Annotated in this window: 58 protein-coding genes, 2 tRNA genes and 1 pseudogene (2 of these 61 cut by a window edge); 42 read left to right on the top strand and 19 right to left on the bottom strand. The window is 55.0% G+C overall.

All coding sequences use genetic code 11. The features are described 5' to 3' along the window. The 7 genes from AB8996_RS07435 to AB8996_RS07405 all read right to left on the bottom strand — a co-directional run. A protein-coding gene (locus tag AB8996_RS07435) for an S-layer homology domain-containing protein (RefSeq protein ID WP_369298345.1) crosses the window boundary here: on the bottom strand, positions 1-528 show its 5' end (the start). It extends 888 nt beyond the left edge of the window; 528 of the gene's 1,416 nt are visible here — the first part of the coding sequence; it begins with the start codon at positions 526-528; its stop codon lies off the left edge, out of view. A gap of 24 nt (positions 529-552) precedes the next feature. Further along, on the bottom strand, positions 553-1,008 hold the full coding sequence (locus AB8996_RS07430; protein ID WP_369298344.1) for a hypothetical protein: 456 nt from the start codon (positions 1,006-1,008) through the stop codon (positions 553-555). A 34-nt stretch (positions 1,009-1,042) separates the two neighbouring features. Further along, complete coding sequence (locus AB8996_RS07425; protein ID WP_369298343.1) at positions 1,043-1,801, bottom strand: DUF6017 domain-containing protein; 759 nt, start codon at positions 1,799-1,801, stop codon at positions 1,043-1,045. 173 nt (positions 1,802-1,974) lie between these two features. Continuing rightward, on the bottom strand, positions 1,975-2,571 hold the full coding sequence (locus AB8996_RS07420; protein WP_369298342.1) for a hypothetical protein: 597 nt from the start codon (positions 2,569-2,571) through the stop codon (positions 1,975-1,977). Positions 2,572-2,576: 5 nt separating this feature from the next. Then, entirely contained in the window at positions 2,577-2,801 is a 225-nt protein-coding gene (locus AB8996_RS07415) for a hypothetical protein (protein ID WP_369298341.1), read from the bottom strand. Between the two features lie 20 nt (positions 2,802-2,821). Next, the gene (locus AB8996_RS07410; RefSeq protein ID WP_369298340.1) at positions 2,822-3,220 is read right to left on the bottom strand and encodes a hypothetical protein; all 399 of its coding nucleotides are present in this window, start codon (positions 3,218-3,220) and stop codon (positions 2,822-2,824) included. A gap of 182 nt (positions 3,221-3,402) precedes the next feature. After that, on the bottom strand, positions 3,403-3,621 hold the full coding sequence (locus AB8996_RS07405) for a helix-turn-helix domain-containing protein (RefSeq protein ID WP_369298339.1): 219 nt from the start codon (positions 3,619-3,621) through the stop codon (positions 3,403-3,405). Positions 3,622-3,819: 198 nt separating this feature from the next. Between AB8996_RS07405 and AB8996_RS07400 the strand changes: the two genes are divergently transcribed. Both AB8996_RS07400 and AB8996_RS07395 read left to right on the top strand, forming a co-directional pair. Further along, positions 3,820-4,551, top strand: a complete 732-nt coding sequence (locus AB8996_RS07400; protein ID WP_369298338.1) for a helix-turn-helix domain-containing protein — start codon at positions 3,820-3,822, stop codon at positions 4,549-4,551. 27 nt (positions 4,552-4,578) lie between these two features. After that, on the top strand, positions 4,579-6,027 hold the full coding sequence (locus AB8996_RS07395; protein WP_369298337.1) for a recombinase family protein: 1,449 nt from the start codon (positions 4,579-4,581) through the stop codon (positions 6,025-6,027). Here AB8996_RS07395 and AB8996_RS07390 read toward each other — a convergent pair. Beyond that, positions 6,006-6,082 (bottom strand) — tRNA-Met (locus AB8996_RS07390). The genes AB8996_RS07395 and AB8996_RS07390 overlap by 22 nt on opposite strands. Before the next feature lie 390 nt (positions 6,083-6,472). Here AB8996_RS07390 and hprK point away from each other — a divergent pair. The 11 genes from hprK to AB8996_RS07335 all read left to right on the top strand — a co-directional run bounded on the left by hprK (position 6,473) and on the right by AB8996_RS07335 (position 21,124). Beyond that, positions 6,473-7,438: an HPr(Ser) kinase/phosphatase gene (gene hprK, locus AB8996_RS07385; protein ID WP_369298336.1), complete on the top strand. Its 966-nt coding sequence runs from the start codon at positions 6,473-6,475 to the stop codon at positions 7,436-7,438. A 113-nt stretch (positions 7,439-7,551) separates the two neighbouring features. Next, the gene (murB, locus tag AB8996_RS07380) at positions 7,552-8,472 is read left to right on the top strand and encodes a UDP-N-acetylmuramate dehydrogenase (protein WP_369298335.1); all 921 of its coding nucleotides are present in this window, start codon (positions 7,552-7,554) and stop codon (positions 8,470-8,472) included. 38 nt (positions 8,473-8,510) lie between these two features. Then, entirely contained in the window at positions 8,511-9,371 is an 861-nt protein-coding gene (gene rapZ / locus AB8996_RS07375) for an RNase adapter RapZ (RefSeq protein WP_369298334.1), read from the top strand. Between the two features lie 11 nt (positions 9,372-9,382). Beyond that, complete coding sequence (locus tag AB8996_RS07370; RefSeq protein WP_369298333.1) at positions 9,383-9,982, top strand: AAA family ATPase; 600 nt, start codon at positions 9,383-9,385, stop codon at positions 9,980-9,982. Between the two features lie 11 nt (positions 9,983-9,993). Beyond that, entirely contained in the window at positions 9,994-10,938 is a 945-nt protein-coding gene (gene whiA / locus AB8996_RS07365; protein ID WP_369298332.1) for a DNA-binding protein WhiA, read from the top strand. Positions 10,939-11,604: 666 nt separating this feature from the next. Beyond that, positions 11,605-12,612, top strand: coding sequence for a glycoside hydrolase family 18 protein (locus AB8996_RS07360; protein ID WP_369298331.1), 1,008 nt, complete (start codon positions 11,605-11,607; stop codon positions 12,610-12,612). Between the two features lie 42 nt (positions 12,613-12,654). After that, a complete protein-coding gene (locus tag AB8996_RS07355; protein ID WP_369298330.1) occupies positions 12,655-16,164 on the top strand; it encodes a DNA polymerase III subunit alpha in 3,510 nt (1,169 codons plus the stop codon). Positions 16,165-16,348: 184 nt separating this feature from the next. Further along, positions 16,349-17,317, top strand: a complete 969-nt coding sequence (pfkA, locus tag AB8996_RS07350; protein ID WP_369298329.1) for a 6-phosphofructokinase — start codon at positions 16,349-16,351, stop codon at positions 17,315-17,317. Between the two features lie 101 nt (positions 17,318-17,418). After that, positions 17,419-18,651: a deoxyguanosinetriphosphate triphosphohydrolase family protein gene (locus AB8996_RS07345; protein WP_369298328.1), complete on the top strand. Its 1,233-nt coding sequence runs from the start codon at positions 17,419-17,421 to the stop codon at positions 18,649-18,651. Positions 18,652-18,664: 13 nt separating this feature from the next. Then, complete coding sequence (locus AB8996_RS07340) at positions 18,665-20,839, top strand: Tex family protein (RefSeq protein WP_369298327.1); 2,175 nt, start codon at positions 18,665-18,667, stop codon at positions 20,837-20,839. 93 nt (positions 20,840-20,932) lie between these two features. After that, positions 20,933-21,124, top strand: a complete 192-nt coding sequence (locus AB8996_RS07335; RefSeq protein WP_369298326.1) for a hypothetical protein — start codon at positions 20,933-20,935, stop codon at positions 21,122-21,124. Positions 21,125-21,269: 145 nt separating this feature from the next. On the opposite strand, the gene sfsA is transcribed toward AB8996_RS07335, so the two are convergent. After that, complete coding sequence (sfsA, locus tag AB8996_RS07330) at positions 21,270-21,947, bottom strand: DNA/RNA nuclease SfsA (protein ID WP_369298325.1); 678 nt, start codon at positions 21,945-21,947, stop codon at positions 21,270-21,272. 222 nt (positions 21,948-22,169) lie between these two features. Between sfsA and AB8996_RS07325 the strand changes: the two genes are divergently transcribed. The 17 genes from AB8996_RS07325 (at position 22,170) to AB8996_RS07245 (ending at position 36,988) form a co-directional block, all read left to right on the top strand. After that, positions 22,170-24,197 (top strand): right-handed parallel beta-helix repeat-containing protein, encoded by a 2,028-nt coding sequence (locus AB8996_RS07325; protein ID WP_369298324.1) that lies wholly within the window; start codon positions 22,170-22,172, stop codon positions 24,195-24,197. A gap of 254 nt (positions 24,198-24,451) precedes the next feature. After that, positions 24,452-24,895, top strand: coding sequence for an NfeD family protein (locus tag AB8996_RS07320; protein WP_369298323.1), 444 nt, complete (start codon positions 24,452-24,454; stop codon positions 24,893-24,895). Positions 24,896-24,916: 21 nt separating this feature from the next. Further along, positions 24,917-25,846 (top strand): SPFH domain-containing protein, encoded by a 930-nt coding sequence (locus AB8996_RS07315; RefSeq protein ID WP_369298322.1) that lies wholly within the window; start codon positions 24,917-24,919, stop codon positions 25,844-25,846. Positions 25,847-26,104: 258 nt separating this feature from the next. Next, the gene (locus AB8996_RS07310; protein ID WP_369298321.1) at positions 26,105-26,431 is read left to right on the top strand and encodes a hypothetical protein; all 327 of its coding nucleotides are present in this window, start codon (positions 26,105-26,107) and stop codon (positions 26,429-26,431) included. Positions 26,432-26,544: 113 nt separating this feature from the next. Then, the gene (purE, locus tag AB8996_RS07305) at positions 26,545-27,045 is read left to right on the top strand and encodes a 5-(carboxyamino)imidazole ribonucleotide mutase (protein WP_369298320.1); all 501 of its coding nucleotides are present in this window, start codon (positions 26,545-26,547) and stop codon (positions 27,043-27,045) included. 71 nt (positions 27,046-27,116) lie between these two features. Further along, positions 27,117-28,349, top strand: a complete 1,233-nt coding sequence (locus AB8996_RS07300; protein ID WP_369298319.1) for an aminopeptidase — start codon at positions 27,117-27,119, stop codon at positions 28,347-28,349. Between the two features lie 82 nt (positions 28,350-28,431). Next, entirely contained in the window at positions 28,432-29,466 is a 1,035-nt protein-coding gene (purM, locus tag AB8996_RS07295; protein WP_369298318.1) for a phosphoribosylformylglycinamidine cyclo-ligase, read from the top strand. Next, on the top strand, positions 29,460-30,086 hold the full coding sequence (gene purN, locus AB8996_RS07290) for a phosphoribosylglycinamide formyltransferase (RefSeq protein ID WP_369298317.1): 627 nt from the start codon (positions 29,460-29,462) through the stop codon (positions 30,084-30,086). Before purM ends, purN begins: the two co-directional genes overlap by 7 nt. Positions 30,087-30,109: 23 nt before the next feature. Then, complete coding sequence (locus AB8996_RS07285; protein WP_369298316.1) at positions 30,110-30,820, top strand: IMP cyclohydrolase; 711 nt, start codon at positions 30,110-30,112, stop codon at positions 30,818-30,820. A gap of 21 nt (positions 30,821-30,841) precedes the next feature. Further along, positions 30,842-31,276 (top strand): N-acetyltransferase family protein, encoded by a 435-nt coding sequence (locus AB8996_RS07280; RefSeq protein WP_369298315.1) that lies wholly within the window; start codon positions 30,842-30,844, stop codon positions 31,274-31,276. A 47-nt stretch (positions 31,277-31,323) separates the two neighbouring features. Beyond that, positions 31,324-32,499 (top strand): phosphoribosylaminoimidazolecarboxamide formyltransferase, encoded by a 1,176-nt coding sequence (locus tag AB8996_RS07275; RefSeq protein ID WP_369298314.1) that lies wholly within the window; start codon positions 31,324-31,326, stop codon positions 32,497-32,499. A 314-nt stretch (positions 32,500-32,813) separates the two neighbouring features. After that, positions 32,814-33,137, top strand: a complete 324-nt coding sequence (locus tag AB8996_RS07270) for a hypothetical protein (RefSeq protein ID WP_369298313.1) — start codon at positions 32,814-32,816, stop codon at positions 33,135-33,137. Positions 33,138-33,149: 12 nt separating this feature from the next. Beyond that, positions 33,150-34,424 (top strand): phosphoribosylamine--glycine ligase, encoded by a 1,275-nt coding sequence (gene purD, locus AB8996_RS07265; protein WP_369298312.1) that lies wholly within the window; start codon positions 33,150-33,152, stop codon positions 34,422-34,424. Between the two features lie 12 nt (positions 34,425-34,436). Next, entirely contained in the window at positions 34,437-34,967 is a 531-nt protein-coding gene (locus AB8996_RS07260; RefSeq protein ID WP_369298311.1) for an NUDIX domain-containing protein, read from the top strand. A 19-nt stretch (positions 34,968-34,986) separates the two neighbouring features. Beyond that, on the top strand, positions 34,987-36,276 hold the full coding sequence (locus tag AB8996_RS07255; protein WP_369298310.1) for a Gfo/Idh/MocA family protein: 1,290 nt from the start codon (positions 34,987-34,989) through the stop codon (positions 36,274-36,276). A gap of 152 nt (positions 36,277-36,428) precedes the next feature. Then, positions 36,429-36,776, top strand: a complete 348-nt coding sequence (locus tag AB8996_RS07250; protein WP_369298309.1) for a type II toxin-antitoxin system PemK/MazF family toxin — start codon at positions 36,429-36,431, stop codon at positions 36,774-36,776. Between the two features lie 127 nt (positions 36,777-36,903). Then, positions 36,904-36,988 (top strand) — tRNA-Leu (locus tag AB8996_RS07245). Positions 36,989-38,000: 1,012 nt separating this feature from the next. Here the strand turns inward: AB8996_RS07245 and AB8996_RS07240 are convergent. The 6 genes and pseudogenes from AB8996_RS07240 to AB8996_RS07215 all read right to left on the bottom strand — a co-directional run bounded on the left by AB8996_RS07240 (position 38,001) and on the right by AB8996_RS07215 (position 42,414). Beyond that, the gene (locus AB8996_RS07240) at positions 38,001-38,765 is read right to left on the bottom strand and encodes a phosphoribosylaminoimidazolesuccinocarboxamide synthase (RefSeq protein WP_369298308.1); all 765 of its coding nucleotides are present in this window, start codon (positions 38,763-38,765) and stop codon (positions 38,001-38,003) included. Positions 38,766-38,877: 112 nt separating this feature from the next. Beyond that, positions 38,878-39,708, bottom strand: a complete 831-nt coding sequence (locus AB8996_RS07235) for a methyltransferase domain-containing protein (protein ID WP_369298307.1) — start codon at positions 39,706-39,708, stop codon at positions 38,878-38,880. A gap of 202 nt (positions 39,709-39,910) precedes the next feature. Further along, a complete protein-coding gene (gene rpsR, locus AB8996_RS07230; protein WP_369298306.1) occupies positions 39,911-40,162 on the bottom strand; it encodes a 30S ribosomal protein S18 in 252 nt (83 codons plus the stop codon). A 42-nt stretch (positions 40,163-40,204) separates the two neighbouring features. Beyond that, the gene (locus AB8996_RS07225) at positions 40,205-40,669 is read right to left on the bottom strand and encodes a single-stranded DNA-binding protein (protein ID WP_369298305.1); all 465 of its coding nucleotides are present in this window, start codon (positions 40,667-40,669) and stop codon (positions 40,205-40,207) included. 187 nt (positions 40,670-40,856) lie between these two features. Next, positions 40,857-41,141, bottom strand: a pseudogene (gene rpsF / locus AB8996_RS07220) (30S ribosomal protein S6); the annotation flags it as partial. A gap of 205 nt (positions 41,142-41,346) precedes the next feature. Continuing rightward, on the bottom strand, positions 41,347-42,414 hold the full coding sequence (locus AB8996_RS07215) for an RING finger protein (RefSeq protein WP_369298304.1): 1,068 nt from the start codon (positions 42,412-42,414) through the stop codon (positions 41,347-41,349). A 607-nt stretch (positions 42,415-43,021) separates the two neighbouring features. Between AB8996_RS07215 and prfB the strand changes: the two genes are divergently transcribed. From prfB to AB8996_RS07200, 3 genes are all read left to right on the top strand, one after another. Further along, entirely contained in the window at positions 43,022-44,149 is a 1,128-nt protein-coding gene (gene prfB, locus AB8996_RS07210; RefSeq protein WP_369298303.1) for a peptide chain release factor 2, read from the top strand. 302 nt (positions 44,150-44,451) lie between these two features. Beyond that, positions 44,452-44,712, top strand: coding sequence for a hypothetical protein (locus tag AB8996_RS07205; protein ID WP_369298302.1), 261 nt, complete (start codon positions 44,452-44,454; stop codon positions 44,710-44,712). Between the two features lie 86 nt (positions 44,713-44,798). Beyond that, entirely contained in the window at positions 44,799-46,199 is a 1,401-nt protein-coding gene (locus AB8996_RS07200) for a hypothetical protein (RefSeq protein WP_369298301.1), read from the top strand. On the opposite strand, the gene AB8996_RS07195 is transcribed toward AB8996_RS07200, so the two are convergent. Beyond that, entirely contained in the window at positions 46,163-46,288 is a 126-nt protein-coding gene (locus AB8996_RS07195) for a hypothetical protein (RefSeq protein ID WP_369298300.1), read from the bottom strand. The genes AB8996_RS07200 and AB8996_RS07195 overlap by 37 nt on opposite strands. A 146-nt stretch (positions 46,289-46,434) precedes the next feature. On the opposite strand from AB8996_RS07195, the gene AB8996_RS07190 reads away from it, so the two are divergent. The 6 genes from AB8996_RS07190 (at position 46,435) to AB8996_RS07165 (ending at position 52,314) form a co-directional block, all read left to right on the top strand. Next, positions 46,435-47,823, top strand: a complete 1,389-nt coding sequence (locus tag AB8996_RS07190; protein WP_369298299.1) for an MATE family efflux transporter — start codon at positions 46,435-46,437, stop codon at positions 47,821-47,823. Continuing rightward, entirely contained in the window at positions 47,795-48,739 is a 945-nt protein-coding gene (locus AB8996_RS07185) for a DMT family transporter (RefSeq protein ID WP_369298298.1), read from the top strand. Before AB8996_RS07190 ends, AB8996_RS07185 begins: the two co-directional genes overlap by 29 nt. 63 nt (positions 48,740-48,802) lie before the next feature. After that, the gene (gene nagB / locus AB8996_RS07180) at positions 48,803-49,510 is read left to right on the top strand and encodes a glucosamine-6-phosphate deaminase (protein WP_369298297.1); all 708 of its coding nucleotides are present in this window, start codon (positions 48,803-48,805) and stop codon (positions 49,508-49,510) included. Positions 49,511-49,775: 265 nt separating this feature from the next. After that, positions 49,776-50,312 (top strand): ECF transporter S component, encoded by a 537-nt coding sequence (locus AB8996_RS07175; RefSeq protein ID WP_369298296.1) that lies wholly within the window; start codon positions 49,776-49,778, stop codon positions 50,310-50,312. Positions 50,313-50,579: 267 nt separating this feature from the next. Then, the gene (locus AB8996_RS07170) at positions 50,580-51,272 is read left to right on the top strand and encodes an iron-sulfur cluster assembly scaffold protein (protein ID WP_369298295.1); all 693 of its coding nucleotides are present in this window, start codon (positions 50,580-50,582) and stop codon (positions 51,270-51,272) included. Between the two features lie 34 nt (positions 51,273-51,306). Further along, on the top strand, positions 51,307-52,314 hold the full coding sequence (locus tag AB8996_RS07165) for a GGGtGRT protein (RefSeq protein ID WP_369298294.1): 1,008 nt from the start codon (positions 51,307-51,309) through the stop codon (positions 52,312-52,314). 61 nt (positions 52,315-52,375) lie between these two features. Here the strand turns inward: AB8996_RS07165 and AB8996_RS07160 are convergent, their stop codons facing one another. Further along, entirely contained in the window at positions 52,376-52,672 is a 297-nt protein-coding gene (locus AB8996_RS07160; protein WP_369298293.1) for a helix-turn-helix domain-containing protein, read from the bottom strand. 232 nt (positions 52,673-52,904) lie between these two features. On the opposite strand from AB8996_RS07160, the gene AB8996_RS07155 reads away from it, so the two are divergent. Both AB8996_RS07155 and AB8996_RS07150 read left to right on the top strand, forming a co-directional pair. After that, positions 52,905-53,432, top strand: coding sequence for an SLOG family protein (locus AB8996_RS07155; protein WP_369298292.1), 528 nt, complete (start codon positions 52,905-52,907; stop codon positions 53,430-53,432). Between the two features lie 9 nt (positions 53,433-53,441). Beyond that, positions 53,442-53,930 (top strand): hypothetical protein, encoded by a 489-nt coding sequence (locus AB8996_RS07150; RefSeq protein WP_369298291.1) that lies wholly within the window; start codon positions 53,442-53,444, stop codon positions 53,928-53,930. Positions 53,931-54,037: 107 nt separating this feature from the next. On the opposite strand, the gene sigE is transcribed toward AB8996_RS07150, so the two are convergent. Further along, a complete protein-coding gene (sigE, locus tag AB8996_RS07145) occupies positions 54,038-54,760 on the bottom strand; it encodes an RNA polymerase sporulation sigma factor SigE (RefSeq protein ID WP_369298290.1) in 723 nt (240 codons plus the stop codon). Between the two features lie 12 nt (positions 54,761-54,772). Beyond that, positions 54,773-55,636: a sigma-E processing peptidase SpoIIGA gene (locus tag AB8996_RS07140; RefSeq protein ID WP_369298289.1), complete on the bottom strand. Its 864-nt coding sequence runs from the start codon at positions 55,634-55,636 to the stop codon at positions 54,773-54,775. 333 nt (positions 55,637-55,969) lie between these two features. Here AB8996_RS07140 and AB8996_RS07135 point away from each other — a divergent pair, with 333 nt between their 5' ends. Beyond that, on the top strand, positions 55,970-56,334 hold the start of the coding sequence (locus AB8996_RS07135; protein ID WP_369298288.1) for a DMT family transporter. 484 nt of this gene lie beyond the right edge of the window; only the first 365 of its 849 coding nucleotides appear in the window; the start codon lies at positions 55,970-55,972; its stop codon lies off the right edge, out of view.

Below are 56,334 nucleotides of genomic sequence, written 5' to 3'. Positions count from 1 at the left end.
CATGGCTTCCACGGCAAAGGAGGAAACCTTGCCCGTATCCGGGAAACTGTTGTAGGCGTCCTCGGAATAGGAGGTATCGTTGCCGGTGGCCTTGGCGTAGCGGAACAGGAACGTGGCGATCTGCTCCCGGGTAACGTTCTGCAGGGGGGAGAAGGTCTTTTTCCCCGTGCCGGAAACAATGCCGTACCGGGCTGCCCATTCCACGCCGACGGCATAGTAGCTGCCCTGCTTCACATCGTTGAAGCGATACAACAGGTACTGGCTCTCATCGATCTGCGCATAGCGGCTGAGAACCGCCACGAACATTCCCCGCTGCATAGCGCCGTTGGGGGAAAATTTATTGGGGGTGGTTCCCTGGAACAGCCCGTTATCCGCGGCGTATTCCACCGCGTCATAGTACCATGCCTTGGGAGACACGTCCTTGAAATCCGCCACACTGGCGGCGCTGGCAGTCACGGCAGCTCCGGCGAGCATTGCGGCGCTCAGTACAGCCGCTGCTATTTTCTTCAACAAGCCTCTTTTTTTCATGCTGATCCTCCTAAACACCTGTTTTCAGTCAAATTTCCTTACCTTGGATTGTACCGCAAATTCTGCTTCAATACAACCCTTTCTGCCTTGTTTCACCTCGCTTTCTTTGCGGGAGCCGGAGTTCTCCGGCTCTTGGAAATCTATGTCAACCGCCGATGGCGGCGGGTTGTTGTAGATCAAGTCGGTCAAAAAGTCAAGTCCTCGTCCCAGGTAAAGGTAAATCGACCTTTGGGAAAGCCCATACCGCTCTTCCAGCTTTTCAAGTGAAATTCCATCTACGTAGTGAGCTTGCAGAAGCCCGAATTGCAGTTTATAAGCAGGGTTCACTTCTCCCAGATTAAGCAGTTTTTTTCCAGCTTCATCGAGCTTGACCAGTATACTTCCGGGGGCTGTCCACGCCTGCGGAATAAGAGTAAATGCGTTGTAATTCTGCAGGAGTTTTTGAACAGCTGCCCGGCTGTTCCATATCGCTTCTTTCATGGCGTTTTCCTCCTTTCTCTGCTGTCGGAAGCAATTACCCGGAATCGACATTCGCCCGGTTACGCCACTGCTCTATCATCGTTGTGGGGGCGTTATACAGGCTTGCCAGCAGGTAGCCCTTCGGGTTGCGGATTGGGTTCTGCTGACGATCCAGCGAATCCAAAACGTACTCGATGTGCTCCCGTTCCAGCTTCGAGAACCGTTCCTGTACGGCTGAGACAGGGAAAGGTGTTTTCCCGACGTTCACCGTCTTTCCCGTCATGGAATAGACCTCGGAAATCAGGTCAATAATTGCTTCTATCCGCTCTGCTCCGTACTCCGCTGCGAGAAAATCAAAACCAATCTGCGTTTTGATTTCTGCCGGGTGGATAGATAGATTCTTTGTTCTTTTAGTGCTTTGTTTTTCTTTATCCTTATATAGAACCGTTTGCCGATTATCCGTTAACCGAAAATCAGAAAACGGTGAAAGTCCAGTGTTTTCCTTGCTTTTTTGAACCTTTTGCTTTTTCTGTTCCTCTACGGCTGCTTCCTGATCCGCAAGCAGTGGTGCTTCATGGAAGGTGTACTCGATGTCGAGGAATGTACCGTCCTCTGCCCGCAGCATACGCCGGGTCAGATACCCGACAGCTTCCATTTCGTGCAAACCGCTGTTCACTGCCGCCTTTCCCATTCCCGCCGCTGCGGAAAGCCCGGCAACGGTATAATCCCAATCGTCGGGGAGGGAAAGAACGTAGGCGAGAAGCCCGCGGGCTTTCATGGAAAGCCGCTTGTCCCGGAGAATATGATTGCTCAATATGGTAAAGCCTTTGTTTTTTTCGACCCGACACACCGGCATATGTAAGCTTTTCCTTTCTTCCTCTCTTGGTTGCTTCCCGGCAGAACCGGGAGGCAACCATATAAGGAGGAGTGGTTGCCCCTGTGGGGGCTGGAGGCGGGCTTTTTTGCAGGAAACCCGCTGGAAACCTTCTATCGCGCCATGCCCTGTTCTTGTGGTGGCAGCATTTTCTCTGCTCTCACAAACCGCTCCTTTTTTACGATTCCTTGCTGAAATCCCCTTACCTCAAGCAGTGGAAATTTCTCTCGGCGTCCCTTTTCAGCGGTCAGGGCTGTGATGATTTCCCCACGCTTCACCTCCGGTGAGGCGTACCTTAGAATGTGATCTGCAATTTCTTCGACAGGTCGCCCATCAGCGTTCAGGAATCCCAGCTTTTCAAACTCGTCCTCCTGCATGGAAGCGACCCATCTTGGATCGCTATCACGGAGAAAATCATAGAAATCATATGTTGGCGCTACTGTGTAGGTAGGTTCATTACTGACCTGCTCATAACGAAGGAACTCTGTCGTTTCTGTGAAATCGGGGTCTCCTATGCTTTCAAAAATGCTTTTGTTCCACTCAGAGATAAACTCCTCGATATCCTCGATGTAATATGCCTGCTTGTCCTCACTGAAAAAGAATCGGTCTATGATTTTCTCCTCAAATGAGGGCTGTACACTTTCCTGTTCAGGTTCAGCAAAAGAAAAGCTGAACCGTACTGTTAATTCTCCATCAAATACCGTTACCATGTGTTTTACAATTCCTCCTGCCCGTTGGTGCCAGACCTTCCGTACTCAACGCCTGCCATGAACGAAAAGAACCCAAGAGCGAGTGGTGAGCTGGGGGTCACAGTGTGCTTGCCGGAAGCCGAGCAGCAGTCGCAAAACATCTGAACCAGCTCAGTTTTGGTGCCAAAATCTGCCTTAATAAACTGTCGTATGGGCTTGTTAAACGCTTCCATCAATTTAACAAGTTCCATTTCTACTGTAATCTTGCTTTTCATGTTTTTTCCTCCAATTCGAATTCGTGGATTCGCCGGTATTCCTCCGGCGTGATATGCCTTGATCTCAGCCGCTCAACCTTATAAAAGGTGTTCAGTGCCTGATAGAAGAGCTCTTTATCTGCGGCGGCGTCTCCATTGCCTACGTCGGTGAGGAAATCCACTGCTGCGGCTATCTCATTCTCCAACCCGTAGCCAACAGCAGGATTCGGCTCTTTTTCTCTCTGTTTGCTCCGTTCCGCCGCCCATTCCAGCAGGAAAAGCTGGAGAGCAGGAACAGCTTCTCGGCAGACGGTAGCGTCCTTCCAATTTCGGTAATGTGTCCCCTGAGATAGATGTCCCAGCGCGGAGATCGCCCAAATAAAATATTTGAATCTGGTTCGCGGTGTCAGTTCCACGCTATGAATTTCCATCAACTATCCTACCTTCCGAAAAATTTGTGCCGAGCCGCTCCAGGAGAAAACGTGCGATGGTATCAGCGGGGATATCGGCATATGTGGAACGCTCAGGGTCAAGCGCGTAAGTGCCGTCCTCCTGGCGAACCATGCGGGCAGAAACAGGAACATGGCAGCAGGTAGAGCTATTCTTTTTCACCAACCGCCACCTCCTCTTCCAGAATCTCGCGTGGATCCACCCCGAGCGCTTTTGCGATTTTGCCTGTCGTTTTTGGCGTAATAGAACGACCATATGCTGCGCGTTTCACGGTGTTCAGCGGTATGCCGGACTCTTTAGAAAAATCTGAAATGTTCATACAGGAGCGGGCTAAGTACAGATAAAAATTACCTCGGTTCAACTTCATAGTGAATTCCTCCTATCATATCAAATTTCAGACCAAATACTTTTCAATACAGATACTTTCTTGGTCTACGTGCATTGTAGCACCTTACAGACCAATTGTCAACCTTAAAAAGATATTTTTTTGGTCTATTTTTTGCTAAAAAAAACTTAGTTGGCTTTCTTGGTGTATTGTGTTATAATTCAAAAAAGAGGTGAGTTCATGACTACAGGTGAGCGCATACGTGCCATAAGGAAAGAAAAGGGTATGACACAAAAGCAGGTTGCAGACAAGTGTGGAATGGCTGATTCTGCGATAAGAAAATATGAATCAGGCACAGTTCAACCTCGAGATGTGACTTTAGAGAAAATAGCTTCTGCTCTGGATGTTCCTGTTTATGAGCTAATAGAAATTCCTACTAGGCTGACTTTTTCTTCTTATAAGAATTTGCTTGAATCGCAGAAAGAGTGGAATTGCATTGAAAATGTTACAGGTTTAATGTTGCTTATGAATGAGAATGCGCAAAAAGACATTCTCTCTTTTGCTCATTTACTTGCGAGAATACCACAAAATCGCAAAGAAGCCATTAAATTGCCAAACGTGGAAAGGCTTCTTGATTTTCTTTGTCGTGCAAGTGTAGAAACCTGTAATTCAACGGACAAAGCAGTTGGATTATTGTTAGATGCATATAATCATAACTTAGCATCGGCTATTGAAAGAGCTGGTTCACCGCTTGATAAACTGTTATTGTATATTGAACAACAACCAGAGAGCGAAAGAGACACATTAATTATGCGTCTTGCAGATATGTGGAATATAACGAATATACCATCATCACTTGATGTAAAAGACCTTCCTCGTTATATTAAAACAGAATACTCTCTATTGCATAAAGAAGAGAAAAAGATAATAGATAAAGCTCTTGCACAATTTTTAGAAGAAATAAGCAGATGACAGTTTCTTTGTAGAGGAAGTGATTGTTTGAATCACATATCCACCGCTGCAATCTACGCTCGGTATTCCTCGGACAAGCAAACAGAGGACAGTATAGAAGCCCAGGTGCGGACCTGCAGGGAATACGCCGCGAAACATGAGCTTCAGGTGCTGGAGGTTTACGCCGATGAAGCCATAAGCGGGAAAGGTGCGAAAACCGCCAGCCGGATAAAATACCAAAAGCTCTTGCGGGACGCCGACAAGGGCTTATTTGATACCATTCTCATTCACAAATATGACCGTATTGCCCGAAACCTGGGGGAACACGTCAATCTGGAGAAGCGCCTGAACGATAAGGGCGTGAAGCTGGTAGCCGTGGCGCAGGATTTTGGCACGACCAACGAAGCAAAGATCATGCGCGCCCTGATGTGGAGCCTGTCGGAATACTATATTGACAACCTGGCGTCCGAAACAAAGAAAGGCTTGAGGGAAACAGCCCTGAAAGGGCTGCACACCGGGGGCTACCCGCCTTTCGGTTATGACGTGGTAGAGCAGCGCTATGTAATAAACGAGCTGGAAGCCGCCTATGTTAAGAGGATTTTCAGCGCCGCTCAGGAACGTGTCGGGTTTACAGAGCTCCTTCGGGAAATGCAGGAACGGGGAATCTGCGGGAAACGGGGAAAAACCATCAAATACACGCAGATTTATGAAATGCTGAGAAACGAGAAGTATACAGGAGTGTTCCTTTACACTCCCGATGAGGAAAAGGACAGGGCAGATCGGCGCGGAAAGCCGAATGCCATCAGAATAGAAAACGCCCTGCCGGCAATCATTGGCAAGGCGCAATTTGCGGAGGTGCAGAGAATTATGACAGAACGGAAGCAGACAGGGAAGAAAGCCGGTTATTTGTGCAGCGGGTTGGTCTATTGTGAATGCGGAGCGAAAATGCACGCGCAGAAGTCTGAGCGTAAGGGGCATACCTACCATTATTTTGTCTGTTCCGCAAAATGCGGTGCTCCGGCAGTGCATATGGAAGAGGTGGATCGTGCGGCAGTCAAATATCTGCACGAGCTTCTTTCCGAAGAAAACCAGAAAGTCATTTCAGACGCTCTCCGAAAATATCGGAATGGGGAGGGCTCACGCATGGAAGAATTTAAGGCGGTGCTGAAGAAGCGCATTTCCGAAAAGCAGAGAGAGTATGATTCGCTGATGAAAAACCTTTCCACCGGGGAACTGCCGGGTGAGGTCGTTGCGGATATTGGAGAACAGATGAAAGCGCTGAAAACAGAAATAGCGGCTCTGCAGGAGACAGAGCCGCCGAAGGATTTTACAGTGGAACAGATCCGGGCGTGGCTGGAATCTATCAAAGCCGTTCCCGATGAGAAGGCTGTGCACCTCTTGATTGACCGCATAGACATAAAAAATAAGACCGAATTCAACATACAGAGTACATTGAATACGGTCTTAGGGGAAAATGGTTGCGGGGGCAGGATTTGAACCTACGACCTTCGGGTTATGAGCCCGACGAGCTACCGAACTGCTCCACCCCGCGATATTTTGCTGTCTTTTAGGATAGCTTATTTAATATAGCACACTTGATTGAAAAATGCAAGGGTTATTTTTTGTCGAATGAAATTTTCTTTGCAGATTTTCTGTTTCGGCGCTGAAACAGGGGAAAAGGAGAAAGAAATCCTTATCTGAGAATTTCTTTGAACAGCGATGCTGCTCCTGCGCTTTTAATTCAAAAAGTAAGCAGAAGAAAATGGGAAAAAGGGCTGGAAAGACGGGACGAAGCCGCGTCTGTAAAAAAGATATGAGGAAAAAGAGGGCGGGATCCCCATTCCCCTCTTTATTTTTTTTCTTGTTTCGTCTATAATAGAAAACGCCGGGGCACGGAACCGTGCTCCGCGGAAATGAGAAAATAGAGGAAAGGGCGATATCCATGACAGAAGAATATACGATCCCTCTTGCGAAAATCGTTCGGGAACTGGCGCTGCAGGAAATTTATCTGCCGAAAAGCGCCGAGGAAATTTTGATAAATTCCAAGGACGTGAACCGTCCTGGTCTGGAGCTTAACGGCTTTTGCGATTATTTTGACTCTCACCGCATCGCGATCCTGGGGCGTTCTGAAATGGCGCTGCTGGAATCCTGGGGCGGGGAAAAGCAGGCGCAGGCTATCGAAAACTTCTTTGCGCTCCAGCCGCCTGCGGTGATCGTCGCCCGGGGGATCGAAATTCCAGGCTGTATGCGGCAGTCGGCGGAAAAGCACGGCGTCCCCCTGCTGCTGTCCGGGGACTCCACCTCCAACGTGGTGGCGGACCTGGTGTCGCTGCTGAACGTGGAGCTTGCCCCCAGGATCACCCGGCACGGCGTGCTGGTGGAGGTTTACGGCGAGGGTATCCTGCTGGTGGGCGACAGCGGCGTGGGCAAGAGCGAAACCGCCATTGAGCTGATCAAGCGCGGGCACCGCCTGATCGCCGACGACGCCGTGGAGATCCGCCGCACCTCCCGAAAAGCCCTTGTAGGGCAGGCGCCGGAAAATATCCGCCATTTCATCGAGCTGCGCGGCATCGGCATCATCAACGCCCGGCGTATTTTCGGTATGGGTGCCGTCAAGCTGACGGAGAAAATCGACATGTGCATCAATATGGAATTATGGGACGCCACCAAGGTTTACGACCGCATGGGTATCGACAGCGAGTTCACGGAAATTCTGGGGATCCGCGTGCCGGTGATCACCATTCCCGTGAAGCCGGGCAGGAACCTTGCCATCATCATCGAGGTCGCCGCCATGAACAACCGCCAGAAGAAAATGGGCTATAACGCCGCGCAGGAGCTGCTTTCCAGCCTTGGTATGGACATGGCTGACCTGCAGGGCACGGACATTCGCAAGGACCTGGATATTTAGCGCTTTGCCGGGCGGTTCCCGGCAAAATATTTTAGACAGAATACATTTCACCTGTAAGCACATATTTTTAGAGGACCTGTCTGATGGAGAACGCTGAAAAACGGGGGGATTTTTTGACACTCGACTATACAGAGCTGGACAAAGCCGCGGCAGAGCTGCACTGTGCCTTGTTACAAAATGAGCCGATGAGCCGCCATACCACTTTTCGTATCGGCGGGGAAGCCGACCGATTCCTCACGGTGGAAAATCAAAACCAGCTTACGGCGCTGCTCGGCGTTCTGCGGCAAAAAGACCTTCCGTGGCTGCTGCTGGGGAACGGCTCGAACCTGCTGGTGTCCGACGAGGGGTTCCGTGGCGCGGTGCTGGCTTTAGGCGGGGAGTTTGCCAAGCTTCAGCTGCTGCCCGACGGAAAGACTGTTCGCGCCGGGGCGGGGGTCATGCTGGCTTCCCTCTGTGCCTTTGCCAGAGACAGGAGCTTGACCGGGCTGGAATTTGCGTGGGGCATTCCCGGCTCGGTGGGCGGCGCGGCATACATGAACGCAGGCGCCTACGGCGGCGAGATGAAGGACGTGGTGAAAGCGGTCACCCATCTGACCCCGGGGGGTGAGCTCGTTACGCTGCCCCGGGAAGCTTTGGAGCTTTCCTACCGCCATAGCCGCTATACCGGCGGAAAGGATATCATTTTGTCGGTAGACTATGAGCTGGAACTGGGAGACCCGGCGGAGATCGCCGGAAAAATGGAGGAACTGATGGGGCGCAGGAAAGAAAAGCAGCCCTACGATATGCCCAGCGCCGGAAGCGTGTTCAAGCGCCCGGCAAACGGCTTTGCCGCCGCCATGATAGAGGAATGCGGGCTGAAAGGGAAGCAGATCGGCGGGGCGCAGGTCAGCCCCAAGCACGCGGGCTTCATCGTCAACACCGGCGGCGCCACCTGTAAGGACGTGCTGGAGCTGATCGGGCTGATCCAAAAAACGGTGGAGGAACGGACCGGCACAAGGCTGGAATGCGAGGTCCGCATGACAGGGCAGGCTTGAAAGGGCGCTATTTTGATTTGAGGGAGAAAGGAAAATTCATGGAATTTGTAATTGTAACAGGGCTTTCCGGGGCGGGCAAGACCCGCGCCATGCACGCCATGGAGGACATCGGCTTTTTCTGCGTGGACAATCTGCCCCCGGCGCTGATCCCCGTATTTTACGATCTGTGCATCAAGTCTGAGGGGCTGCGTAACCGCGTCGCTGTGGTGACAGATACCCGGGGCGGCGAGCTGTTCAAGTCCTTTTTCACCGCCATGGAGGCGCTGAAACGGGACAAGAAGCCCTACAAGATACTGTTTTTGGACTCTTCCGACGCCGTGCTGGTGCGCCGGTTCAAGGAGACAAGAAGAAAGCACCCCCTGTCCGACGACCTGAACGGCTCGCTGGAGCAGGCGGTCAGGCTGGAGCGGGAAATGCTGAAGCCTGTGAAAGAGTGCTCCGACTATGTGATCGACACCTCCGGCGTATCTCCCGCCCAGCTGAAAACAAGGATCAGCGAGCTTTTCCTGAACAGCCCCGGGGATTCCCTGTCCGTTCACTGTATCAGCTTCGGGTTCAAATTCGGCATTCCCATGGAATCCGATCTGGTGTTTGACGTGCGCTGCCTGCCGAACCCCTTTTATGATGAGGAACTGCGCCCCCAAACCGGGCTGGACGCTCCTGTGCGGGATTTTGTGATGGAAAAGGAAGAGACGGCAGGGTTCATTTCCCGGTTCACGGATATGGTGGATTATCTGCTGCCCCTGTACAGCAAGGAGGGGAAAAGCCAGCTTGTCATCGCCGTGGGCTGTACGGGCGGACACCACCGCTCTGTGGCGCTGGCGCAGTATATGTGCGATTATCTGGGCGCGAAAGGTGTAAAGACCAGCGTGACCCACCGGGATATTCAGAAATATTAGGGGACAGTACAATGGTGTGCGTTTTGGTAACGGGAGCTCCTGCCACGGGAAAGAGCACGCTGGCTGCCGCGCTTTCCAAAGAGCTTGGGTTCCCCATGTTCTCCAAGGACAGCGTGAAAGAGCTGCTGTTTGACACGGTCGGGTTCCGCTCCCGTGAAGAAAAGGTGGCGCTGGGCAGGGGCAGCATGGAGATACTCCTGTATTGTGCGGAACAGGTGCTGGCGCTGGGGCAGTCCGTCATTCTGGAAAATAATTTTGAAAATGATTCCAAGCCCGGTCTGCTTGCCCTGCTGGAAAAATACTCCTGCCCCACCGTGACGGTAGCGCTGACCGGCGACCATGAGGTGGTCTACCGGCGGTTCCTTGCCCGGGAAAGTTCTCCCCAGCGGCACAGGGGACACGTGGTCAACACCTGTTTTCCCGAGCCGGAGGGAGAGAAGCCGCCCTATGTACCGATGAGCCTGGAAAAGTTTGTGGAGGGCTTTCATCGGCGGGGCATGGATACCTTTACTGTGGGCGGACCCCGCATCACAGTGGACGCGACGGACTTTTCTGCGGTGGATCATCATGCGATAGCCCAGGAAATCCTGAGGCTTTGCGGGACAAAGTGAGGGAACGGAACATGTCATTTTCCGGCGATATCAAGGCGGAGCTTTGCAAAATAGAACAGAAGCGGGACTGCTGCCGAAAAGCGGAATGCTACGGGCTGTGGCTGTTTTCCAAATGCTTTTCCCTGCGGGAGACCGCCTATGTCACGGAAAACGGCGGCGTTGCCCGGCGAATGCTGGAGCTGGCGGCGGAGGTCGCCGGGGCCGGCGGGGAGCTGAGCTATGGCGTCAGCCGCCGGAAAAAGCCTGCGTACCGCGTTTCGCTGCAGGACGGGGATTCCCGCCGCCGGCTGCTGGAGACCTTTGGGCACACCGGGGAGGAGACCAGCCTGCACATCAACCGGGCGGTGCTGGAAAACGACTGCTGCCAGGCGGCGTTCCTGCGGGGGGCGTTCCTGTCCTGCGGCACGGCAACCGACCCGCAGAAGGAATATCATCTGGAATATGCCGTACCCTATCAGAAGCTGGCAAACCAGCTCTATACGCTGCTGTGCGAGGTGCCGGCGTTTCAGGTAAATCCCCTGCTGGCGTCCCGAAAGGGCAGCTATGTGGTGTACTGGAAGGAAAGCGGGCAGATCGAGGATTTGCTTACGTTCCTGGGGGCGGCTGGGGCTTCCATGGAGCTGATGCAGGTGAGAATGTACAAGGAAGCGAAGAATAATATCAACCGCAAGGCAAATTTTGAGACCGCCAATATGGACAAGACCTATTCGGCGTCTGCCCGGCAGATCGCGGCGATCGCGGCTTTGAACGATACCGGGGAACTGGAGCTGCTGCCCGACGGGCTGAAAGAGCTTGCCAGGCTGCGCCTGGAAAACCCGGAGATGACCCTCCGGCAGCTGGGGGAGACCCTGGGGATCAGCCGCAGCGGCGTGAACCACCGCCTGCAGCGCCTGCTGGAGCTGGGGGAGCAGAAGCTGGAGCAGGGCAAGGAAGCTATCCTGACGGAGAAGGACTAGCCCCGCCGCCGGAAACGGGCTTCCGGCACAATGGATACGGGGAAACAAGGAGCCGGGACTTCCGTACCGATTGGGCGGCAGCAGGGAAACGGCAAAGTACAGAAAGAGAAATGATTTGTTGGAATTATGGAAACTGAAATTATGTAAACATAAGTGCGGTAAACCGAAAAAGCTATTGCGAAATTACTGAAAAATTTCTGAGATTTGAAAAGCGTAGAATTCTGAAAGTAGAATTATGTATTCAAAATTATGTAAAGTAAAATTTGGAAATGCCATAGCGCTTTTCCTCTCTAAAGCTTTACAATTTATGTAAACCAGAATCGGGAATATTCCGGCAAATATTTGCAGGACAGTTTTGAAACTTGAATTATGTAAACTCAAAGTGTCCGTTTTTTGAAAAATGTGTGTGCTGTTATGGAATGTCATCTAAAAGTTATGTAAACTCAGATCGCCTGTATTCTGGAAATGCAGATACTACTGTAAAATGATGCACAAAATTATGTAAACCTAAAATCGGAAAAGTCTTGGAATAAAGCCAAAATTTTTAGAATTATGGAAACTCAATGAGACATAGCGGAAGTTTTTTACACTGGAAGCTTTCAGGTGTTTTTGGGCAATGCCGGACCCGGGGAGGGTCTGGAAAAAATATAATGGGGGGATTTTTTGATGAAACATTTTGTGCTCGCCTATGCCATGAACGATGCTCTGCCCACTTTCACAGAGGGAGATGTGAAGAAGCTGACCCACATCAACCTGGCGTTTGGATTGATTAAGGACGGGCTGCTGGACATGAACATGCTCACCCATCTGGACCTGCTGCCGCAGTTCAAGGGGTGGAACCCGGCGCTGCGCATCGTGCTGTCCGTGGGCGGCTGGGGCGCCGGAGGGTTTTCCACCATGGCGATGACCGCCGCCGGGCGGGAAGCCTTTGCCCGTTCCTGTATGGAGGTCGTGGAAAAATATGATCTGGACGGTATCGACATCGACTGGGAATATCCCTGCAGCGACCAGGCGGAGATCGACTGCGACCCCGCGGATAAGGAGAATTTCACCCTGCTGCTCCGGGAACTGAGAAAGCAGCTGGGGGATAAGAGCCTGTCCATTGCCGCCGGGGCGGGAGAGTATTTCATTCAGGGTACGGAGATGGACAAGGTAGCGGAGGTCGTGGACTATGTGCAGCTGATGACCTACGATATGTGCGGCGGGTTCTCTCATCGGACGGGTCACCACGCGGCGCTGTATGCCACAGCGGGGGACGACAGAATGGTGAATACAAAGGATATCGTCGCCCTGTTCCACAGCGCCGGGGTGCCCCTTTCCAAGCTGGTGGTGGGGGCGGCGTTCTACTCCCGCCGCTGGACCGGGGTGAAAAGCGGCGAGAACCACGGGCTGCTGCAGGAAGCGGAAAGCATAGGCATGGGCGGCCTGCGGTACAGCGAGATCACGCCGGAATTTATAGAAAAGGGCGGCTTCACCCAGTATTGGGACGAGGACGCGCAGGCAGCCTTTCTGTGGAACGGCTCCGAGTTTGTCAGCTTTGAAAGCCCCCGGGCAATCGCCCTAAAAACTGCCTTTGTCAAGGAAAAAGGGCTTCTGGGCATCATGTATTGGGAGCACGGCTGCGACAGCACCGGGGAGCTGCTGGACGCCATTCACCGGGAACTGACCAAATAAGAAAAACGCTCTGCCGGGGCAGGAAAGGAAGTGCTTTTGCCTATGGCGTTCGTCCACTTACATTTGCATACGGAATACAGCCTGCTGGACGGCGCCTGCCGCATTGAGCGCCTGCTGGACAGAGTGCAGGAAATGGGACAGACAGCGGTGGCAATCACCGACCACGGCTGTATGTACGGCGTGATAGAGTTTTACAAGGCGGCAAAAAAGCGGGGGATCAAGCCGATCCTCGGCTGCGAGGTCTATGTTGCCAAGCGCAGCAGGCTGGACAAGGTCCATGAGCTGGACAGCGAGAACCGCCATTTGGTGCTGCTCTGTGAAAATGAGGTCGGCTACCGCAACCTGATCGCCATGGTGTCCCAAAGCTGGACAGAGGGCTTTTACAACCGCCCCCGGGTGGATTTTGAATTGCTGGAAAAGCACCACGAGGGCTTGATCGCCCTGTCCGCCTGCCTGGCAGGGGAAATCCCCCGGGCGCTGATGAGGAATGATTATCAGGGCGCCAGGGAAGCCGCGCTGCGGTACCGGGATATTTTCGGCGCGGAAAATTTCTTTTTGGAATTGCAGGACCACGGGCTGGAAAACCAACATTATGTAAACCCGCAGATCATTCGCCTTTCCCGGGAAACAGGGATCCCGCTGGTGGTGACAAACGACTGCCACTACATCGCCAAAGAGGACAGCGAAATGCACCATATCCTCATCTGCATTCAGACCGGGCGCACGGTGGAGGATCAGGACACGCTGGAATTTGGCTCGGACGAATTTTACGTGAAAACTGAGGAGGAAATGAGGAAGCTGTTCCCGGAGCTGCCGGAAGCCGCCGACAATACGGCGAAAATCGCGGAGCGCTGCAACGTGGAGATAGAGTTCGGCAAGACGAAGCTCCCCCGCTTTGACACGCCGGACGGCAGCGACAGCAGGACCTTCTTTGAGCGCCTGTGCTTTGAGGGGCTCCGCCGAAGATACGGGGAAGCCCCGGAGCAGAGCTTAGTTGACAGATTGAACTATGAGATTTCCGTGATTTCTCAGATGGGTTATGTAAACTACTACCTGATCGTCTGGGATTTTATCCGCTATGCCAGAAGCGTGGGCATTCCCGTGGGACCGGGCAGAGGCTCCGGCGCGGGGAGCCTTTGCGCCTACTGCGTGGGGATCACCAATGTGGACCCCATTCGTTACGGGCTGATTTTTGAGCGGTTCCTCAATGCCGAGCGGGTCAGCATGCCCGACTTTGATATCGACTTCAGCGACGAGCGCCGGGACGAGATCATTCAGTATGTGCTGGACAGGTACGGCGCGGACCACGTGGCGCAGATCGTCACCTTCGGCACCATGGCTGCCCGGGGCGCTTTGCGGGACGTGGGCAGGGCCATGGCGATCCCTTATAACAAGGTGGACGTGGTGGCAAAGCAGGTGCCGATGGAGCTGGGCATCACGCTGGACGCCGCCCTGAAAAATTCCCAGAGCTTCCGGCAGATGTATGAAACCGACGACCAGGTGAAGTCCCTTGTGGATATGGCGCGGAAGCTGGAGGGAATGCCCCGGCACGCCTCTACCCATGCGGCGGGGGTGCTCATCACCGACAAGCCTGTAACGGAATACGTGCCGCTGGCGAAAAACGACGACGTGGTGGTGACCCAGTTCACCATGACCGCCATCGAGGAGCTGGGGCTGCTGAAAATGGACTTCCTGGGGCTGCGGAACCTTTCCGTGATCGACAACGCCCAGAAGCTGATCCAGCGGAGCGAGCCGGAATTTTCCATCGAGACCATTCCCAGCGATGACCCGGCGACCTTCCGTATGCTGGCATCAGCGGACTCCGTGGGCGTGTTCCAGTTTGAGTCCGGCGGCATGAAGCGGCTGCTCATGCAGGCGGAGCCGGAAAGCATTGAAGACCTGATCGCCATTATTTCCCTGTACCGCCCGGGACCCATGCAGTTTATCCCCATGTACGTGGAAAACAGGAAGCACCCGGAAAAGGTGGTGTACCGCCACGAAAAGCTCCGTCCGATTTTGGACGTGACCTACGGCTGTATCATCTATCAGGAGCAGGTCATGCAGATTTTCCGGGAGCTTGCCGGGTATTCCCTGGGCAGGGCGGATATCGTCCGCCGGGCAATGGCGAAGAAGAAAAGGGACGTGCTGGAAAAGGAACGGCAGATTTTCCTGAACGGGCAGCGCCGGGAGGACGGCTCCTGGGAAGTGGAGGGCTGCCTGAACCGCGGGGTGGACAGGGAAACAGCGGAGGAGCTGTTCCGGGAGATCGAAAGCTTCGCGTCCTATGCCTTTAATAAGTCCCATGCCGCCTGCTATGCCATCGTCGCCTATCAGACCGCGTACCTGAAATGCCACTATCCCCGGGAGTATATGGCCTCCCTGCTGTCCAGCGTGCTGGGCTGGACGGGGAAGGTGGCGGAATATATGGAGGAATGCAAGCGGCTGAAAATTTCCGTGCTGCCGCCCCATGTCAATGAAAGCGGCGCCGGGTTCACCGTGGTGGGGGAAAATATCCGCTACGGTCTGCTGGCGGTGAAAAATCTGGGCAGGGCCGTTATTGCCCGCATGGTGGAGGAGCGCCGCCGGGGCGGGAATTTTACCTCGTTCTACAGCTTCTGCAAGCGCATGGCGGGGAAGGACCTGAACCGCCGGGCGATCGAAAGCCTGATAAAATGCGGCGCGCTGGACGGGCTGGGCAGCAACCGCCGGGAAATGCTGCTTTCCGTGGAGACGGTCTTGGAGCTGCTGGAAATGGACAAGCGGCGGAACATCGAGGGGCAGATGGGCTTTTTCGACGCCCCGGAGGCGGAGGAAAGCGGAGAGCCGCCCTTGCAGACTGCCGAGGAATTTTCCGTTTCCGACCTGCTTGCCATGGAAAAGGAAGTGACCGGCATGTACTTGTCCGGGCACCCCATGATGGGTTACAGCAGCCTGTACCAAACGGGCGGCTATGCCCGCAGCGACCAAATACAGGCAAGCGCCGCCGGAGAAGCCGACAGCTACCGGGACGGGCAGCAGGTCGTCCTGCTTGCGATGGTCAGCGAGCTTCGGAGAAAGTCCACCAAAAACGGGGGAACGATGGCGTTCCTCACGCTGGAGGACATGTATGGCGCCATGACGGGGCTGGTGTTTTCCAAAACGCTGGAGGAGTTCGGCAATCTGCTGGAAGTGGGCGCTGTGGTGGAGGTCGCCGGGAAATTGAGCTTTGTGGAGGACAAGGAGCCGGAGCTGGTATGCAGCCGCTTTGCCCCGCCGGGCAGCCTTGCCGGAAAGGGAAAGCGGTCTGTGCCAGCCGCCGATGGCGAACCCCAGAAGCCCGCGGGCAGACCGGGGCTGTATTTGAAGCTGCCCTCCAAAAACGCTTGGGAATATGAGAAAGCCATGCAGTATCTGGCAATTTTTGACGAGGGCAGGACGGACGTGTACCTTCTGTTCCAGGATTCCGGCAAGCTGATGAAAGCGCCCGCCCGGTACAGGACTGACGTGAACGATGTGCTCCTTCTGGCGCTGCGGCGGCTGCTGGGAGAGGAAAACGTGGCGCTGCGGCGCTGAACAGCGGAATGCGTTTCCCTTTGAAACCTTCCGATAGAGCGGAAGGTTTCAAAGGTTCGCCGGAAAATCTTTCGCGGAACCTCTTGATAAATTTTTCCTGTTTGGTATAATACTATTAAACATATCAAAAATGGGTCAGTCTGGGTGGACAGGCTCAATCAAACATAGTGGAGGAAAGTAGTGTATGGGTGCGAAAAGTATTGCAGTCCTGACCAGCGGGGGAGACGCCCCCGGCATGAATGCGGCGGTACGTGCTGTAGTTCGTTCCGCAATTTCTTTCGGCATGAAGGTGTATGGCGTGAAGCGCGGCTACAACGGTCTGCTCCACGGCGATGTGGAGGAAATGAACCTGCGCAGCGTATCCGATATTATGCAGCACGGCGGCACGGCGCTGTTCACCGCCCGCAGCCCGGAGTTCAACACGCCGGAGGGCGTGCAGAAGGCGGCTGAAATGTGCAGGAAGCTGGGCATTGACGGCGTGGTAGTCATCGGCGGGGACGGTTCCTTCCGCGGCGCCCGGGACCTGACCAATGCCGGGGTGCTGTGTATCGGCGTACCCGGTACGATAGACAACGACATTGCCTGCACGGATTACACCATCGGCTACGACACGGCGCTGAATACCGCCATGGAAATGATCGACCGCATTCGGGATACCACCGAGTCCCACGACCGCTGCAGCGTGGTGGAGGTCATGGGCCGCCGCTGCGGTGATATCGCTTTGCATACCAGTATCGCCGTTGGGGCGATCGCCACGTTGGTGCCGGAAGTCCCCTATGATTTTGAAAAGGACGTGATCGCCCGTATCCGCATGGCGCAGACCACCGGCAAGCGGCACTTTATCGTAGTGGTTGCCGAAGGCGTGGGGCATACCCAGGAGATCACCGAGCGCATTCAGAAGGAGACCGGCATCGAGAGCCGGGCTACCGTTCTGGGTCATGTGCAGCGTGGCGGCTCTCCCACCCTGCGGGACCGTGTGGTTGCCAGCCGCATGGGGTACCACGCGGTGGAGCTGTTGGAAAAGGGTCTGGGCAACCGTGTGGTCGCCATGAAGGGCGAGGAAATCGTGGATTTCGATATCACCGAGGCGCTGGAAATGCCCCGGGTATTTGATGAAAAGCTCTATGGCATTTCTGCCAAGCTGTCCATTTGACGGCGCCAATTCAATCAGGTAAAACGAGTAAACCCCTGCGGTCCTTCCGGGAACGGCAGGGGGCTTCTCTTATCTACATCGGATAGGAAGGGGAGAAACCTATGGAACGGAAATTGAATTATCACAAGCTGAGCAATGAGCTTCAAAAAAGAATCCGGGAGGACAGGGCTGCCCATTGGGAGAATCCGCACCGCTTCCAGGAGAAGGACGCCCGGCGGCACGGGGAGGAGCGGGACAGGTCGCCCCTATGGCGCCCGGCATTTGTCCGGGACACGGAAAAGATCCTCCACCTGCCCATGTATAACCGCTATGCGGACAAAACGCAGGTGCTGTCCTTTTACGAAAACGATGACATCACCCGCCGTGGGCTCCATGTGCAGCTGGTGTCCCGCATTGCCCGGAACATCGGCTCCATGCTGGGGCTGAATCTGGACTTGATCGAAGCGATATCCCTGGGACACGATCTGGGGCACACGCCGTTCGGTCACGCCGGGGAGCGGTATTTGAACGACCTGCTGCTGGAGACCTGCGGACTTCACTTTTTCCACAATGTGCAGAGCGTCCGGGTACTGGAAAATATGTTCCGGCGGAAGGTCACCCTGCAAACGCTGGACGGTATCCTCTGCCACAACGGCGAATTTGAGAAGCAGGAATACCGCCCCCGCCCGTTAAAGAATTTTGCGGAGCTGCACAGCCGTGTGGAGGATTGCCTGAGCCGCGGACAGGACGCGGTAGACGGGCTGGTCCCCTCCACGCTGGAAGGCTGTGTGGTGCGGGTCAGCGACATGATAGCCTATGTGGGCAAGGACCGGCAGGACGCCATCAATACCCACATTATTTCTGACTATACCGGCTTTACCTCTCAGGAGATCGGCGATCGGAACGCCACTATTATCAACAATATGTCCGTGGATATCGTGGAAAACAGCTACGGCAGGGATTACATTCTGTTAAGCCCCCAGACCTATCAGGACCTGAGCACCGCCAAGCGGGAGAATTATCAGCAGATTTATCGGAACGAAGCGGTAAGCGGCGAGTACGAGCACACGATCCGCCCCATGTTCCGGGATATTTTTGAGCAGCTGCTCCGCGATGTGAAGACGGAAAACAAAAATTCACCCGTGTTCCGCCACCATATCGACTTTATCCAGAGCTCTACCAGATATTACCGGGAAGAGGGAGAAAGCTATCTGGAGGAGCGCCCGGAGCAGATCGTGGCGGATTACATCGCCAGCATGACGGACAGCTATTTCCTGTCCCTGCACAGCTTCCTGTTCCCGAAGAGCACGCTGAAGGTCCAGTACCACTCCTATTTTGAAGACCTGGAAAAGTGAGGAAAACACAGAAATGGAACCCATGATCTCCACTCTTGCCAAAGAATTGAACGTCCGCCCGGAGCACGCCCAGGCGGTGGTAACGCTGCTGGACGAGGGGAACACAGTCCCCTTTATCGCCCGGTATCGGAAGGAGCAGCACGGCTCCATGGACGACCAGACCATCCGAATGCTGGCGGACAGGCTCCAGTACCTCCGGGGGCTTGCCGCCCGGAAAGAGGAGGTAAAAGCCTCCATCGGGGAGCAGGGAAAACTGACCCCGGAGCTGGAAGATGCCATCAACGCCGCCGCCACCCTCACCGAGGTGGACGACCTGTACCGCCCCTACCGCCCGAAGCGGAAAACCAGAGCCAGCGTGGCGCGGGAAAAGGGATTGGAGCCGCTGGCAAAGGCGATTTTTACCGGCAGGGACGAAAACGGAAATGTGCTGGACGATATCGCATTGAACAAACTGGCAGAAAGTTATGTAAACCAGGAAAAGGGCGTGGAAACGGGCGAGGACGCTTTGCAGAGCGCCAGGGACATTATCGCCGAGGACTTTTCCGACAACGCCGCCCTGCGGAAACAGCTGCGGGAAAAAATCCAGAAAAACGGCACGCTGCGTTCTGTCGCCAACACGGAAGAGGACACGGTCTACCGGCTGTACTATGAATTTGAGGAGCCGCTCCGCCGGCTGCAGAGCCATCAGATCCTCGCCATGGACAGAGGGGAACGGGAGGGAATGCTGAAGATTTCCGTCCGCCCCGGCGAATGGGGCGCGGAGTCCGTGATCCTGAGCGAGACGGTCTCCCGGCAGAACCCCTTTCAGGCGCTGCTGCGGGAGGTCGCCGAGGACGCCTGGGACAGGCTGATCTTCCCTTCTTTGGAGCGGGAGATACGCAGTGCCCTTACCGAGCAGGCGGACGAGCAGGCGATCCACACCTTTGCGTTGAACCTCCGCCCGCTGCTGATGCAGCCCCCGGTCAAGAATCAGGTGACCCTGGGCTTCGACCCTGCCTACCGCACAGGCTGTAAGCTGGCGGTGGTGGACGGCACGGGGAAGGTGCTGGAAACGGCGGTGATCTACCCCACGAAGCCCCACAACAAAATTGAGGAGTCCAAGCGCGTCCTGCGCCGCCTGTTCGATACCCACCACATCACCTGCGTTGCCATTGGAAACGGCACCGCCAGCCGGGAATCGGAGCTGTTTGTCAGCGAGTTTCTAAAGGAATACGGCGGCAGCTGCGCCTATATGGTGGTCAGCGAAGCGGGGGCTTCCGTGTATTCCGCCTCCAAGCTGGGGGCGGAGGAGTTCCCGGATTACGATGTTTCCCTGCGCTCCGCGGTTTCCATCGCCCGCCGGCTGCAGGACCCGCTGGCGGAGCTTGTGAAGATAGACCCAAAAGCCATCGGCGTGGGGCAGTATCAGCACGATATGCCCCAGGCAAGGCTTTCCGAAACGCTGGACGGCGTGGTGGAGGACTGCGTGAACGCTGTGGGCGTGGATCTGAACACAGCTTCTCCCAGCCTGCTCCGCCGGGTGGCGGGCGTCACCCCCACTGTGGCGAAAAACGTCGCCGCGTACCGGGAGGAAAACGGCAGCTTCCACACCAGAAAGGAGCTTTTGAAGGTGCCAAAGCTGGGACCAAAGGCGTTTGAGCAGTGCGCCGGGTTCCTGCGGGTGCCGGAAAGTAAAAATGTGCTGGACCGCACCGCCGTTCACCCGGAATCCTACGACGCGGCGAAGAAGCTTCTCGCCCTGTGCGGCTATCAGGAGGAAGATGTCGGCAACCTGGCAGAGCTTGACAAGCGGCTGGGGGAATATGGGCTGCCCAGGGCGGCGGAGGTCTGCGGCGTGGGCGTTCCCACCCTGAAGGATATCGCGGCGGAGCTGCAAAAGCCCGGGCGCGACCCCCGTGATGAGCTCCCCCCGCCCCTGCTGCGGACGGACGTGATGGAGCTTTCCGATTTGAGACCCGGCATGAAGCTTTCGGGAACGGTGCGGAACGTGGTGGATTTCGGCGCGTTCGTGGATATCGGCGTCCATCAGGACGGGCTGGTGCACATTTCCCAGATCACCAACCGCTATATCCGCCACCCCTCGGAGGTGCTGTCCGTGGGCGACGTGGTGGAGGTCACCGTGCTGGAGGTGGACGAAGGAAAAAAACGCATTTCCCTCACCATGAAAAAGCAGCAGGAAAAGGCATGAGAAGCGCCGTCTTAGTGAACACACTGTTGGGAATGGAAAGCATCGAGATATGACCGCGACAGGAAAGCGATACATCTGGATTTGGAGGAAAGTATGAAAGCGACAAATGTGGCTTGGGTATGCAGCTTGATCGTACTGGGAATTTGTACGGTTTTCCTTGCAGGGGCACTCTTTTTCAGTTTGGAGCTGCCGGACCTTTTGGTACGGTGCATCGGAGTGATCGATTTAGCCGCGTTGCTGGTGTTTGGATATGCGACCGGCAGGAAAGCGAAAAATAAGCGGTGAAGGTTTCAGGCTCATCATTTCAGCACGCAAATTTTTGAAAAATAAAACGAATGAAACAAAAAAGAGCAGGCTGGCTCCAAAGAGTCAGTCCTGCTCTTGCTTTTTTAGACGGTTTTTGCCCTTTCTAACAACTAACAACTAAATACTAAAGTCTAATTTTCACCGGCTGGTCGATCACCATGGAACCCGGGGCGACAAGGCAGTCATAGGCGAGAAGTTTCACGCCCCGTTCGGCGGCTTGCCGGAGGGCGGCGGCAAAAGCCGGGTCGGTGGCGTCATTGGGCTCGAACCGGGTGACGCCCTTCATTTGTATCACAAACAGCGCGGCGGCACGGTAACCCTCCTCCACACAGCGGCATAAGCCGTGCAGGTGCTTTGCGCCCCGCTGGGTGGGGGCGTCCGGGAAGCGGGCGACGCCGTTTTCCTCCAGCGTCACGCCCTTTACCTCGATGAACCATTTCTCCCCGGAGCCCGTTTCGGCGTAAAAGTCGAACCGGGAATCCCCGTGGACGGTTTCCGGGCGCAAAAGGGTAAGGTCCGGCAGGAGCTTGGGCAGAAATTCCCCGGCGGCTTTGTTGGGGGACTGGCTGTCCATATTGATGAGAAGCTTTCCCTTTTCCACGGCGATAAGGTCGTATTTTGTTTTGCGGGCAGGATTGCCGCTTTCCTCCACATATACCCTTGCGCCGGGCGTCAGCAGCTCCCTGCAGCGCCCGGTGTTTTTCACATGGCAGACGCAGACTTCCCCGGCAATTTCCACGTGGGCGATGAAACGGTTGGGGCGGGAAAGAAAAACTCCGGGCAGCACGGTTTGATAGGTCATGAAAGCCTCCAGAAAATATAAGATAAGTCTTGCCCCGCAGGGCGGAGTGAATTATAATAAACGATAGAAGGTCGGTGCTTTTGCGGCTGCGCCGGGCGCGCGTCCCTGCTCTGTACCGGGAAAGCCAGTGACGCCTTTTCAGCCAAACTGCAAAAGGGAACCGCCTTGCGATCATTTTAGCATATCTGCTCGGAAAAGAGCAAGGAAACGGAGAGGAATTCTATGGAAATCTATGTATCTGCTGCCGCTGCCCGAAACGGGAACGGCACGAAGGAAGCCCCCTACCAGACCATTTCCCAGGCGGCAAAGGTCGCCAAAGCCGGGGATACGGTGCTGGTGCTGCCCGGCGTGTACCGGGAATGGGTCGACCCGCAAAATGGAGGAGAATCGGAAGAAAAGCGCATCACCTACCGCTCTGTGGAGCAGGGGAAAGCAGTCATCACCGGCGCGGAGCCGGTCAAGTGCTGGAAGCGGTACGAGGGGGACGTCTGGGTCGCCCGCATTTCCAACGGGCTGTTCGGCGCATATAATCCCTATACCACTCTGCTGGAGGGGGACTGGTACGTGCCCGAAAAGCCCTTCCACACCGGCGAGGTGTACTTAAACGGCAAGTCCCTCTATGAAGCGGAAACGCTGGAGGGCGTGCTGCGCCCGGAGGTTTTCCATGCGTCATGGGACCCGGAATTTACCGTCTACCGCTGGTACACCGAGCAGGACGGCGGCGATACCGTGCTCTATGCCAATTTCCACGGCAAGGACCCCAACGAGGAAAATGTGGAAATAAATGTCCGGCGCAACTGCTTTTACCCTGCCGTGACCGGGAAAAATTATATTACGCTGTCCGGCTTTACGGTGAAGCAGGCCGCCACCCAGTGGGCGCCGCCCACCGCCTATCAGGAGGGCATGGTGGGACCCCATTGGGCAAAGGGCTGGATCATTGAGGACTGCGAGATATCCGACTCCAAATGCTCCGGCATTTCCCTGGGAAAGTACCGGCAGGAGGGGAACGACAACAAGTGGCTCCACCAGAAATATAAGGACGGCACCCAGACCGAGCGGGAGTGTATCTGCCAGGCGCAGCGGGAGGGCTGGACAAAGGAAAACATCGGCTCCCATATCATTCGCCGCTGCAATATCCACGACTGCGGGCAGACCGGCATCGTGGGGCATCTGGGCGGTGTGTTTTCCATCATTGAAGACAACCATATTCACCATATCAACAACAAGCAGAACCTTGCCGGGGCGGAGATCGGCGGTATCAAAATGCACGCCGCCATCGACGTGATCTACCGCCGCAACCACATTCACCACTGCACCCGCGGGCTGTGGCTGGACTGGCAGGCGCAGGGCACCCGGGTGACCCAGAACCTGTTCCACCACAACACCCTGCCCAATCTGGAGCAGGTCCAGGGACAGCCTGACCCCAGCGCCTTCCAGGGGATCGGGGAGGACATTTTTGTGGAGGTCTCCCACGGTCCGACCCTGATCGACAACAACCTGCTGTTGTCAACCCGCTCCCTGAAGCTGGCGTGCCAGGGCGTGGCTGTGGTGCACAATTTGATCGGTGGCAGCTTTACCGCTGTGGGCGTCGGCACGGACAACGGCGCGAAAACCTTAGCGTCCCCCCGGTACACGCCCTACCATGTGCAGCACCGCACGGAGGTGGCAGGCTTCATGACCTTCCTCCATGGAGACATGCGGTTCTACAACAATATTTTCGTGCAGCGGCAGGTACACCCGGCGCTGCTGAAAATGGCGGAGGATATGGGGGAAAGCAGCTGGGACGACGGAAACGTCACCGCCGGCACCTTCCCCTATAACGGCTATCCCACCTTTGAGCAGTGGGATAAAGAATTTGAGGGCTACTGCGGTATGGGCTCTGCCCCCAGCGACCGCTATTATATGCACCTGCCCGTGTGGACGGGGGGCAACACCTTCTTTAACGGCGCAAAGCCCTGCGACACGGAGAAGAATTTCGCGGTTTCCCAGGATACCGTTTCCCTGGAGCTCACGGAGCAGGACGGCAAATACAGTCTGAAAACCGATCTGTACGACCATTTGCCGGAAATTTCCGCGCCTGCTATCTCCACGGAAGCTCTGGGTATGGCGTTTGAGCCGGAGCAGAAATTTGAGAACCCGGACGGCTCTCCCATCGTATTCGACCGGGACTATTTCGGCGCTCACAGGGGCGTAACGCCCCTGCCCGGTCCCTTTGCTTCGGCAGAAGAAGCGGGGCAGGCGCTGTTCTAAACGCTTGAAAGGAACGGTTTCTCTTTCATTCGGTAAATTCTGTCAGATTTCTGACGTATCTTGCGTTTTCCCACGGAATAGAGTATAATGATCGCGATACGATCATCAGAGAGAACCCCTGAAACGCGCAGCGTTTCTCTTTTTCCTGCGGAAAAAGCACCGGGCTTCTCCAATCAGATTGCGCCGAGGCGCTTAGACATAGTCAAGTACCGTTTCTAAGTAGGAAATGGGAAAGGGGAAATATTCCAATGAGAATGGAGTTCGTCTGGCTGGGCGTGACCATTTTGGCGGCTATCGTCGAAGGGCTGCTCCCGGCACTGGTATCCATCTGGTTCGTGCCCGGCGGTCTGGCGGCGCTGATTGCCAGCATGGCGGGAGGCTCCGTGGGGCTGCAGGTCGCGCTGTTCCTCGTGGTGTCCGCGCTGGCGCTGGTTCTGACCCGCCCGCTGGTCAAGCGGTTCCAGAAGGGAAAGAAGGAGCGTACCAATGCCGACATGGTGCTGGGGCGCAGCGCCGTGGTCACGGAGGATATCAACAATCTGCTGGCGACCGGCAGGGTGAGCGTGCTGGGGAACAGTTGGGCTGCCCGATCCGTTGAGGAAAGCGCGGTGATCCCCAAAGGGGAGACCGTTACAGTGGAGCGCATCGAGGGTGTAAAGCTCATGGTGCGCTGGGAGCACACGCACCAAAAAGCGTGAAGAAAAGAGAGGAGAATCGTTATGCCCGGATTAGAAGCTTTTGCTGGAATTTTTGTAGTAGTGGCGCTGGTCGTATTCATATTGGCGGTGATCATTGCCAACATCAAGATCGTTCCCCAGGCGCACGCCTTTGTGGTGGAGCGTTTGGGCGCGTTCCACGCCTCCTGGGGCACGGGGCTGCACATCAAGATCCCCTTCTTTGACCGTATCGCCAAAAGGGTGAGCCTGAAGGAGCAGGTCATCGACTTCCCGCCCCAGCCCGTCATCACCAAGGATAACGTCACCATGCAGATCGACACGGTGGTGTATTTCCAGATCACCGACCCCAAGCTGTATGCCTACGGCGTGGAAAATCCCATTTCCGCCATTGAGAACCTTTCCGCCACCACCCTGCGGAATATCATCGGCGACATGGAGCTGGACCACACCCTCACCTCCCGCGACGTGATAAACTCCAAAATCCGGGTGATCCTGGACGAAGCCACCGACGCGTGGGGCATCAAGGTGAACCGCGTGGAGCTGAAGAATATCATTCCCCCTGCGGAAATTCAGGATTCCATGGAAAAGCAGATGAAGGCGGAGCGGGAACGCCGCGCGAAGATTCTGGACGCGGAGGGCGAAAAGCGCAGCGCTATCCTGATTGCGGAAGGTCAAAAAGAATCCGCTGTGCTGCGGGCGGAAGCCGTAAAGGAAACGAAAATTCGGGAAGCACAGGGCGAAGCGGAAGCCGTGCTCACCGTCCAGCGGGCAAGGGCGGAAGCTGTCAAGCTGATGAACGAGGCAAACCCCACGGAGCCCGTGATCGCTTTGAAGAGTTTGGAAGCCTTTGAAAAGGCGGCGGACGGCAAAGCCACCAAGATCATTATTCCCTCAGACATCCAGGGGCTTGCCGGTCTGGCGGTCTCCCTGAAAGAGCTGATGAAGGACGGTGACACCGCCCAGAAGAAATAAAGCTTTGTCAAACGAAAAGCTGCCAGGAGCTTCTCCCGGCAGCTTTTTTCTTATGCTGAGCTGATTTGAGCGCAGCGGGGGGAAAGGAGCTTTTTTGAGGGAAGCTGGGGCAGGGCGCAAAATCGCCAAAAGTTCCGGCGGAAAGCGGCAAAAATTTTCCTGTTTCGCGGGGGAGACAAAGGCGCGCGGGGCTTGCCGTTCCCGGAAATTCATGCTATGATAGGAATGCTGAAAAATTGGAAAAAGGATGTGCTTAAAATGCCCTTTCTCGATGTAAAAGCAAGCTGCGAGATCACCCCGGCGCAGGAATTGGAGCTGAAAACAGAGCTCGGCCGCCTGATCTCCCTGATCCCCGGGAAAAGCGAGGGCGCGTTGATGATCTCCTTTACCGACCATTGCCGCCTCTGGTTCGGCGGGGAACAGGAGACCCCGATCGCCATGGTGAAAGCCATGATCTATGGTTCCGCGTCCCCTGAAAGCAGCTCCGCATTCGGCGACGCCGTGGTAGAGCTTTTCCAGCGGGTGCTGGGCGTGAAGCATATGTATTTCAAACTGGAAGACGGCACGGACTGGTGCTGGAATTAGCCGAAAGCAGAAAATTGTTATAGGTTTCTGCCGGATAGCAAAAAGCTGAACTTCGGCGCTGCCGAAAGGAAAAGCAGCTTAGACAAGCAGAGAAAGGATCGTGGTCAGTAGATATGTGCAAAAAGGTTGCAGTTATTATGGGCAGCGACAGCGACCTGCCCGTGGTCGCCCCGACGGTCAAGCGGCTGAAAAGCCTTGGCATTCCCGTGGAAGCCCATGTGATGAGCGCCCACCGCACCCCGGCGGCAGCGGCGGAATTTTCCAAAAACGCCGTGGGAAACGGCTTTGGCGTCATCATTGCCGCCGCAGGAAAAGCCGCTCATCTGGCTGGTGTGCTGGCGGCCCATACCACGCTGCCGGTGATCGGTATCCCGGTGAAGTCCTCCACGCTGGACGGCTTGGACGCGCTGCTTGCCACGGTGCAGATGCCCTCCGGCATTCCCGTTGCCACAGTCGCCATTGACGGCGCGGACAACGCCGCCATTTTAGCCGCCCAGATGCTGGCGCTTTCCGATCCGGCGCTTCAGGAAAAGCTTACGGAAATGAAGCGGGAGATGGAAGCCGGCGTGGCAAAAAAGGACGCGGCGCTTCAGGAAAAGCTGCTGGAGCTGTAACACTGGAAGTTATTTGACCCTTCACATATTTTGTCCCGGCGGGACCCCTGCCGGAGAAAAGAGGAAAAGCTATGAAAAAGTCCATTATGAGAAAGTATGCCAAGCTGGCGGTGAGAAGCGGCGTGAACCTGCAAAAGGGGCAGGGCTGCGTGATCTCCGCTCAGGTAGACCAGCACGAATTTGCCGAAATGGTGGTAGAGGAAGCCTACCGCGCCGGGGCAAAGTGGGTCATGGTGAACTGGGGCGACCAGACCGTGTCAAAGCTCCACTACCGCCACGAGACCCTGACCCAGCTCTCTCGCGTGGAGGAATGGGAAAAGGCAAAAATGCAGCACATGGTAGACACCCTGCCCGCCATGATACATATTGACTCCTCCGACCCGGACGGGCTCAAGGGCGTGAACATCGGCAAGCTGCAAAAGTCCAGCGCCGCCCGGGGCAAGGTCATGAAGCCCTTCCGCACGGCAATGGACACCAAATATCAGTGGACTATCGTGGCGGTGCCCTCCAAGAAGTGGGCGAAGAAGGTGTTCCCCAATGACCGCACCAGCGTGGCGGTGGAGAAGCTGTGGAACGCGATTCTGCAGACCGTGCGGATCACCGAGGACAACGACCCCGTTGCCGAGTGGGACAAGCACAACAAGAACCTGCGGGAAAAATGCGAGAAACTCAATTCCCTGAATCTCGACTACCTCCATTACGAAAGCAAGAACGGCACGGACTTCAAGTGCTGGCTCATTCCCGGGACAAACTGGCACGGCGGCTGCGACACCCTGCAGACCACCGGCGTTTCCTACAATCCCAATATGCCCTCCGAGGAGGTCTTTATTTCCCCCATGCGCGGCAAGTGCGAGGGTACGCTGGTCGCCACGCTGCCCCTGTCCTATCAGGGCAATTTGATCGACAAATTCTCCGTCACCTTCCAAAACGGCAAGGCGGTTTCCGTGAAAGCCGAGCAGGGGCAGGAGCTTTTGGAGCACATGATAAAGATGGACGAAGGCGCCTGTATGCTGGGCGAGCTTGCCCTGGTGCCGGACGATTCCCCCATTTCCAATTCCGGCATTCTGTTCTACAATACCCTGTTTGATGAGAACGCCGCCTGCCACGTGGCGCTGGGCATGGGCTTCAACGAGACCCTGGAGGGCTTCGAGAACATGACCGACGAGGAGATCAAGGCAAAGGGCATCAACGATTCCATCATTCATGTGGACTTCATGGTAGGCTCCAAGGAGTTGAACGTCACCGGCTATACCAGGGACGGGAAGAAGGTTCAGATCTTCCAAAACGGCAACTGGGCAATTTAAGCGCACCATTCTCAGGCAACGCCGAGCTATCGGCGCTGCCTTTCGATATGCTCTCAAAAGAAAACGGTAAGGAGATGCTGCAATGAAAAGCTACAGCGACAGCTATAAGGCGGCGGGCGTAGACGTTACGGCGGGCTACCGCTCGGTAGAGCTGATGAAGGAGCACGTAAAGCGCACCATGATCCCCGGGGTGGTTTCGGGGATCGGCGGCTTCGGCGGGCTGTTTGCCCCGGATTTTTCCGGCATGACGGAGCCTGTGCTGGTGTCCGGCACCGACGGGGTAGGCACCAAGCTGAAGGTCGCCATGCTGCTCCAGAAGCACGACACCATCGGGATCGACGCCGTCGCCATGTGCGTCAACGATGTGATCTGCTGCGGGGCGAAGCCCCTGTTCTTTCTGGACTATATCGCCTGCGGGAAAAACTTCCCGGAAAAAATCGCGCAGATCGTGGCTGGCGTGGCGGAGGGCTGCGTTCAGGCGGGCTGCGCCCTGATCGGCGGCGAGACCGCTGAGCACCCGGGCATGATGCCTGAGGACGATTACGACCTTGCCGGGTTCACCGTAGGTCTGGTGGACAAGCCCAAAGCCATCGACGGCAGCAGGCTGCAGGCAGGGGACGTGCTTGTGGGCGTGTGCTCCTCCGGCGTGCACTCCAACGGCTTTTCGCTGGTGCGCCGGGTGTTTGGGCTGGACGAGACAAACGTGAGCCGACATTATGACGAGCTGGGCGGCACCCTGGGCGAAACGCTGCTGACCCCCACCAGGATCTACGTCAAGGCTGTCCTTGCCGCTATTGAAAAAGCAGACGTCAAGGCGATTTCCCACATTACCGGCGGCGGTTTTTATGAAAATATCCCCCGCATGATGACAGAGGGGCTGACGGCAAAGGTGGAAAAGGCGGCTATTCCCGTGCTGCCCATTTTCCCGCTGCTGCAGCAGGTGGGCAATATCCCGGAGCACGATATGTACAACACCTTTAACATGGGGATCGGTCTGTGCATGGCAGTGTCCAAGGAAACGGCGCAGGCGGCTGTCTCCGCCATTGAAAGCGCCGGCGAAAAAGCGGTGATCCTGGGCGAGGTCGTTCCCGGAGATGAGGGGGTCGTGCTGTGGTAGCTATCGGTGTGCTGGTGTCCGGCGGCGGCACAAACCTGCAAAAACTCATCGACGCCCAGAATGCCGGAGAGATCAAAAACGGCGCGATCCGCGTGGTGATTTCCAGCCGTGCCGACGCTTTTGCGCTGGAACGGGCAAAGCGGGCGGGCATTGAAGCAATTTCCCTGAGCCGGAAGGACTACCCGGATGTAGATACCTACAGTCAGGCGCTGATCGACGCTTTGAACGAGCGGGGGGTAGAGCTGGTGGTGCTGGCAGGCTTCCTGACCATCACGGGAGAGAATTTTGTCCGCGCTTTCGAGAACCGCATTTTGAATGTCCACCCGGCGCTGCTGCCGTCCTTTGGCGGCAAGGGCTATTATGGGCTCCATGTCCATGAAGCCGTGCTGCAAAGAGGGGTGAAGGTCACCGGCGCTACGGTCCATTTTGTCAACAAGGTCTGCGACGGCGGACCCATCGTGCTGCAAAAGGCTGTGGAGGTGAAAGAGGGAGACACCCCGGAGACCCTGCAGCGCCGGGTGATGGAGGAAGCGGAATGGAAGCTACTGCCACAGGCGGTCTCCCTGTTCTGCGAGGGCAGGCTTACCGTGGAAAACGGTGTGGTACATAGAAATCGGTAAAATGCGAAAGGAAGGTATGATTTATGAAAGCTGTAAATCTTTATGAGGAGCTTCGCTCCAACACCTATCCCGGACGGGGGATCGTCATCGGCAAAAGCGAGGACGGGAAATGCGCTGTGACAGCCTATTTCATCATGGGGCGCAGCGTAAATTCCCGGAACCGCGTGTTTGAAAGCGAGGGGGAGAATCTGCGGACCAGGGCATTTGACCCGGCGCTGCTTTCCGACCCGTCGCTGGTCATTTATTTCCCTGTGCGTATGTTTGACGGCGGCATGATCGTCACAAACGGCGACCAGACCGACACTATTGCGGATTTCCTGCAGGCGGGGAAAACCTTTGAGGACGCTCTGCGCACCCGTACCTTTGAGCCTGACCCGCCTATTTTCACCCCCCGAATTTCCGGCATTCTGGAATACGGCAAAGGGGAATATTCCTACAAGCTGTCCATTCTGAAAAGCACCGACGGCGATGAGAAATATGCCCAGCGCCAGTTCTTCGAGTATGCCGCAAAGCCCGGCCTGGGGCATTTTATCCACACCTATCAGGGCGACGGCGACCCGGTGCCCTCCTTTGAGGGTGAGCCCACCCCCGTCACGCTTTCCGGCGATATCGACACCTTTACGGAAAAGGTCTGGAACGCTCTCAATGAGGACAACAAGGTTTCCCTGTTTGTGCGGTACATCGACCTCGCCACCGGCAAAGCCGAGACCCGGATCGTCAATAAGAACGGATAAGCGGAAAGGCAGAGAAAAACCATGCTCAGACTGGAAACGGCAGGTCCTGAAAACTGGAGAGAGGATCTTAGAGTTTCAGAGACGCAAAGGCGCTTTGTCTCCGACGCTATGAAATTGCTGGCAAGGGCTTACGCGTATCGGGAACACAGAAGCCGCGCATATGTCATATATGACGGTGATGTTCCCGTGGGAATGGCGCTGTATTATGACTGTGAGGAGCTGGGCGCTTATAATTTCAGTCAGCTTTTTATCGATGAACGCTATCAGGGAAAGGGCTTTGGAACGGAAGCGTCACAGCAGATTTTGGAGCGTATGAAAGCTGATGGCAGATATGATAAAGTTGTCTTATGCTATATTGACGGCAACGAAGCTGCAAAAAGCATGTATGAGAAAATGGGTTTCTCTCTGACCGGTGAACGTGACGGAGATGAAATCGTCATGGAGAAAATGTTATAACTTCCAGCTTGTCTATAAAAATACAACTTTATGAAGGAGCGATCGATATGAACGAACTGACCTTAAAGTACGGCTGCAACCCCAACCAGAAGCCTTCCAAAATCTTTATGAAGGACGGCTCCGAGCTGCCTGTGACGGTGTTAAACGGCAAGCCCGGCTACATCAATTTTCTGGACGCGTTTAACAGCTGGCAGCTGGTAAAGGAACTGAAAGCGGCCACTGGGCTGCCCGCGGCGGCTTCCTTCAAGCACGTCAGCCCGGCAGGCGCGGCGGTGTACGTGCCCCTTTCCGACACGCTGAAGAAAATCTATTTTGTGGACGATCTCACGCTGTCTCCCATTGCTTCCGCCTATGCGGCGGCAAGAGGAGCCGACAGAATGTCCTCCTACGGCGACTGGGCGGCGCTTTCCGAGGTGTGCGATAAAGAAACCGCCACGCTCCTTGCCCGGGAGGTTTCCGACGGCGTGATCGCCCCCGGCTACACGGACGAGGCGCTGGAAATCCTGAAAACCAAGCGCAAGGGAAACTACAACGTGGTACAGATCGACGAAAGCTATGTCCCCGCGCCCATTGAGCACAAGGACGTGTTTGGCATTACCTTTGAGCAGGGCAGGAATGAGCTGAAAATCGACGAAAGCATTCTCGCGGAACTGCCCACCCAAAATAAGACCCTGACCCCGGAAGCCAAGCGCGATCTGGTGGTTTCGCTCATCACCCTGAAATATACCCAGTCCAATTCCGTCTGCTACGTGAAGAACGGGCAGGCGATCGGCGTGGGTGCGGGGCAGCAGAGCCGCGTCCATTGCACCCGCCTTGCCGGAAACAAGGCGGACAACTGGTACCTGCGCCAGTGCCCCAAGGTTTTGAACCTGCCCTTTAAGAAGGACATTCGCCGCCCCGACCGGGACAACACCATCGACGTGTACATTTCCGACGAGCACATGGACGTGCTGGCGGACGGTCAGTGGGAGAACTTCTTCACGGAGAAGCCGGAACCCTTTACCCGGGAAGAACGCCGCGCGTGGCTGGATACCATGTCCGGCGTGGCGCTGGGCAGCGATGCTTTCTTCCCCTTTGGCGACAACATTGAGCGCGCCAGAAAGAGCGGCGTGGAATTTATCGCCCAGCCCGGCGGCTCCATTCGGGACGACAACGTGATCGAGGTCTGCGACAAGTATGGTATTGCCATGGCTTTCACAGGGATCCGCCTGTTCCACCACTAAGCTCTTTGCGGTGATTTTTGCGCCCGGCGGTGTCGCAGTCGCTCGGCATACCTTGGTATTGCCTGCGCTCCTGCTTCTTGCCGTGCATCAAAAATCCCACGCAAATTTAGAAGTGGCGGTGATTTTCGCGGCTGGCTGCGTCGTGCTGCGCTTGACATACCTTAGTATTGCCTGCGCCCCTGCTTCTTGCCGTGCATCAAAAATCCCTCGCAAATTTAGAAGTGGCGGCGATTTTCGCGCCCGGTTATGCCGTGCTGCGCTTGACATACCTTGATTAGTCCTTAGTTGTTAGAAAACGGGGGAGGGAGATTCGTATGCAACACTGGTGGATCGTCGTCTGGCTGCCGCTGCTGTTCTTGCTTCTGTTTCTTCCTGACCGCCGCCGCAGACAATGGATCACGCTGCATTTGCAAAAGAAAAGAAAAGGAGGGCGCAGGAAAATGCCCACCGAACTGTTACAGGAATTTCTGGGAAAAATGTGCACCGTTATGATGTTCAACAGCACGTTTGCCGTGAATGGGCGCATCGTTGCCGTTGAGGGGAACTGGCTCAAGGTGGAGGAAAAGAACACCGTCAGGCTCATAAACGGCGACATGGTGCAGGACATTGCCCTGATGCCGGAAAAATATCAGAAATAAGGGGAAAACGCTATGAAGATTTTAGTGGTCGGAAGCGGCGGCAGAGAACACGCCATCGTGCGGAAATTAAAGGAAAGCCCGCTGGTCAGCGAGCTCCTTTGCGCCCCGGGCAACGGCGGTATCGCAAAGGACGCGAAATGCTTCCCTGTGGGCGCTATGGACAAGGAAGGCATTCGGGCGCTTGCCCGGGAACAACAGGTGGACTTTGTATTCGTTGCCCCGGACGACCCTCTTGCCGCCGGTATGGTAGACTTTTTGGAGCCGGAATTTCCCTGCTTTGGTCCCAATGCCAAAGCCGCGGAGATCGAAGCCAGCAAGGTGTTTTCCAAAAACCTGATGAAGCGGTACGGCATTCCCACAGCGGAATACGAGGTGTTTTCCCGTCCGGGGGACGCCATGGCGTACATTCGGGAGCGGGGCAAATATCCCGTGGTCATCAAAGCGGACGGTCTGGCGCTGGGCAAGGGCGTTATCATTGCCCAGAACGAAACGGAAGCGCAGGAAGCTGTGCATTCCATTATGGAGGATAAGCTGTTTGGCGATTCCGGCAACCAGGTGGTGGTGGAGGAATTTCTCACCGGACCCGAGGTGACCGTGCTCGCCTTTACGGACGGGACCGCCATAAAGCCCATGGTTTCCTCCATGGACCACAAGCGCGCGTACGATAATGATGAAGGACCCAATACCGGCGGCATGGGCACAGTCAGCCCCAATCCCTTTTATACAGAGGAGATCGCGGCGGAGTGCATGGAGAAGATTTTCCTGCCCACTGTGAACGCCATGAACGCCGAAGGACGGAAATTCAAGGGCTGCCTGTATTTCGGGCTCATGCTCACTCCCGATGGACCCAAGGTCATCGAGTACAATTCCCGGTTCGGCGACCCGGAAACCCAGGTCATTCTGCCCCGGCTGGAAACGGACTTCGCGGAGATCGTCACTGCCGTGGCGGAGGAGCGCCTGTCCGAGCTTACCATCAAATGGTCGCCGGAGCCCTGTGCCTGCGTGGTCATGGCAAGCGGCGGCTATCCCGGCAGCTATCCCAAGGGCATTGAAATCAAGGGGCTGGACGGTGACGGGCAAATCGAGGGAGCGACCGTCTACCACGCCGGGACCAAGCTGGAAAACGGGAAATTTTATACCAACGGCGGGCGTGTGCTGGGCGTGACCGCCCGGGGAGAAACGCTGGAAAAGGCTTTGCAAAACGCCTATGCCGCTGTGGGGAAAATCAGCTTTGAGGGCGCCATGTACCGCAGGGATATCGGCAGGCGGGCGCTAAGCTGTAAGTAAGGGGAGCGCCGTATGGAGAAAATCGACGTTTACAACAAAGACGGCGCCCCTACAGGCAAAGTCGTGGACAGGGAAACGCCCATGGGAGAGGGGGAATACCGCCTCGCCGTGGGGATATGGCTCCAGGACAGCGGCGGCAGGATATTCCTGACAAAGCGGAGCCTGGAAAAGAGCTATGCTCCCGGAAAGTGGGAAAACCCTGCGGGTCACGTACAGGCGGGAGAAACGCCGGAGCACGCCGTCATTCGGGAGCTTCAGGAGGAGACGGGCATTTCCGTCTCTGAAAAACAGCTGGTATTTTTGGGCGCTTCCCGCGCGCACCCCTATCTGGGGCGGGATTACGGCGTCCGGTTGGACGTTGCACTGGAAGATGTGCGGTTCCAAAAAGGGGAGACCTGTGACGCGAAATGGGTGAGCTTCTGGGAGTTTACCCAGATGGTGGAGGAAGGGCTGTTCCCGCCCTCCCTGACGGAACACTTGAAAGATTATCAGTCCGCGTTCCTGCGCTTTATGGGGCAGGAACAGGCTGTATTAAAATTGTAACAAGAAGGAGTTATGCAGTATGAAAGCACCTATTACATTTGCCATCTGCGGATTTGGGGACCGGGGCAGCACCTATGCGTCCATGCAGAAGCTGTTCCCGGACAAGATGAAAGTGGTCGCCGTAGCCGACCTGAACCCCGCAAAAGTGCAAAAGGCAAAGGAATTGTACGATATCCCGGAGGAAAACTGTTTTTCGTCCGGGGAAGAAATGCTGGAGCACGAAAAGCTTGCCGACGTGATGGTGGTGTCCACCATGGACCGCCAGCATGTGGGGCATGCTATTCCCGCCCTGAAAAAGGGCTACAACATCATGATGGAAAAGCCCATCTCCCCGGAGCTGGACAAGTGCCGGGAAATTCTTGACGTGGCAAAGGACTGTCCCGGCAAGATCATCGTCTGCCATGTGCTGCGGTATACCACGTTCTACAACACCCTGAAAGACTTGATTTCCAGCGGGCGCATTGGTGACGTGGTCACCATCTGCGCTAATGAAAACGTGGGCTACTGGCACCAGGCGCATTCCTTTGTCCGGGGCAACTGGCGCAATTCCAAGGAAACCAGCCCCATGATCCTGCAGAAATCCTGCCACGATATGGATATCCTGACCTGGCTCACAGGCAAAAAGTGCAAGTCCGTTTCCTCTATCGGCAGCACTCACCTCTTTAAGAAGGAATGCGCGCCGGAGGGAGCTACCCCTTACTGCCTGGGCGGCTGCAAGGCAAAGGAAAGCTGCATTTTCGACGCGGAAAAAATTTACATCACCAGCCCGAAAACCGGCAGGGCTGCCCATGCCGACAACTGGATCACCTCGATCCTCAGCGTGGAGAACACGGTGGAAAGCACCTATGAAGCGCTGAAAAACGGACCTTACGGACGCTGCGTTTACCATTGCGACAACGACGTGGTGGACCATCAGCAGACCAACCTTCTCATGGAGGACGGTTCCACCATCAGCTTTACCATGTGCGCCTTTACCGAAAGCTGCTACCGTTATTTCAAAGCCATGGGCACGAAAGGGGAGATCGAGGCGGACATGATCTCCAACGTGATCCATGTCCGGGAATTTGGAAAGCCAGAGGAGACCATCGACGTGGGAGCCCTTGCTTCCGATTTGAAAGGGCACGGCGGCGGCGACAGCGGCATCGTTTCCGATTTCCTGGATATGCTCTTAAACGAGCGGGAAGCGACCGAGCGCACCACTACGCTGGAAAATTCCATGGAAAGCCATTTCATCGCGCTGGCGGCGGAAGAGTCCCGCCTGAACGGCGGCAAAGTCATCGACCTGGAAAGCTTCAAAAACGGAAAATAAGCAGCTTGGTGGAACAAAAAGGGACCTTCCGTTATAAACTGGGAATGAGTACGTGCTGTGTGCTCAAAAAATTCCAGCGATTTGATTAAATCTCCCAAAGTCAGGCAAAACTATGAGTAAAACGCCTGAGCAGGAGAGAGGAAGGTACGACCGTGATAGTCCATCGAGGAGATATTTACTATGCAGACCTGAGCCCTGTGGTCGGTTCCGAGCAGGGCGGCGTCCGCCCGGTGCTTATCGTGCAGAACGATGTGGGCAATAAGTTCAGTCCGACGGTGATCGCCGCGGCGATCACCAGCCAGCACGATAAGGCAAACCTGCCTACCCATATTGAGGTCAATGCGGAAAATACCGGGCTGCTGAAGGATTCCGTGGTCCTGCTGGAGCAGGTGCGCACCATCGACAAGCACCGGCTGAAAGAAAAGATGGGGCGGCTTGACAGCAGCTCTATGAACCGTGTCAATCAGGCAATTTCCATCAGCTTGGGGCTGCCTACATAGGCAGCCCGTCACAGCGAATGGAACAAAGCCGGCGGCGTACAGTTTTTACTGTACGCCGCCATTTTTGTCTGCGGAAAAAATCCCTCTTGCGGTTTCCCGCAGGGTGATTTATAATAGAGCAGGAAACGCGCCCGTGGTGGAATTGGCAGACACGTTGGATTTAGGTTCCAATGCCGCGAGGCATGCAGGTTCAAGTCCTGTCGGGTGCACCACGTCGCCGCAAGGCTCGCTCTTGCGGCGACATTTCTTGCAGAAATGCCGCCTGTTGCGCTCGTCTGCGGCTCCTCCCCGTGAAAGATCACGCTCCCATCGGCTAACGGCTTGTAAACGCGCCGTTTTTACGCCGATTTGGTCGCTACCAATCTTTCACGGTTAAAGGGCAAAGGACCACTTATTTTTGGTACACGGGGCTTGAACCTGCAATATAAATAAGAAAAGTTTTCCGCAGGAAAACTTCAGGAAAACTGCTGAGCGGAGCGAAGGAGTTTTCTGTCCTGTTCGGGCGCGCGTCGCGACCAGCTCTTGTGGCTTGCCACATTTTTCTGCGCAAAATGCGGCGTTCGCCTTTCGAGCTGCCGCTCCTTCCCGAAAAAACTCACGCTCACGTTGCCTAAACCCTTGCAAGCGCGGGCTTTTAACGGCAACCTGTTCGCTAACAAGTTTTTTCGGTTAAAGGGCAAAGGGCATTCATTTTTTGGTGCACAGGGCTTGAACCTGCAATATAAATAAGAAAAGTTTTCCACAGGAAAACTTCAGGAAAACTGCTGAGCGCAGCGAAGGAGTTTTCTGTCCTGTTCGGGCGCGCGTCGCGACCAGCTCTTGTGGCTTGCCACATTTTTCTGCGCAAAATGCGGCGTTCGCCTTTCGAGCTGCCGCTCCTTCCCGAAAAAACTCACGCTCACGTTGCCTAAGCCCTTGCAAGCGCGAGCTTTTAACGGCAACCTGTTCGCTAACAAGTTTTTTCGGTTAAAGGGCAAAGGACCACTTATTTTTGGTACACTGGGCTTTCAGGAGTGCAACCGCAACATCGGAACGCGGGAGGTCGATGGACAGAAATACGATGGATTGACCTTTCGATTGAAACGGGGGGCATAATATTTCGTGAAAAAACGGAGGGTCGGCTGCAAAAGCCGGCTCTCCGCTTTGTTTTTGCTGAGATGTCTTTTCGCGGCAAAAACGCTCCAAAACATATACCTTTTGCTTCTCAATTTGAGATAGACAGGGCTAGGGACCTACAGTCTTTCCGATGAGCCGCCGACAGCACTCCTGATAGAGTGCGGCTGTTGCCGATACAATTTCGTCCGGCAGCTTCGGTCCGGGTTCGACCCCATTTAATTTATGTTCTATCAGCCAGTCCCGCACGAACTGCTTATCAAAGCACTTGGGAGAAACGCCGACCTGATATTCCTCTGCTGCCCAGAAGCGGCTGGAATCCGGCGTGAAAATTTCATCGCCCAAGGTCAGCGTGCCGTTTTCATCATACCCAAATTCAAATTTGGTATCCGCGATAATAATGCCCCTTTGCAAGGCGTATTCCGAACAGACCTTATAAAGACACAGGCATATTTCGCAGATTTTGTCAGCTTCTCTTGCGCCCAATTCCCGGCGCAGCCTTTCCCGCGTGATATTCTCATCGTGTCCGGCGCAGTTCTTTGCCGCGGGGGTAATGATCGGTGCGGACAGCTTTTCTGCAAGCTGATATTCCCCGTCTATCGTCTCTTTGCAGTATGTTCCGGTTGCCGCAGCATATTCCTTCCGTAAGCTGCCGAACATATATCCCCGCACAATAAACTCATAAGGCAGCATTTTCAGCTTCTTTACAAGGACGGTGCGGTTTTTATACTGATCTGGTTGCTGACAAAACGGAGCGGGCATATCGGAAAGCTCGGTGGAAAGAATGTGGTTTGGAACGATATTGCGGGTAAAGTCAAACCAGAAATTGGATATCTGCGTAAGCACGATCCCTTTGTCCTTTATGACAGATTCCAAAATGACATCGAATGCCGAGTTCTGTCCGTGGCGACGATTACCAGACGGTCCTGCCCCACATCGTAGACTTCCCTGACTTTCCCGGAAATGATTTTTTCCATGTTTTTCTCCTTTATACCGCAGTTTTTTGTTTGATCGCGTACAGGGTGTCCATGCAGTGCTTATGGGGAGAGCCGCCGCTCATACAATCAAAGATTTTCTCCTCGCAATGCGCGATGAGCCAATCGGCATAGTAAGAGAAAAGCTCGCCGGATACCCACTTATAGCGACCTTCCCGCAAATCCGAGGGGCTGACAAGGAAAGGCTTCCGCACGAAAACGTTCAGCGCGTGCAGACCGGAATCCGCTGTGTGCGCCTGGTAATTTTCCAGAATTTCCCGCCGCAGTTCCTGCGGGATATAGTGCAGGGAACCAGAGCAGAACACGATATCAAAATCGCTGTCCAGCCGGAAATCCCGTAAGTCTGCCTGGAAAAAATTGACCTCTGCGCGGGCTTTTTCGGCAAGACGCTTTGCTTTGTCCAGCCCTAGCTTTGCCGCGTCAAAAGCGGTGACATGATAGCCGTTGCGGGCGAAAAATACGGCGTTTTTCCCCTCGCCGCAGGCAACGTCCAGCAGACGTAAAGGGGTTACCGGCGGGCACAGCTTCATCACTTCATAGCACATCTGCGATGGCTGCACGCCCCAATAATATCCCTCAGCTTTGTAACGCTCCTCGTAATCGGTGATGCGTTTCCGCTCTGCGGCATAGCCCATCAGTTGGTCGATGCTGCAATGTAAAACATTCGCGAGCAGCGGCAGGACGGAAATATCCGGCAATGAATTTCCATTTTCCCATTTTGAAACGGCTTGAAACGACACCCTTACCATCTCTGCCAATTCCTCCTGGGTCAGCTCCTGCTGCTTGCGCAGCGCATGAATATTTTTGCCGATCCGATCGTCCATCTTATCACCCCTTTTAAAGCTAGTATAACACAAAGGGAATGATGGGAGTATCACTTGATTTTTGAACAAGGCGCAGGATTCAACCGAGGGTAGAATTGAAACTCAATTTTGAGATTGGCACAGGACTGGCGCCGGTGTTTTCCAACACAATATAGAAAAAGGGCTTCCCGGTTTTCCGGGAAGCCCTTGCCTGGTGACGTTATCAGTCGCTGGTGTAAGGCAGCAGCGCCAGATGACGGGCGCGCTTGATTGCCACTGTCAGCGCACGCTGATGATACGCGCAGGTGCCGGTCACGCGGCGGGGGAGAATCTTTCCTCTCTCGGAGATGAAACGGCGCAGCTTTGCAACATCCTTGTAGTCGATGAAATCCGCGCGGTCCACGCAGAAAGCGCAAACCTTTTTGCGCCCCTTGCGGCCACCCCGGCGAACGTCTCTTTCGGGTCTATCAGCCATAGCCTAAAAGCCTCCTTGTCAAAAATTTTCCCTGAGGAAACCTTAGAAGGGCAGATCGTCGTCGCCCAGAATTTCCTCAAAATCTTCATTGCTTCCGCTGGAATAGGCAGGGGCAGGCTCCGAAAAAGCCGGTCTCTGCGCTGCGGGAGCGCTTTCATACGATGATCCTGCCGAACCGCCGCTTTCCCGCTTGGAACCGGTAAAGCTGACATCGTTGGCTACGATTTCAAAGGCGGTACGCTTGTTGCCGTTTTTGTCCTCGTAGTTTCTGGTCTGAATGGGACCGGAAACAGCCATCATCTGTCCTTTTGTAAAATACTTGCACACAAACTCCGCCGTGCTGCGCCAAGCCACCACATTGATAAAATCGGTCTGGCGCTCCGTGCCGGCTTTGGCATAGGAGCGGTCCACCGCAAGAGTGAAGCTGGTGACGGACACACCGGATTGTGTGTTTTTCAGTTCCGGGTCGGCGGTGAGCCTACCCATAATAGCGGCTACGTTCAGCATAATCAGGCACTCGCTTTCCTAAACAGCGGAATTATTCTTCGGTGGAAACGGCTTCCACAGCTTCCGCGGGGGCTTCCTCCACAGGGGCGGCTTCTACAGCTTCCTCTGCGGCAGGCTCCGCGTCGGCGGTCTCTTCAGCCTGGGGCTTCTGAGGCTTCTGGGCATTCAGATGACGGGGGTCGCGCTTCACGATCAGTGTGCGCAGGATGCCGTCGGTGATCTGATACCGTCTGTCCAGCTCCGCGGTAAATTCCGGGTCGCTCTCAAAGTTCAGCAGGGTGTAGTACCCTTCGGTCTGCTTCTGAATGGGATAGGCGAAGCGGCGCTTCCCCCAATCGTCAACACTCTGCACAGTACCGCCATGTCTCTCGATGAGAGCCTTGAACTTTTCTACGAGCTCCGCGTTGCCCTCCTCGCCAAGCTTGGCGGAAGTGACGATGACGGTCTCGTACAGGTTCTTTCCATCTGCCATTAGTATTGCACCTCCTTCTGGTCTTTTGGCCCCGTGTAATTGAGTTTGTCACGGAGCAAGGAGCTTGTTTTGAAACTCCGTTCTGTCCAAATTTTCCCTTGGACAGCTCTACTATTGTACCACAAATCCGCCCAAAGTCAAGAAAAATTGAAAAAAAGAGCCTGCAATTTGCAGGCTCTTCGTCTTTTTCTTGCTATTTTCACGGCTACAGCGGCAGCAGCATGAGAATGGTGCGCAGGACAAAGTACGCGATGGCAACGCACAGGGAAGCCATGGAATTGACGCCGCCGCAGGCTTGCAGTGTCATATTGGGGTCTCCGGTAGCGCTTTGGGCGTTGACCTCCCGGACCGTGGCAACGCAGTGGTTCAGGTACATTTTATTGCCGCGCACACCAATTACGATCATGCAGACAAGGATCAGCACCAGAATCAGAAACGGCAGAGAAATTTTGAGCATATCCCACGAGCTCTGCATTGCCAGCGTAGAGATCGCCATGTACTGCTCCTCGGTGAAGAGGTACATTTGAGTGGGATCGTAGCCCAGCTGGGTCGCCAGCGCCGTCATGGTGGGGTAGGAGACCAGCAGCATGGAGCCCTGATAGGCAAGGTACAGCACGAACATCAGAGAGGTGACGAACGCGCCGTATTTGTACTGCTTTCGGTACAGCATCCACGCCCCGGAGAACAGGAAAGCGCAGAAATTGAATTTATTTCTGCCCGTCTGTTTGATATAGCGGAACACAGGCATATAATAATTGGTGTTGGTCCGCACCAGCTTGGAAGCGTCCCCAAAGGTCACGCCCTTTTCCAGCTCGTCTGCCGGGCTGACCCCGCCCATGGGGTCATAGTAAAAAGGGGACGACCTGCCGCCAAAGGAAGACCCCGGACGGACAGGGGGCTGGGGCGTAAAGGGCGGCGCAGTCGGGGAACCCTGCCTGTTTTCTTTGGGAGCTTCCGGGGGCTGCTGCTGATAGGGCGGCAGCAGGTAAGCGCCGCAGCGGGAGCAGAACGTCATGCTGTGGGCGTTTAGAAGCCCGCAGCTGGGGCATTCCCTGTCCTTGATCTCCGAATCCGCAGGGGAGGGCGGCTGCTTTTCCGCCGGCGGCGTCCATTCTTCTCCTGTGCGGTGCAGGTCTTCAAAAATGCATTCCCCAGCCTGATGATAGCATTCCCTGTGATAGGGCGCGCCGCATTCCGGGCAGACCACAACATCGTCCTCTTCCCGGAAGGGGACGCCGCAGACGGGGCATTTTATGCCATTGTAATCCAGCATAACAAAAGCCATTCCTTTTCCTACGAGATTTGTCTAACGTCTATTGTACACGATTTTTCTCAAATCGCAACGATACCCGGCAGGAATTTTCAGATTGTTAATAATTTGCACTGGCAGCGAAGCCTTTTTCGCATTGATGGCAGTGTACCTTTTTGGATACTAGACGCTGGATACTAGATACTGGATATGAAAGGAAGCGTTATCTCCTTATGGCAGTGTACCCTGGAGAATATGAAAAAAGGTGGTTCTCCGCAGGAGAATTGCGGTATTGCATACCGCAAAGTCTTTTTTCCGTCCATTCGGCAAACGTGAAGCTGCTGGGTGCAATTGGAAAATGTGTTTCCCGACCATAAGTAAAAGAATTTTTTCCTTAAGATGGCGGTGTACCTTTTTGGACACTAGACGCTGGATACTGGATATGAAAGGAAGCGTCATCTCCTTATGGCAGTGTATCCTGGAGAATATGAAAAAAGGCGGTTCTCCGCAGGAGAATTGCGGTATTGCATACCGCAAAGTCTTTTTTCCGTCCCTTCTGCAGTGCTTTACATTTTTTTCCCGGTGAAGTATAATAAACAAAACGAGAGAACCATGCGAAGGAGTTACAGATATGCTGCAATTTGAAGAACTGAAACATCAGATGGAGGAGCAGGGCAGGGTCTTGGATACCTTGGAAGCTTCTCTTGGCTTGGAAAAGCTTCGGGAAGAGGTGGATATGCTGGAGCACAAGTCCGCCGAGCCCGGCTTTTGGGACAATATGGAGGAAGCGCAGAAGATCACCCAGCGCATGGCGGCTCTGAAAGGGCGGGACGAGACCTTCCAGAAGCTCCGCGGCAAGGCGGAGGACGCTATGGCGCTGATCGAGCTGGGCGACGAAGCGGAGGACCTCTCCCTTTTGCCCGAAATTCAAGGGGAGCTGGAGGAGATCAGGTCCCAGGCGGAAACCATGCGGCTGTCCACACTGCTCACAGGGGAATATGACGACCACAACGCCATTCTGACCTTCCACGCAGGTTCCGGCGGCACGGAAGCGCAGGACTGGGCGGAAATGCTGTTCCGCATGTACAACCGCTGGGGCGAGCGCCACGGCTTTAAGGTTTCCACGCTGGACTATCTGGACGGCGACGAAGCCGGGCTGAAATCCGCGTCTATTCTGGTGGAGGGCGAAAACGCCTATGGATACCTCAAAAGCGAAGCGGGGGTGCACCGGCTGGTGCGGGTATCTCCCTTTGACGCTGCCGGGCGGCGGCACACCTCCTTTTCCTCACTGGAAGTCATGCCGGAGATGGAGCTGGACAGCACGGTGGAGATCAACCCCGACGACATCAAAATGGAAGTGTACCGGGCAAGCGGCGCGGGCGGGCAGAAGGTCAACAAGACTTCCTCCGCGGTGCGGCTGATCCACATTCCCACAGGCATCACCGTGTCCTGCCAGGTGGAGCGCAGCCAGTACCAGAACCGTGATGTGGCAATGAAAATGCTGGTTTCCAAGCTGGTGGAGATCAAGGAACGGGAAAATCTGGAGAAGATTTCCGATATTCGCGGGGAGCAAAAGGAGATCACCTGGGGCAGCCAGATACGCTCCTATGTGTTCATGCCCTATACGATGGTGAAGGATCACCGCACAGGCTTTGAGACCGGCAACGTGAACGCCGTGATGGACGGCGAGCTGGACGGCTTCATCAATGCCTACCTTTCCGCCAGGAGCCAGGGCACGCTGGGAGAAAATATCGAATAAGGCACACCCTGCGCGCAAGCATTTCCGCACCTTGAAAGACGAAAAGCAGAAACTGCCAGATAAAATAGAAACCTGAAAAATAGGAAAATTTGTAAAATCATATTGACGCGTGAATATTTGTGTAATGAAATTGAAATTGCAGAAGATAGCGTCATTCTTGCACACAAGACGTCGGTGTGTGAAAAGTGTTTCAACCATGCGCATGGCAGATACCTGATAGCGCTGTCTCCCTGTGTGGGACAAAACTGTTTCACATTACTCTGCGCTTTTTTTGAGCGGCAGTTGGAAAAGGAGGCGAAAACATGAAAAAGACACTGTCTATGCTGTTGGTACTGGCGCTGGCTCTGGCGATCTTCGCCCTGCCCGCCGCCGCAGAAACCCATGACCATGACGGCTGCGCCGCCTGCGCGGAAGAAATCCAGCCGAGGTGGACAATTTATGAGGTCATTTGCCCTCGCTGTGATAGATTATGTGACTTTAAAGGAGTAATATCTACTGCAAGTGGAGTACAGGGCAAATATGTCTGTGGTCGTTGCGGGTATACAACATACGCTCCGGCTTGATTTTTTGGAATGCGAACGGGGGAAAGCTTGATTTTACATCAGGCTTTCCTTTTTTCCATTTTATTGCTGAGAAGGGAGAACGCTTTATGAAGCCGTTTCTCAGGAAACAAATAATAGTGCTGGTACTTTTGTTTTGTATCTTAATATTATTTACCAGTTGCCAAAAAGCGAAGCAGAACGAAAAACTGCGGGTACTTATCGACCTTGATTATGATAATTATCATGACGGGAACTATAGGGAATCCTTGAACCGCGACCTCTTATTCTGTTTCCAGTACCCCTGTGGGCTGGATACCGAAAAAATTCAGATTGAATTTTTACCGACAACGGAATCAGAACGCAACGTGAAAATCCAAGCGCTGAAAACGGAAATCATGGCTGGCGGGGGTCCTGATGTTTTTCTTCTGTCCTGTTCCGTCCCGGGATGGAAAAGCAACAGATACTACGGAAAATATCTGGGGAAAAATTATGATAACCCAGAACGGCTTTTCCCGGATGTGCAGGCTGCCATGAAAAATGGGATTTTTTTGGCTTTAGATGATTATTTGAGCAGTGCGGAATGGCTGGATACAGATATGCTGTTGTCCCCTGCACGAAACGCTGGGGTTGCAGAGAATAAACTGATGATTGTTCCGATTGCGTTGACTTTTCCTGTCGCTATTTATGCAGAAAGCGCTGTGGAGAATTTACCCGGCTCCTGGAGCGAAGCATTCGCTCAGCAAAATGTGGCGGTTCGATCTGCTTATGGTGCGGCGGCGTACCAGCAATTTCCGGATCTGTTCGGGCAGGTTGCCGATTACGAAAAAAACACACTGACAGTGTCAAAAGAATCGTTGTATCAAATAGTAAAAGAATCTCTTGCGATGGAAGACAAAAACCTGCTGAAAGGCGTGAAAAACGGCGCTGCGTTTTCACAGGAGGAATATGGCGGTTTTCGCTCTGTGCATTCTTTGGACTATCTGCAAATGGTGCGGTGGGAGCAGGGATATTATGATGGGTTTTGGGAAGAAAAGGGCTTTCCTCAGTGTGTTGCGCCAATTTATAATACGGAAGGCGGAGTTACGGCTGAAATTACAGTGTATGCCGGGATCAACAGAAACACAAAGTACCCTGAAACTGCCTTTCGCATTTTGGATTATTTTTCTAGCGTCAACGCACAGGCGGCGCGGGGAGATATAGATAAGGAAGGATATACTCATCAAACCTTTTTTGCGCATGGTTTTTACGGCGTTCCAGCGCGGAATGACCTGATGCGAAACATAGAATACTCTTTCGGGCAGTATAGTATCCGGGAAGCTGGAGATGAACTGTTCTCCGAATACACCGCCCTGCGGAACGAGGTGACCCACGCGCGGTTCTACGGCACGTTAGATCAGGAACTGCAAACCATGTATGAAGCCTGCCTGGAAGCGGAGAGCGACGAAGAAATCGAAAAAATCGTCTCCAAAGCCTACGATACCATGCTGATGATCTTGGCGGAAAGCTGATTGTCGCCGTCGTCAGCCGCGCGGCTGATCTTGGAAAAAAGCCAGCAAAAAAGGAAGCGTTCCCCGGCGGCAACGCTTCCTTTCGGCATTTTGCCGCGCTTTTCTGCGCTTCCGCGCGGTCTCTGAAATCTTCTTTACTTTATTTTCCCGTTGGTATATAATAAAACGACCATATCAAGTGGGAAAGCTTACCGGCGCCGGGGAGCGCCGTGTCTTGGGGCAGAGGAGTTACCTTATGGCAGTTTTTACAAGGGACAAGTCTTTTTACCGCAACCTTATCATGCTGGCAATTCCGATCTCTCTGCAAAATCTGATCACCTTCGCGGTGAATTTTGCAGACAACCTGATGATCGGTTCTCTGGGGGACAACGCCATTTCCGGCGTGTATGTGGGCAACCAGATGCAGACTGTGCTGCAGATGTTTGTAGCGGGCATCGAGGGCGCTATTTTGATTTTGGCGGCGCAATACTGGGGGAAAAAGGATACCGCCAGCATTCGGAAGGTCGTTTCCATCGGCGTGAAATTTGCCGCGGGGGTCGGCGTGCTGACCACTTTGGCTGCGGTGCTTTTCCCCGTGCCGCTGATCCGCATTTTTTCAGCGGAGCCGGGGGTCATTTCCGAGGGCGCGGCTTATCTGCAGATCGTGGGCTTTTCTTACCTGTTCTTCTGTGTTTCCCAGGTGATGATCGCTTCCATGCGCAGTGTGGAAACGGCAAAGATAGGGCTGTATATTTCCATCATGACGCTGGTGGTCAACATTTCCCTGAACTATCTGCTGATCTTTGGCAAGCTGGGGTTCCCGGCGCTGGGCGTTCGGGGCGCCGCCATCGCCACGCTGATCTCCCGTATTTTGGAAATGCTGGTCAGCGTTGTGTATGTGTTTGCGGTGGACAAAAAGCTGAAATTCGGCGTGCGGGACCTGCTCCATACAGACAAACAGCTGCTCAGGGATTTCGTGCGCTACGGGCTGCCCATCATCGGCGGGCAACTGGTCTGGTCGGTCAATATGCTGGCGAACACGAAAATTTTGGGCGCGTACAGCGCCGGGGTCATCGCCGCCACCAGCATTACGGGAATGCTCCACAACCTGATTTATGTCTGGGTCAACGGTCTGGCGTCCGCGGTGGGGATCATCACCGGGAAGACCGTGGGCGCGGGGAAGTACGACCTGATGAAGGAGTACGCCAAGACGGTGCAGCTCATTTTCCTGTTTGTGGGGCTTGTTTCCGGCGGGCTGGTGTTCCTGTTCCGCGACGGGTTTATCGGGCTGTACAACGCCAGCGAGGAAGCCCAGGCGTATTCCCGGCAGTTTATCAATGTAATTTCTGTATCTATCATTGGCTCCTGCTATCAGATGCCCTGCCTGTTCGGGCTGGTGAAATCCGGCGGGGATATTTCTTTTGTGTTCAAGATGGATACCGTGTTCGTATTTCTGGTGGTGCTGCCCTCGGCAATTCTCTGCCAGCATTTCGGCGCGGCGCCCTGGGTGGTGTTTGCCGCCTTGAAATGCGACCAGATATTAAAGTGCTTCGTGGCGCTGGTGAAGATCAACCGGTACAACTGGATGAAGAACCTGACCAGAGAAAACGGCGGGAGTGAGGAAGGGGAGAGACAGCCTGGATAAGAAAAAATTCCCTGTAGGCGCGCTTTTTCTGAGCTTGGCGGCCTTTATCTGGGGCACGGCGTTTGTGGCGCAGAGCGTGGGCATGGACTATCTGGGACCTGCCACCTTCAATGCCGCCCGCAGCTTCATCGGCGGTTTTGCCTTACTTCCGGCGGCGCTGCTTTTCCTTCGGCTGGATCGCAGAAAAGCCCCGAAGCAGGAGGAAAAGCAGGGGCTTTGGAAGCAGTACCGCTCCCTGATTTTGGGCGGCGTGCTCTGCGGCGTTTTGCTGGGAGCGGGCAGCCTGCTTCAGCAGACGGGGATCCAGACCGTTAGCTCCGGGAAAGCGGGCTTCCTGACCGCCCTTTACATCGTGCTGGTGCCCATTTTGGGCTGCTTTTTCAAACGGGCGCCGGGCTGGAAGGTCTGGGTCGCGGCGGTGGCGGCGCTGGTGGGGATCTGGTGCCTCAGTGTGCAGGGGGAAAGCTTTTCCATTGCCGTTGGGGATATGCTCCTGCTGGCGTGCGCCCTGTTCTTTGCCTTTCACATTTTGGCGGTGGACCGGGTATCTCCTGACGCCAACGGCATTGCCCTTTCCTGTATTCAGTTTTTTGTTGCCGGGCTGTTTTCGCTGCCCTTTGCCCTTGCCATGGAAACGCCGCGCTGGGGCGGCCTGCTTGCCGCGTGGGGTCCCCTGCTCTATACGGGCGTGCTGTCCAGCGGGGTGGCGTACACCTTCCAGATTTTGGGGCAGAAAACCACGGAACCCACCGTCGCTTCCCTGATCCTCAGCCTGGAATCCGTATTTGCGGTGCTGGCAGGCTGGGTGGTGCTGGGGGATACGCTGTCGCCCAGGGAGATCGTGGGGTGCGTGCTGGTGTTTGGCGCGGTGATCTTAGCGCAGCTTCCGGGGAGGAAGAAAGCGCAGAGCTTGTGACCTTAGGCGTTTGCCTGTACATAAAGAAACACATTCAAATTTCAGAGAGGAACGTGACAGAGCATGAGAATTTTGGAAGTAGAAAGCTATGAAAAGATGAGCGCCCTTGCGGCGGGTATTATCGGGGGTCAGGTTTTGCTGAAGCCCGACTGCGTCCTGGGGCTTGCCACAGGCTCTTCCCCGATCGGCACCTATCAGGAGCTGGTCAAGGGCTGCAAAGCGGGGGTGCTGGATTTTTCCAAGGTCCGCACCGTGAACCTGGACGAATACTGCGGGCTGACCGCCGGGAACCCCCAGAGTTACCGGTATTTCATGGACACAAACCTTTTCAACCACGTGAACATTCGGAAGGAAAACACCTTCCTGCCCAACGGCTCTGCCCCGGATATCGCGGCGGAAGCGGAGCGGTACGAAAAGCTGATCGACAGCCTGGGGGGCGTGGACCTTCAGCTGCTGGGGATCGGGCACAACGGACATATCGGCTTTAACGAGCCTACCGGCAGCTTTCCCCGGTACGTCCATCAGGTCAACCTGACTGAAAGCACCATTTCCGCCAATTCCCGCCTGTTCGACAGTATTGAGGACGTGCCTACCAAGGCGATCACCATGGGGATCGGCACCATTATGAAGGCTGCCCGTATCCTGCTCATCGCCGGCGAGGACAAGAAGGATATCATAGAGAGAGCCATGTATGGGGAGATCACTCCCAACGTGCCCGCTTCCGTGCTGCAGCTCCACCGTGACGTGACCGTCATCACCTGCAAGAAGTGAGGGAACCGCTGGCGCTCTGCCGGAAAATATTTTACAAAGCAAATTCTTGACAGCGCATTCCCGGGTCTTTATAATAAAGACAGGAACGTGCCTGATCCGGGCTGCCGTCAAGCGGCAGATCGTTTTGTGCTTTCCGTAGAAAGCAAGCGGCAGGGGCGCACCGGATCAAATGATACTCAACTGCAAAAAAGCCACGAAGGCTGCAGCTTCCCCAAGGGAAGCTCTTTCGTGGCTTTTTCTACGCAGAATTTCAGGAGGAAAGATTATGACGAAAACAAAGAAGTATATTTGGGAAATGGTGGTTTCCGCCCTGTGCGTGGCGCTGGGGATCGTGCTGCCTGTGGCGGTGCACGGCATTCCCAACGCGGGAAGTATCCTGCTGCCCATGCATATCCCGGTCCTGCTGTGCGGGCTGCTGTGCGGTCCGGCATATGGGATCGCCTGCGGCATTTTGACGCCGCTGCTGTCCAGCCTGATCACCTCCATGCCGCCCATGGCAATGCTGCCCAGCATGATCTGCGAGCTGGCGGTGTACGGTTTTGCCGCCGGGCTGTTGATCCTGGTAATCCGCACCGGCTCTCAGGTCGCCAATGTGTACATTTCTCTCATTGGCGCAATGCTCGTCGGCAGGGTGGTTTACGGCGTGGTGAACGCCCTGATTTTCCGGGCGGGGGAGTATTCCATGCAGATGTGGCTCACCGCGTCCTTTGTCACCGCGCTGCCGGGGATCATCATTCAATTGGTGCTGCTGCCCCTGGTGGTGCTGGCGCTGCGGAAGGCAAGGCTGGCGTTCCAGCCGTAAAAAGCGCTTTCCTGTGGCAGTTCGCCCCGCACTTGCGGTGAAAGGCAGTTTCAGTTCTCAAAGAAAAGAGCCGGCTTATGAAAGCCGGTTCTTTTTTTGAAAAAATCCTTTTCCGGGCGGAAAAAATCAATTTTTGCCAAAATCTGAGGGTAAAATTTTTTCCACCCACTTGAATCCGGCGGCGTTTCCGATTATAATGAAACCAGATTGGTATTTCGGGCGGCATTTCCGCCCCGAAAACATTATAAAACCGAAAGGAGTACCAATATGAACTATTCCCATGAAGTGGAAAATATGTGTACGGTAACGAAAGGGCCGCATCATGGTCCTGCCCCGATCCCCGAAGAGGGCAAGTGGGTCAAGTCCTATGAGATCAAGGACATTTCCGGTCTTTCCCACGGTATCGGCTGGTGCGCTCCCCAGCAGGGCGCCTGCAAGCTGACCCTGAATGTGAAGGACGGTATCGTGCAGGAAGCTCTGGTGGAGACGCTGGGCTGCTCCGGCATGACCCATTCCGCCGCCATGGCAGCGGAGATCCTGCCCGGCAAGACTTTGCTGGAATGCCTGAACACCGACCTGGTGTGCGACGCCATCAACGTGGCAATGCGGGAGATCTTCAAGCAGCTGGCTTATGGACGCAGCCAGACGGCTTTCTCCGAGGGCGGTCTGCCCATCGGAGCAGGTCTGGAAGACCTGGGCAAGGGTCTGCGCTCCCAGGTGGGCACCATGTTCTCCACCGGGCTCAAGGGCGTGCGTTACATGGAGATGGCAGAGGGCTATGTCATCAAGATGGCTCTGGACGAGAACAACGAGGTCATCGGATACCAGTTTGTGAAGCTTGGCAAAATGCTGGAGGATATCCGTCACGGCATGTCCCCCAATGAGGCGTATGAGAAAAACATCGGTCAGTACGGTCGCTTTGACGGCGCTGCCAAGTACATTGATCCCAGAGAAGAGTAATCCCAAACCAACCATAGATTAGGAGGACAACAAAATGGCTAACGACGTCATGTTTGAAGGCAAGGAAAGAAGAATGCCCAAAATCGAAAAGTGTCTCGCTGAGTATGGTTTGGGTAGTTTGGAGGAAGCAAGAGAGCTTTGCAACTCCAAGGGGTTCGACCCCTATGATATTGTAAAGGGCGTACAGCCTATCGCGTTTGAGAACGCGGGCTGGGCATATACGCTGGGTTGCGCGGTCGCCATTAAGAAGGGCGTAAAGACTGCCGCCGACGCTGCCGAGGCAATTGGTATCGGTCTGGAAGCGTTCTGTATCCCCGGCTCCGTGGCGGAACAGCGCAACGTGGGTCGCGGTCACGGCAATCTGGGCGCTATGCTGCTCCGTGACGAGACCAAGTGCTTCGCGTTTTTGGCAGGTCACGAGTCCTTTGCCGCCGCGGAAGGCGCTATCGGCATTGCAAGGACCGCCAACCGTGCCAGAAAAGAGCCCCTGCGCATTATTCTGAACGGCTTGGGCAAGGACGCCGCCTACATCATTTCCAGGATCAACGGCTTTACCTATGTGAAGACCGATTACGATTTCTTCACCGGCGAGCTGAAAATCGAAGAGACCCGCCCCTTCTCCGACGGCGAGCGCGCGGCAGTCAAGTGCTACGGCGCAAACGACGTGCTGGAGGGCGTTGCCATCATGAAGCATGAGGGCGTGGACGTGTCCATCACCGGCAACTCCACCAACCCCACCCGCTTCCAGCACCTGGTTGCCGGCACCTACAAGAAGTGGGCGCTGGAAAACGGCAAGAAGTATTTCTCCGTGGCTTCCGGCGGCGGCACTGGGCGCACCCTGCACCCGGACAATATGGCGGCAGGTCCCGCTTCCTACGGCTTGACCGACTCCATGGGCCGTATGCACGGCGACGCTCAGTTCGCAGGCTCCTCCTCCGTCCCCGCTCACGTGGAGATGATGGGTCTGATGGGCATGGGCAACAACCCCATGGTAGGCGCTACCGTGGCTTGCGCCGTGGCTGTGTACGAAGGCACGAAGTAAGCTTTTATTTGACAAGACAGAAAGGGCTTCCGGGGATTTGCCCGGAAGCCTTTTTCGTCAGTTATTTGTTCCGAATGGATTCCACAAGACCGATGATCGCTTTGATCTGCTGGTCATTCAGCCCGCTCACATCAATTTCGTGCGGGGTGTGGTCTGCCTGTTTGCCCAGAAGATAATCCGTGCTGCAATGATACAGATAGGAAAGCGCCAGAAGATTCTCTGTGCTGGGAGTTCTTTCGCCGGTTTCGTAGCCGGAAATAATGGAGGGTGAAACGTGAAGCATTTCCGCCACCTGTTTTTGAGAAAGATTATACTGTAGACGAAGGCTTTGCAGCTTTTTCGGCAGGTCCTTTATCATTGTGTTCACCTCAACACGTATTGTAAAGATAAGCATGACACAATAGGAAGAAATAATACGCTTAAAGTGTTGACACATTGTGGATTTGTGTTATAATATCCGCAAAGCGATTTCATTGAGAACCTTTGAAACGAAAAAATCACCGTTCCATTTTTATTTTAAACATTGAACTTCTCCAAAGTCAGTTTTGCCAAATAGCCAAATACCATACCCTTAAAAATGAGGTGCGTCCATGAAACTGATTCGTGAAAAATGCTGCTGCTTTACCGGGCACCGATTTCTTCCTGCGGCACAGCGGGAGCGGCTGGAAACGCGGCTGCGTCAGGAGATATCCCGCTTGGCAGGGGAGGGGATAGACACCTTTCTGGCGGGAGGCGCGCTGGGCTTTGACACAGTGGCGGCGCAGGCGGTGCTTGCCCTCCGGGAGCGGGAGCTGCCGGGGCTCCATCTGGTGCTGGTGCTGCCCTGCCTGGGGCAGGAAAGCCGCTGGGACGCCGCTTCCATTCAGCTTTACCACGAGCTGATGGGGCAGGCGGACGAGGTCATCTATACCGCAGATGTGTACACGGAGGGCTGTATGCACCTGCGCAACCGCTATCTGGTGGATCACAGCAGCCGCTGCCTTTGCTACCTGCGGGAAAACCGCGGCGGCACGGCGTACACGGTGCGCTATGCCGAAAGACAGGGGTTACAGGTCACCAATCTGGCAGAACGGGAAACGGGAGAGGACGGCCAAATTTCCCTTTCGGGGATCGTTTGAGGAGATCATATGGGAAGACAGCAGACAAAATGCCACGGCTCGGAGGAACGCTTCGAGGTGGTGGCGCAATTTATTTACGACCGCTTCGGGCGGGACATCACCTATATTGCGGACGTTGCCGGAGGGCAGGGCATGCTTTCCAAGCTGCTGACAAAAAGGTACAATTACCGCAGCGAGGTCATCGACCCCCGGGGGTATGTGCTGAAGGGCGTGGAAAACCGGGAATGCGAATACACCCCGGATATGGCGGGCTATTACGATCTGGTGGTGGGGCTGCACCCCGACCAGGCTACCCGCCCTGTGGTGGAAAGCGCGTTCACCACTCCCGTCCTTGTGGTCCCCTGCTGCAATTATTGGGACAGGAGCCGGAAGCTGGGCACAAAAGCGCTGGTGGAGGACATCTGCCGGTACCTCACGGAGCATAAGATACCCTACGAGCTCATCACCTTTGATTTCAAAGGTCCTAAAAACGTGGGAATCTTAACGCACAAGCCTTAATAAAACCGCCCCTCCGGCAAATCCTGTACCGGGAGGGCGGTTCATTTTTTGGATACGCGGCGCGGAATGCTGGCGCTTCAAACGGCGGTTCCACGCGCTATTTTTTGTTACGAGACCTTTTCCAAATCCTTGCGCAGACGGGAAATAATGCGCTTTTCCAGCCGGGATATGTAGGATTGGGAAATCCCCAGTTCGTCGGCAACCTCCTTTTGGGTGTGCTCCTTGGTGGATTCCAGCCCGAAGCGCAATGTCATGATCTTCTTTTCCCGGGGGGAAAGACGGTCCACCGCTTCCAGCAGCATGGTCTTTTCCGCCTCCTGCTCAATGTCCCGGTTCACGGCGTCCGGGTCGCTGCCCAGCAGGTCGGAAAGCAGCAGCTCGTTGCCGTCCCAGTCCACGTTCAGCGGGTCGTCGATAAACACCTCGTTGCGCAGCTGGGAGCTTTTCCGCAGATACATGAGAATTTCGTTTTCAATGCACCGGGAGGCATAGGTGGCAAGCTTGATGTTCCGCTCGATACGAAAGGTGTTCACCGCCTTGATGAGACCGATGGTGCCAATGGAGATCAGGTCCTCCACGTTTGCGCCGGGGCTTTCAAATTTCTTCGCGATGTATACCACCAGCCGCAGATTGTGGGTGATCAGGGGCTCTCTGGCGTTGGGTACGTTGTTCCTGATATTTTCAATGACCTGAGCCTCCTCCTCCTTTGTCAGCGGCGGGGGCAGCGTTTCAGGACCGTTGATATAGTGGCAGGGCTCCCGGTGCCAGCGTAAAAAAATATGACGAAAAAATCTTGTGAATTGCCGCTTGAGCAAAGCGAAAAATTCCATGAGAAGCACCTCTTATAGTTTAGGATTTTCCCGGAGTTCCGGGAATTGGTCGGGGTTGTAAAATCCATCGGTCTGGCTCTGGGCACACAGATTTTGCCGCAGCACCGCTATGTAGCAGGACAGCTCCTGCCCTGTTTTTTCCACGGTGACCTTTTCCGGGCGGAAGGCGGGCAGCACTCCCGCGCCGCCCACGCTTTCAAAGGGGATCAGCCGCAGCCCCCTGGCGGCGGAAGCGCTGACCCCGCTGGTCTCGGAGAATCGGCGGACCTCCTCCGGCAGGATATCTTGTAAGGCTTCCACCCGGCACACCAGCACGGGCAAGCCGGAAAAAGGCTCCCGCAGGGCGTTTCCCGTGTCGGCTTTCAGATAGAGCCGGACGGTTTTTCCCTGCTGTACTGTTATCCATTGACAGCGCAGCAGGGCGGTCCTGCCCGCAAACAGCTTCCTGCAAAGCCATAAAATGAGATACGCGCCCCCGGTAAACAGAAACAGCAGGGTGGGGGACAGGTCAAAATATATCACACTGCCCAGCACGGCCACATTCCTGGGCGCGAAAAAGCGCAGTAAAAACAGGAAAAAGCCTGCCAGCAGCAGGGTAAATGCCCAAAAGCACACTGCTGTTCGGAAAAACCACCGGGGCTGCTGCGGCGCAAAGGCAGCCCCGGTGGCGGCGAGCGCCGTAACGACCCCGACGGGCAGCGCAGCCCAGTCCGGCAGCGGCAGGAGAACAGGCAGGGCGCACAGCGCGCCCACCAGCGCACCCAGTGCCAGACGATAGTTTTTTCCGCGCAGATGAAGAAATTTTTTTACGCACCACAGCAGAAAAAAGTCGATGTACAAATTGACAAGCACCAAAATGTCCGCGTAAACTGTCAACGGCATCCCTCCCGTTCCAGCAGGTCATCTGCTGGAATGGATCCCGCAGGCTTGCCTGCTAAATCAAGTATAGGCGCGGAGCGTCTGCGATTCTGTCACATTATGGACGCATGATGAAAAAATTTTTCTGCTTCCTTGTTTTTTTCCAGGGGAAAGAGTACAATATCTGCGGTATCAAAAAAGCGTGCCGGGAAATGCCCTTTTGCCGGCGGGCGCTGTTTTCCAATAGAGGGTGTTTTGTGTACGGCGAAAGAGCCGCTGTTTATCGGAAAGGCGGCGTTCCGTTTTTTCTTGGCTTTCTGACGGAGAAAAGAAAGGGAAGTGGTCATAAGCATGGAAAGAAAACAGAAGCGGGCGGTGCTGTTTGTGTTTTTGGCGTCGCTGCTGTTCAGTATCGGGGGCTTGTGCGTCAAGCTGATCCCCTGGTCGGCGCTGGCGATCAACGGCGCGAGGAACCTGATCGGCATTGTGGTGATCGGGGCGTACCTGCTGATCTCCAAACACAAATTGAAGTGGAATTTCCCGGTGGTGATGGGCGCGCTGTCCACGCTGGGGACCACCACCCTGTACACCATCGCCAACAAGCTGACCACTGCCGCCAACGCCATTGTGCTGCAATTCACCGCCCCGGTGTTCGTGATCCTGTTCATGATCCTGATTTTCCACGTCAAGCCCAAAAAGCTGGACGTGCTGACCTG

Source organism: uncultured Neglectibacter sp. (assembly GCA_937958185.1).
Taxonomy (GTDB): Bacteria; Bacillota; Clostridia; order Oscillospirales; family Acutalibacteraceae; genus Acutalibacter.
Note: the sequence above shows the minus strand (reverse complement) of the source record. Positions and strands in the feature narration are given on the sequence as shown.

What these genes read in the sequence shown, in the direction of transcription:
- AB8996_RS07430 (WP_369298344.1), bottom strand. Translation starts at nt 1,008, where the DNA reads ATGAAAGAAGCGATATGGAACAGCCGGGCAGCTGTTCAAAAACTCCTG.
- AB8996_RS07420 (WP_369298342.1), bottom strand. Translation starts at nt 2,571, where the DNA reads ATGGTAACGGTATTTGATGGAGAATTAACAGTACGGTTCAGCTTTTCT.
- AB8996_RS07415 (WP_369298341.1), bottom strand. Translation starts at nt 2,801, where the DNA reads ATGGAACTTGTTAAATTGATGGAAGCGTTTAACAAGCCCATACGACAG.
- AB8996_RS07405 (WP_369298339.1), bottom strand. Translation starts at nt 3,621, where the DNA reads ATGAAGTTGAACCGAGGTAATTTTTATCTGTACTTAGCCCGCTCCTGT.
- AB8996_RS07400 (WP_369298338.1), top strand. Translation starts at nt 3,820, where the DNA reads ATGACTACAGGTGAGCGCATACGTGCCATAAGGAAAGAAAAGGGTATG.
- hprK (WP_369298336.1), top strand. Translation starts at nt 6,473, where the DNA reads ATGACAGAAGAATATACGATCCCTCTTGCGAAAATCGTTCGGGAACTG.
- rapZ (WP_369298334.1), top strand. Translation starts at nt 8,511, where the DNA reads ATGGAATTTGTAATTGTAACAGGGCTTTCCGGGGCGGGCAAGACCCGC.
- AB8996_RS07370 (WP_369298333.1), top strand. Translation starts at nt 9,383, where the DNA reads ATGGTGTGCGTTTTGGTAACGGGAGCTCCTGCCACGGGAAAGAGCACG.
- whiA (WP_369298332.1), top strand. Translation starts at nt 9,994, where the DNA reads ATGTCATTTTCCGGCGATATCAAGGCGGAGCTTTGCAAAATAGAACAG.
- AB8996_RS07360 (WP_369298331.1), top strand. Translation starts at nt 11,605, where the DNA reads ATGAAACATTTTGTGCTCGCCTATGCCATGAACGATGCTCTGCCCACT.
- AB8996_RS07355 (WP_369298330.1), top strand. Translation starts at nt 12,655, where the DNA reads ATGGCGTTCGTCCACTTACATTTGCATACGGAATACAGCCTGCTGGAC.
- pfkA (WP_369298329.1), top strand. Translation starts at nt 16,349, where the DNA reads ATGGGTGCGAAAAGTATTGCAGTCCTGACCAGCGGGGGAGACGCCCCC.
- AB8996_RS07345 (WP_369298328.1), top strand. Translation starts at nt 17,419, where the DNA reads ATGGAACGGAAATTGAATTATCACAAGCTGAGCAATGAGCTTCAAAAA.
- AB8996_RS07340 (WP_369298327.1), top strand. Translation starts at nt 18,665, where the DNA reads ATGGAACCCATGATCTCCACTCTTGCCAAAGAATTGAACGTCCGCCCG.
- AB8996_RS07335 (WP_369298326.1), top strand. Translation starts at nt 20,933, where the DNA reads ATGAAAGCGACAAATGTGGCTTGGGTATGCAGCTTGATCGTACTGGGA.
- sfsA (WP_369298325.1), bottom strand. Translation starts at nt 21,947, where the DNA reads ATGACCTATCAAACCGTGCTGCCCGGAGTTTTTCTTTCCCGCCCCAAC.
- AB8996_RS07325 (WP_369298324.1), top strand. Translation starts at nt 22,170, where the DNA reads ATGGAAATCTATGTATCTGCTGCCGCTGCCCGAAACGGGAACGGCACG.
- AB8996_RS07320 (WP_369298323.1), top strand. Translation starts at nt 24,452, where the DNA reads ATGGAGTTCGTCTGGCTGGGCGTGACCATTTTGGCGGCTATCGTCGAA.
- AB8996_RS07315 (WP_369298322.1), top strand. Translation starts at nt 24,917, where the DNA reads ATGCCCGGATTAGAAGCTTTTGCTGGAATTTTTGTAGTAGTGGCGCTG.
- AB8996_RS07310 (WP_369298321.1), top strand. Translation starts at nt 26,105, where the DNA reads ATGCCCTTTCTCGATGTAAAAGCAAGCTGCGAGATCACCCCGGCGCAG.
- purE (WP_369298320.1), top strand. Translation starts at nt 26,545, where the DNA reads ATGTGCAAAAAGGTTGCAGTTATTATGGGCAGCGACAGCGACCTGCCC.
- AB8996_RS07300 (WP_369298319.1), top strand. Translation starts at nt 27,117, where the DNA reads ATGAAAAAGTCCATTATGAGAAAGTATGCCAAGCTGGCGGTGAGAAGC.
- purM (WP_369298318.1), top strand. Translation starts at nt 28,432, where the DNA reads ATGAAAAGCTACAGCGACAGCTATAAGGCGGCGGGCGTAGACGTTACG.
- AB8996_RS07285 (WP_369298316.1), top strand. Translation starts at nt 30,110, where the DNA reads ATGAAAGCTGTAAATCTTTATGAGGAGCTTCGCTCCAACACCTATCCC.
- AB8996_RS07280 (WP_369298315.1), top strand. Translation starts at nt 30,842, where the DNA reads ATGCTCAGACTGGAAACGGCAGGTCCTGAAAACTGGAGAGAGGATCTT.
- AB8996_RS07275 (WP_369298314.1), top strand. Translation starts at nt 31,324, where the DNA reads ATGAACGAACTGACCTTAAAGTACGGCTGCAACCCCAACCAGAAGCCT.
- AB8996_RS07270 (WP_369298313.1), top strand. Translation starts at nt 32,814, where the DNA reads ATGCAACACTGGTGGATCGTCGTCTGGCTGCCGCTGCTGTTCTTGCTT.
- purD (WP_369298312.1), top strand. Translation starts at nt 33,150, where the DNA reads ATGAAGATTTTAGTGGTCGGAAGCGGCGGCAGAGAACACGCCATCGTG.
- AB8996_RS07260 (WP_369298311.1), top strand. Translation starts at nt 34,437, where the DNA reads ATGGAGAAAATCGACGTTTACAACAAAGACGGCGCCCCTACAGGCAAA.
- AB8996_RS07255 (WP_369298310.1), top strand. Translation starts at nt 34,987, where the DNA reads ATGAAAGCACCTATTACATTTGCCATCTGCGGATTTGGGGACCGGGGC.
- AB8996_RS07235 (WP_369298307.1), bottom strand. Translation starts at nt 39,708, where the DNA reads ATGGACGATCGGATCGGCAAAAATATTCATGCGCTGCGCAAGCAGCAG.
- rpsR (WP_369298306.1), bottom strand. Translation starts at nt 40,162, where the DNA reads ATGGCTGATAGACCCGAAAGAGACGTTCGCCGGGGTGGCCGCAAGGGG.
- AB8996_RS07225 (WP_369298305.1), bottom strand. Translation starts at nt 40,669, where the DNA reads ATGCTGAACGTAGCCGCTATTATGGGTAGGCTCACCGCCGACCCGGAA.
- AB8996_RS07215 (WP_369298304.1), bottom strand. Translation starts at nt 42,414, where the DNA reads ATGCTGGATTACAATGGCATAAAATGCCCCGTCTGCGGCGTCCCCTTC.
- prfB (WP_369298303.1), top strand. Translation starts at nt 43,022, where the DNA reads ATGCTGCAATTTGAAGAACTGAAACATCAGATGGAGGAGCAGGGCAGG.
- AB8996_RS07205 (WP_369298302.1), top strand. Translation starts at nt 44,452, where the DNA reads ATGAAAAAGACACTGTCTATGCTGTTGGTACTGGCGCTGGCTCTGGCG.
- AB8996_RS07200 (WP_369298301.1), top strand. Translation starts at nt 44,799, where the DNA reads ATGAAGCCGTTTCTCAGGAAACAAATAATAGTGCTGGTACTTTTGTTT.
- AB8996_RS07195 (WP_369298300.1), bottom strand. Translation starts at nt 46,288, where the DNA reads ATGCCGAAAGGAAGCGTTGCCGCCGGGGAACGCTTCCTTTTTTGCTGG.
- AB8996_RS07190 (WP_369298299.1), top strand. Translation starts at nt 46,435, where the DNA reads ATGGCAGTTTTTACAAGGGACAAGTCTTTTTACCGCAACCTTATCATG.
- nagB (WP_369298297.1), top strand. Translation starts at nt 48,803, where the DNA reads ATGAGAATTTTGGAAGTAGAAAGCTATGAAAAGATGAGCGCCCTTGCG.
- AB8996_RS07175 (WP_369298296.1), top strand. Translation starts at nt 49,776, where the DNA reads ATGACGAAAACAAAGAAGTATATTTGGGAAATGGTGGTTTCCGCCCTG.
- AB8996_RS07170 (WP_369298295.1), top strand. Translation starts at nt 50,580, where the DNA reads ATGAACTATTCCCATGAAGTGGAAAATATGTGTACGGTAACGAAAGGG.
- AB8996_RS07165 (WP_369298294.1), top strand. Translation starts at nt 51,307, where the DNA reads ATGGCTAACGACGTCATGTTTGAAGGCAAGGAAAGAAGAATGCCCAAA.
- AB8996_RS07160 (WP_369298293.1), bottom strand. Translation starts at nt 52,672, where the DNA reads ATGATAAAGGACCTGCCGAAAAAGCTGCAAAGCCTTCGTCTACAGTAT.
- AB8996_RS07155 (WP_369298292.1), top strand. Translation starts at nt 52,905, where the DNA reads ATGAAACTGATTCGTGAAAAATGCTGCTGCTTTACCGGGCACCGATTT.
- AB8996_RS07150 (WP_369298291.1), top strand. Translation starts at nt 53,442, where the DNA reads ATGGGAAGACAGCAGACAAAATGCCACGGCTCGGAGGAACGCTTCGAG.
- sigE (WP_369298290.1), bottom strand. Translation starts at nt 54,760, where the DNA reads ATGGAATTTTTCGCTTTGCTCAAGCGGCAATTCACAAGATTTTTTCGT.